This window comes from Leisingera sp. S232, from assembly GCF_049800895.1.
Taxonomy (GTDB): Bacteria; Pseudomonadota; Alphaproteobacteria; order Rhodobacterales; family Rhodobacteraceae; genus Leisingera.
The window spans coordinates 56584-114254 of the sequence record NZ_JBNAFX010000007.1 but is presented as its reverse complement, the minus strand read 5'-3'; the positions used below and the strand labels follow the sequence as shown (position 1 = coordinate 114254).

Sequence of the window (57671 nt, the reverse complement as noted above, 5' to 3'; positions counted from 1 at the left end):
GGAGGTTGCGATGAAAATAGGATTTTCCCCAAAAGTTGCGGAAACTGACATGAAGCCGGCCCGGCCGCTTCCTGTTGCAAAACAGTCCCGGCAAAAGGCTTCGGGCCAGCCGATGACCGATGCGTCCCGGACCGCCAAGCCAAAGTCAGGGCTCAAGGGATTGTTCTCGGAAGCCGCCAAATTTCTCAAGAAAGACACGCTGACGCCTGAGCAGAAATCAGCCAAGCGGGAAATGAAGTCAGCCAAGGCTGATCTGGCTCAGGCCCGGAGTGTTGTTTCGGATCAGAAAGACCGGTTGAAGCGGGTCGAAAACAGCTTTGACAAGAATATCGCCCAGTTGAAGGACGAGCAGAAGCAAAGCAAAGTTGCCGCTGAACAGGCCAAGCTGAAGTTCGAGAATTTCAAGCTAAACTTCGCGAAGCTCAACAAGCCCGCGATCGAGGATCTGCAGAAAAATAAGGTCCGGCTCGCCCAGATGAAGAAGACTCCTCTTGCAAATCAAAGAGAGATCAAGAGTCTGGAAAAAAACATCTCTTTGATGACCAAAGCTCTGACCCTTCCCGTGAAGCGTCAGAAGCAGGAGATGGAGAACACGATCAAACAGGAATCACTGCGTCAGGCCTCTATTGCAGGGATCATCAAACGGGAGAAGCAGAACAGGGATTCCGCCCTGTCTGAACAGAGTGAGCGTCTTGAAGATACCCGTCACAACAAGCTGTTGGCGAAAGGACAATTGGCCATTGCCGAAGCGCAACTGGCCATGGCCCAGCTGAAGGCGAAGGCCTGAAGACCCAGGCTATTCTTCCTTCAGCTCCGAACGGAATGCTTCAATGAACCTGCGCACTGCCAGTGGCGCTTTGTCCCCATAGGGGTGAATTGCAGAGATACGGACCGGTGCCTGTTCCAGCTGCGGCAGCGCCCTGACGACTTCCTCGGACTCGACAAATTCCGTCATCACAAGATCGGGCAGCAAGGCCATGCCAAAGCCGTCCTTGACCAGGGAACGGGCCACCGCGGCTGTATTGCAATACACACATGTATCAAAAACAAGAGACGCGAGGTTGCCGTCTTCTTTGCGGTAACTGTGCTGGATCGGATTGCCTTGCCAGTTCTGCGCAATATAGCGGTATTCAGCCACTTGGGCAGGATCGCCAAGACCGTCGCGGCTGAACCCGTAGTAGTCCAGGTAATCCAGGCTCACCCACAGGGACGTCGGAAGATACCCGACTGTCTGAGTGCGATAATTGCTGTCTGGCAATTCCCCCAGCCGGATGGCCACATCGATCTTGTTGCTGATTAAATCCAGCCGGGAATCATCGATCAGAAGCCGCGGCATAACTTCAGGATAGTGCTCGCGAATATTCTTGAGCGCCGGAACAACCGCCCTGCAAACAGTCGAGAAGGGAGCGGTGATGATCAGATCCCCTGCAGGCGCCTCAAGCGCATTGCTGATTTCCTCCTCAGCCTCTTTTGCCATGGACAAAATCTTCAGGCACGCTTGGTAGTACTTGCTGCCAGTTCGGGTCAGGGATTGCTGGCGGGTGGTCCGGTTCAGGAGACGGGCGCCAAGAGAGTTTTCCAAATCCTTTAGGGACTGGCTGACACTCGACTTTGCAAGGGCAAGCTTTTCAGCCGCGGCTGTAATGGAACCGGCCTCAACAACTGCCACAAAGACTCGAACTTGGGGAGTGATCGTAATGCTCATTCTCTTGGGCCCTTGAATTTCCTTACCGGTATCGAGCAGTTGCTGCGATCCCAAGCTTCTTCAGTTCCGCTGCTTCAAACCAATGAAACCCAGGCCGAGCGGAGCTCACCCTGCAGGGTACCAGTATAACTATTATCTATACCTTAATTGAGCAGTCAGCCTCCACAATCATAGGGTGAAGTAGAAGAAGTTAGGACATTCAGCAGATGCCAAGCTTTCCAAAAAGCTTGGGTTAGAGAGGAATATTACGGTGCCCGGTATTGGATCAAATCAGCCTGTGCAATCGCAAAATTCGCAACGCCAGAAAGAAGTAGCCACTCCACCTCAAAGCCAGCGGGCAAGAGGTGAGAATGCGACAAATGCCGAAAGAAATGCGCAGCCCCAGCAGCAGGAAGCCGCGAATCGCATTCCGGCCCAGCAGGTCTTTGCTGCTGCCTCCCCTGCAACAGAGACCGAGTCTTCAGAAGCACGCTCAGATCAGTTTGTCCGAAGCGGTTTTGGTCGCACAACCAGGCGCGGAGGAACAGCGCCGGGAGCGAAACCCAAGGTCACCGAACAGAATGTTTACCAAGACCTCAAAAGCAAAAGCAAAGTTGCACGGGCGTTCATGGCACTAAAGCCGACTTTGATTGCAGGAAAAGTCCGCGCAAACACCAAGGTTGAGCATCAGGGAACTGAGACCAAATCCAAAGCTGAGAAGGCAAAGGCGGCGGCCAGGAAAGAAGGCCAGCAATGGGCAATGATCGGCAAAACCGCCGGCAAGCTGGCAGCCCTAGCAGTACGCAATGAGAAAGGCAAAGAAGCCGGCAAATACGGCACTGATCCGACCGCACAGCTGAACAAATCATCACCCGGCCGCTGGTTGGCAAAGTCCAGTTTGAACAAAGTCTTTAACACCGAGTCCAGGGAAGATCTGAAAAAGTCTTTTACGGCGTACCTTGACAGTACCCGGCCGGGCTCCTCCGTCGATGTTGGCATGGCGACAAACGTCAAATGGGGCCCCCGTATTCCAATTGGATCAATCTTGGCCTTACCTGTTGGACCAACAATTGGGCTGGATGTGAATCATGATCGGACGACCGGCTTCAAAATTGAACGGCAAGACGATGGAAATTTCTCCATCAAACTGAAGTACGAACAGGCCGATGGAGCCGGTCTTAGGGCCAGCATCGCCCCTGGGATAGGCGATGTCGCAGATCCTGCTGAAAACACATTTGCTTTGGCCGCTGTGAGCGCTGGCGGCAGCCACAAAGAAGAGCACAGCGTCACCATCAAGGATCAATCCCTTGAACGCACAGCAGAGTTCTTCAAACTCTACATCGATCACGACATTTCTGAAGATCACGGAGATGACGCTGTTCATGGCAAGAAGTCGACCAACAAATTCTCAGCATGGATTGCAGCTGGACCGGGTGTCTATGCGGACTCCATAGGCGAAGCCAACGTCGGCGGCTTCGCGACGCTCAGTGTCAAGAAAGAGCTGGGCGGCACGGACAAGACTTACAAACTTCAGGACTCCCCCACAGGTGACGGAACGAAGGTCAAAGTGGACATCAAGAAGGAAAAAGTTGAATCCGAACCGGTGTTCTGGAATGGCGATGCATCAACAGACGCGGGTCTTGGTTGGGGGTTGTCCCAGGTCAGAGATGGCATTGACCTCAACCCGGCGATTGAACCGGCCCCCGCTGCAGCAGCCGGTGCACCCGCTCCGGAAGTCGGAGACGTAACCGGTAGCTTTAATGTCGCGGCCCGGCACCAGAATGTTGCCGGCGAAGGGGCCGCGCTGACACGATCAAAAGAAGGCAGTAACCCAAAAGATAAAAAGGTTTCCGAGCGGCAGGCAAATGCGCCGCTGAGCGAAATGACAGCCAAACGTTCAGTCATTCCCACCCGTAGGGAACGCTGGGCAGCAGAAGGCGGTTCCGGCCTCAAACCCGAAGCCCTGTTTGGCAAGGAACGGGCCGCCAAGATCATGAACCGAGCAATCTCTACGCTCAAGGACTCGACAGGTCAGGACTATGATGTCCGCAAGCGGAACCTGAAGTTTGACGCCAAAATGACGGTGAAACCCGAAGCGTTTGAAGAACTTGAAAAGGCTGCAAAGCGGGAAGCCCCTGACAATCACGAGGCGGTTCTGGCTGACAAGCTGAAATCGATCCTTAAAAACCCCAAGATGTTCAAAGACCGCATCGATTTTGATGTGTCTGTGACCGAAAGCAAAACCTACGGACAGGGTGCCAAATTCGGCGTTCCGTTTATTGCCGGTGTCGTGGAGAAGGCCGACATCACTTTCGAGCGCACGTTCGATCTCGGAAATGTCGATAATGAAAACACCCTCTTTTACAGCCGCCAGGAGTTCGAGGAAACTTATGGTGCTCCCAAAAAGCAAATTCCAAGCGGGGTTGAGCTGCCGGAGAGAAACACCGTGAGCACACCTCCTGGATTGGCGACAATTCAGGAAGAAGAAGAAAGCATCGAGGAGAATGCCGCCCCGGCCAATGAAGCTCCCGCGTCTGTCACAACCTTCACGCAACAGGATCTGGATGACATACTTGCGCCGACGAACAGGCGGGACTGACCGGTAGAACTGCGCGCATTTGCGGCAACAGATCATCCAGAAAGGCGCGCGGGTACAGCCATCGCTGTTCGGCTCTTTGGCAATTAACTTGCGAAACCAGCGGTCGTTTTGAAAACCGGCCGCTGGTTCATCGCATCAGCTGTTTGCTGTCTTGGGCGGCGTCATCGCAGCCACATCATCCGCTGTATAATCGATCGAGCCTGCCAGCAGATCTCTCTTGCTCAGCACGTCCTTGACAGAGGGCCTTTCGGCGCCGTCCTCTGTCTCTGCAAAGCCGCGCTGGACCAGGCGTTTGATGTGCTGGCCGTCGCTTGCGTCCAGATCGCTGGCAAGCTTGATCTTGCGCTCGATGCTGAAGCCGGTTTCATGCGTTGTCTTGGCCAGCCCTCCGACACCTGCTGAAATTTTAGATGCGACAGGAATTGCCGTTTTGGCATGGATCGTGAACTTGAGCAGATCCTTGTAATGAACGGGATCTTTCAGGAACTCTTTCAGATGATCCTGGGCGATCTGTTCAATAGAATTTTGGTCGGCTGACGGGTTGTCCTCTTGTGCGATCCGTTCTGCAAAAGCTTTGGCATCGGGTCTCAGCTTGTATTCCAGAACCACCCGCGACACCTGATCATGGGCCGCACCGCGACCCTGCGCCGCCAAAGCATCCCGGGCGCGATCGATGATGTACTGACCCGCCTTCTTGCCAAAAATCTGCTGCACTTCGTCGCCATTGAACGGCAGTCCTGCCAGGCTTTTCAGATCCTTCTGGCGCTTGCTCAGCGGCATTTCCAGTTCAAATTTCTGCCCCTCCAGGGGGCTCAGGCTCTGAACTTCGTCATATTGTTTCAGCTTGCGCCGGTCCCTGACATCACCAACCCCCGCACCCGCCGAGGCATCCCGCGTAACATCGTCTGTTCCCATGTCCAACCTTGCACTTGCCGACAAAGGGCTGGCAGAGAGTCTCGGTGCATCCCCCAAGGTGCCGGATTTGGCTTTCTTTCGCCCCTCAGCTCCCCCGGTCTCGACGAATTTACCGACATTCACCTCTGTGCGGGTCTTCTTGCCGATAACACCGGTTGAAATTGTGGCACTGGTCCCGCCCTGAGCGCCGTGTTCGGTGTCCCCGGTGAATTTCTCCGATGCCAGCACCGCAGCGCGGGCGGCAAATTTCATGCCGAATGCCGAATTTGTCTTGAAGGACTTGAAATCCTTTGCCGTGGCTTCGCCCTGCAGAATCTTGCCGACCATTTTGCCAACGCCCTCCAGATCCAAGGCTGGGGATTCCCATTCCTTGACCTGGTTCTTCGCGACACCGCCCTGCAATCCGATACTGGGCCCGACCGGCCCGGGCGCAGGTTTGACGCGCCCTCTCACACCGGCATCCCATTGGTCCTGAACCTGAAGTGTCACACGATAGGTACCATCGCTTTTACGGCCGATTTCAAGGGCGGTCTGTTCCTTCCCTTTGCGGCCAATTCCAGCAGTCGCGCCGACTGGTCCGGTAACCTCCTTGGGCACTGACAGGCCAAAATCGCTGCCTTGGGATACTTTGATTTTGACCTTGTCCTGAGTGCTGCCATTGCCTTCAAAGGTTTCGGCAACATCCTGGATGATCGCAGTCACGTCTGTGTCCGTAAGCGCAAGTTTCTCCGTTTCTGCCATCCGGCTTTGATCCAGAACCGACTTCGCAAAGCCGTGCAGCGCTCGCTCTATAAACTTGGAATGCTGGATGTCCTCCAATGTGCTGATCATCCCATGTTTGTCCAAACGGGAATATGCCGGCCCGAAACTACCCTGAAGCTCATGCAGCGGCTTGCCTTCCCTTGCATCCTTTCTGCTATGCAGCTTGTTGGCATAGTAAAGCTTTTCTGTTGTTGCCGCCTTCTTGTAGCCTTTTGCAAAATCTTTCAGATGATCCTTGACGGTGTCCACCGGGTCGCGCCTGAACGTCGGACGGTCCTGGCCCGGCGCCTTGACAGTGTAGGATGTCGCCGCATTGAAGAAAGGGACAGCAGCCTGAGCCAGGCTTCGCTTGGCGCTTTTGGGGCTGTAGATATCCATCAACTGGGAAAACCTGTGCAACGGCATTCCCGATCGTGTGCCTTTTTGGTCAGCCGGAGCCATTTCCTCGGGAGCGGCTGTTTGCGCTGGGGCACCGGCGCCGGAGGGCCACTGCGAGACAGGTTTGCTGCGCTTTTTCGCTGCGCGGCCCGCACCGCCGCGAACAAAGGCGCCGGGGTCTGCCTCTGTCTCACTGTCCGCCACATCCCCGGCCCCGCTTGCTGAGGTTTCCTGCAGCAGCCGGGTCAGGCTCGGCCTTTCTGCACTGTCAATGCCGCGTCGTCGCAGTTCTTCTGTCACTTCGTCCTGAAGCTTTGGGCCTTTACGGCCCCACACCTTGAATTCGTCATCAGTATGCTGCTCCCGGGCAGCCATGCTTGCCACAGAAGAGGATATTTTCAGATTGTTTGATTCAGCCACGCACTGCCCTCCATCTGCAGGCAAAGCTAGTGCGAATCTGTAACAACTATTTGTAATTCAACGGAAAACTCTTCACTAAACGAGTCGAGCGGTTTTTGTTGAAAGTTTAAGCCGCGTCCTCGGCCGTCTCGGGCGACAGGAAACCGATCGGGTAAATAATCGTGTCGGGATGGATTTCCTGGTAGGCCAGCACCGGCAGGTAAATGCCATGTTTTGCAAGAATCGTATACAGCGGGAATCTCACATCCTGCTGGGTGATCAGCGCCGGATCCTGCCCGCGGTGGAATTCGCCAGCAACAAAGCTTTTGGCCTGTTCGGCAATATGCGCGGACACCTCTGGCGCCAGAATGAGATAGGATCCTTCATCGGTTTCCCGCATCCCCTCCCGGATGAAGTTTTCCAGCGTCGGCGCCGTGACGATCACCGGCAAGTATCCCTCCGGTGCAAATCGTTTGGTGATGAACTCGGACATCGATGTGCGCACCTTTTGCAGCACTTTCTCCGGCTCGGAACGGATCTGCGATGCCTTGGCAATGGCCTCAAGAATGCGGACTGTGCTGGTAATCGGAATGCGCTCTCGCAGCAGCATGCCCAGAACACTGCTGATCTGATTGTTCGACAGATCTTCACGCAAGTCAGCAACCAGATTGGGATTGCTGCGCCCGACCATGTCCAGAAGGTTTGACGCGGCCTGAAGGCCCGCAAAATCGCCAAGGTGCTCGATGACCGCCTTTTTGACGTGCATCAGCAACTGCTCCAGCGGACCCCAGTACTGAATGTTCTCTTCTTCCAGTCGGGGAATTTCTGATAGCTCGACCAAGGCACCTTCCTGGGCGCCGAACCGGGGGATGCAGGGGATGCCAAGACTGTTCAGATAGCTCGAATTTGCCTTTACGAACACCGTGTTCATGTCCAAATGCCCGGACGCGACCCGTTCTTCCTTGATGTAGATCTCGTAGACGTCCAGGTCATCGCTCAGGCGGTAACGCCAGTAGCCCATCGGCACGCCAAAATCAGCTTCGTTTGATGTCCGCACACCTTCCAGCGTGTTGTTGAAAACCTCCGGGTTGATCATTTTGGTGACCCTGCGCGGCAAGACAACCTTCAGGGTTTCATCTGACCCGGTGCGGGCCTTGATATCATCCCAGCTCAGCTCAAGCCGCTGGATCATAAGATCCCAGTCGCTCCACTGGGCCTCAATGGCTTTTGCGTATTTCTTGATCCCGAAATACACGCTGCCGGACAGCGACAACCCTAGCGTCGCAAAAATTGCCGTCGGAAAACCCGGAATGAACCCGAACAGCGCAATCACCAGCCCGGCAATAATGATTGTGCGGCGGTTGGCCATCACCTGCTGGCCAATCTCGGTTCCCAGATCCATGCCCTGGGGATTGGTCACCCGGGTCACCATCGTGCCGGCTGCGACCGAAATCAGCAGCGCCGGGATCTGGGACACCAGCCCGTCCCCGACCGTCATCAGCGCATAAAGCTGGATCGCCTCGCCAAAGGGCAAGCCGCGCTGCGCCATGCCGATTGCGACACCGCCCAACAGGTTGATTGCGGTAATCACCAGACCCGCAGTTGCATCGCCCTTGACGAATTTCATGGCCCCGTCCATGGAGCCGAACAGCTTGGCTTCGCGCTCAAGTGTCTGGCGGGCGGTGCGGGCGTCCACATGATCCATATTGCCGGCACGCACGTCGGCGTCGACGCTCATCTGCTTGCCCGGCATGCCATCCAGAGTGAAACGGGCACCAACTTCCGCGACACGGTCCGCGCCTTTGGTGATTACCAGGAACTGCACAACGGTGATGATCAGAAAGATAACCAGCCCGACCACCAGATTGCCGCCGACAACAACCGTACCAAAGGTCTCAACGATTTTGCCTGCGTTGCCTTCGATCAGGATCAGACGTGTTGTCGAAATCGAAATCGCCAGACGGAACAGGGTTGTCACCAACAGCAGCGAAGGAAACGTGGAGAACTGAACCGGACTGTGCAGATGCAGCGCCATCAGCATGATGATGATGGCCGCACTCATGTTCAGCGTGATCAATACATCCATCAACACCGTCGGAAGCGGCAGGATCATCATCATCAGGATGAGCGCAAAGACAGCAATCAGCATGACGTCTTTTTGACGTCCAAGACCCGCTATGGCGTTCAGTATCTGCATTGCCCCCTGCCCTCTGGTCCTACTGGCCCGGAGTTTCGATGTCCGGTGAGTCCAGGGATGTCAGGTCCGGTCCGGAAATCTCGGCGCCGCGAACGACATGCAGATCGTTTTTGTCTGCTTCCTCGATCGCATCCACAGCCTTTTTCACAAGCTCGACATATGACGTCGGCCCGGACACAAGGAACACCCTGCGTTTGGGATCTGACGCATGCACGAACTTTTCCTGATAAATCCCAAGTTGGGACAGAACATCCAGAACCGTTCCGCCATCATTGTTCTGAAGCGGAATGATCTCTGTCTGCACAGTGGCAACACTTGAGATATGCAGCATCACACCATCGTAGAACCACAACAGGCCAAACTCATTCGAAAGCCGGTCCAGATAGTCCTGTCTGGACATGCGCTGTTCGATGCTTACAGACCGGTCATTGGTGATTTCTTCGTCTATGTTCACCGCCACCCTGACGTTGCGGCCAAAGGTTTCCAGCGTCGATCTAAGCCCCTGGTTCTTGCCAAGGAACGGGTATTCTTCCCCTGCCTGTGGCAGCTGCCAACGGGTTACCGGTGTCTCTCCCTGCGCATGCGCCGCCTGGTGGGGGGCAAGCAGCAAAAACAAAGCCGTGCTGCAAGCAAAAGAGAAGGAGGGCAATTGCAGAAGCTTCATAACCGTTCGTCAGTACAGGAAACCGGCAGGACCGTGGACTTCGACTTTTCCGATGCTGCCTGCCTTGCTGGCATATTGGGACAGAATATGCTCAAGATTTGACATCGGACGGGCCAGGATCTGTTCAACCGGCCGCCGTTCAAGGTTACCAAAGCGGGGCGTGATAACCGCGATCAATTCGCGTTTCGAAGAGCTGATGCTGTCGCTGCCCAACAGCCTGCGCATTGTGGATGCAAAAATGGTATCACTTTCTCCGGTCGCAGTGTTTCTGGTTTCCTGACGGCTCAGCCCGGCGATTACGAAACTCTGATTGTCGCGAAGCTCGACATTTGTTGCAAACCTGCGGGTCGATAAATTCGGAAAGGCATTGCCGTTGATAGTTGTCGTTGCCGGCTGCAGACCGGAAATGACGGAATTCACTTCCAGACGGAGTTTGCTGCCCGGAAGCATTTGCGGTTTGAATTTCACATTCATTCCAACAAATTTATAATCAATGCTGAAGTTTCCGTTTGCAGGGTCCGTTTGCCCTGAAAAGGTAGGAATTGCGATTTCCTCGCCGACGGAAAAATCAGCGTCCTTGCCGGAAACAGTTGTCAGCGAAGATTGGGTAACAAGCGTTGCAATGCCACTGTCTACAAGCAGATCAACGGTTGCATCCACCGAAGTCGCCGGATCGGTTTCATCATATCCAAAGCTGATAACGCCGCTGTTTCCGCTTTGCGCCCCGACCGAAAATCCGCTGGAGGCAACCAGGCCGTTCCAATCGATCCCATAGTTCTCAGCCTGATCTACGCTGATTTCCATCAGCCTGACTTCCAGCTGGATCAACTGGCTGTCCCGCACCACCAGTTCATCAATCAAGGCGCTGCTGGGGACGCTGTTGCGCAGGGTTTCAAGGACATTTTCGTGAACCCGTTCGGTGGAAACAACGCCGGAAACAAAAATGCTGCCGCGCGCAGACGCCAGTGAGATCGCCTCGCCGGGAAACCGCTGCGACAGGGTTGCGCGCAGCCCGCGCAAATTATGTGTCACCGAGACAGCAATTTCAAACAGGATTTCACCGTTAGTCCCGGTTGCAATCAGCGTGGTGTCACCAACCGCCTTGCCAAAGATGTAGGCTGCTTCTCCCGGAGAGGTTGATACATCTGCAACCGATGTGTCTGCCACAAAAATGGATTCCGCCTGCCCCAGGTTCGAAAGACTTTTGCCTTTGCCCTCTTCAACCACCATTCGCTGGGTTACCTGTGCATCCGCCGGCATGGGGGCAAAAGACAATAAGCCCAAAATCAGAATTGAAAGGGTGTATAGAAGTCCCTTGAAACCGGCATTCACGGATTCGTGATGTTTCATGGCAAGCCTGACCTAACGTAACTGCTCTTGTTTCACGGGTTTTATCCAACCGCCCGCATTTGCTTTTTAACAACATCAGTATCAGCCTCAGGATTCCGTTGCCAATGTTTTTCCGACAGAATGCGTTCCAGGCCGGCAAAACCGCGCAGGCTGACATGGCTTGCAACTTCAGAAGCTTTCATTTGGCTGGAAGCAAGCATCAGCTGATCATGCTTTGCTCCGATAGGTGCCGTATCAACAGCTGCAGCCCGTGAAACCCCGCGGGCCGCATTGGCTTCGTCTGCCTGCTGTTTCTTGCGCAGCCCCTTGAGCATCTCCGAAGACTGTGGATCATGCTGGGGTTTGGCAACTGCGGGCTTGGCCTGCCGCAGTTTTCTGGCCCGCTGGACGCTCGGATCACTGTCCTGTTCGCCGTTTTCCTTGTTCGAACCGCTATGGGCCCGCTGCGTAGCGCTGTAGGCTTCGTCGACGCCGCCATCCTGCGCATCCTTGAGCATGGCTGCATAGGACGTCTGACTCTCGATCTTCTCCTTCGGCGCGTTCTGTTTCCGCTGCTGCTCGGCAGCGGCGGCCTGCTGTTGCTGCTGTTGGCGCCGCGGAGCAACCGGCTGCACAAGAGACTGCTGAGGTCTCTCGGAACCTCCTGGCCGGATCGAATTGCTCATGCCTGTCCTCCTCTCAGAAAGCTGCGGACAGCCTCGGATCTGGCGGCGTCAGAGCTGCCAGTCAGCATTTCCAGCCGTGCCTTCACATAGGCAAAATTCCTTGACGGACGTCTCGCATCGCCAAGAACGCTGGAAAGCTCACTGAATTTCTGATTCAGCAACAGCGCATAGGCGTACATTTCCCGTATCCGGTCATCTTCGGGAAACATAGCCAAGCCAAGCCGCCCATAGGTTTCCGCCTTCCACAGCAATCCGGATCGGATGCTGAAAGACGTAAAAATCAAGAGCGTATCGGCACAGGAAATCATCTTGCCACCCGGTTCCGGTCAGGACTGGCGGCACAATCCCGCAGGCCACGCTGCTGTAAGGACGGGCGCTTTCTCATTCCGCAGCTCTGACTGCAGCTGCACTGGGCATTTTTTTGAAATACCCGATATCAGCCACTTCAAAGCCCAGGCGCTCCAGCGCCGGCGTCGGCTCTGGCATTGTCAGAAACACATATTCCACATTCTTGCCTTCGGCCCACCTCATGAACGCGCGGTACAGCGCAAACCCTCTGCCCCGGGAGTCCGGCTTGGTGTACCAGACAAGCTCGTTTGCAACAGGAATTGGCGCATATGGCGTGGCACTGATTGCCGCCACAAAGAACCCTGCCCCTTCATCAAGGATCAGGACCAGCATCTCATCAGAACCGATTGCCGCACCCAGCGCTTCCAACCAGGCGGCTTCGTCATACGGCAACTGCATCCCCTGCTTATGGGCGGCCCGGAATTCCGCGCTCAGCTCTTTCAGAAGCGGAAGATCATCTTGTGTTGCGTGGCGAACTGCCATTTCGGTCTCCTTGACGTTCTGTTGACGGCTGACAGCGCTTCACCCCATGCTTTGCTGGATCTTGGAAATCAGGCTGAACTTCCCTGACAGAGAACTCATCACGCGCTGCGCCTCCTGATTGGCCATGGCGCGCTCAGCTTGATACTTCGATGCTTGCATCGAATAGATATCCAGCTTGTTTTTGACTTCCTGATATAGCCGCTTGGTTCTATGCGCTTTGTGATTGCTAAGAGCCTGCGACTGTTCGGTCAGGGCCTGCATCAGCTGCAACGAGGAAAACCCCGGACTGCTGCCATTCTGTAGAGGGCCTGGAAGTTCATTCATTGTTCAGCTCTTCAATTCCGGCAGGTCCGCACTTTCCGACAAGAGATATCGAAAGGCGGAACTTGCCGTTTTTGCCCTTAGGCGCCGGCCGCTTGCGACAGCTGCTGGGTGGTGTTCTTGGATTGCGCCATCGAGTCTGCCTGCGCGTGGCGGGACCGTTCCTGCTGGTCGTTGTCGATCCGGCGCTGGTGCTCCTGCTGCGCACTCATCTGCTGCTGTGCGAACTGTTCGCGTGAATTCGCCTGCTGCTGCTGGTGGTTCATCAGCATTTGCTGCTGGGATTGCAGTTCCTGCTGCTTGGTCAGGGCCTGGGAAAGAGCCAAGGATGTGGACATGCGAGTTTCCTTTCAAGTTCAGTTGCTAGGTTTGGTTTGTCGGCCTGATTACAGGCCGACGGTCACACGTGACGCTTCAACCTCAATGGTACTTCATACCGCCGGTATCAGGCGCACCCTTGCTGCTGTCGCCCATATGGATGTGGATCTCGATATCCCGATCATCCATACCGCTGCCAAAGCTGTTCGGCCCCTGCGCACCGCCCAGACCGCCATTGTTGCTGCCCTGACCCATGCTGCCTTGCGCCTGGTTGCTGTTGCCGCACTGGTGACCGGCTTGCTGACTGCCTTGCTGCCCCCCAATATTGTTGTCCTTCATCATCTGCTGAATCAGTTCGGACTGCTTTTCGTTCTTTTCCTCCATCTTCTTCAGCTGATCTTTGAAGTCGTTGCCCTGCTCTTTGATTTCATCCTGCAGATCATTGGTCTGACCCATCATCTGCTGATTCATCTTGTTCATCTGGGCTTGCTGCATCAAGTTCATCATCATTGAAACAATCATAGAATTTCTCCAATTCGGTTCGTTTCTACAAAGGCGGCCAAGGTGGGAACCGAGCTATTGGTCGTCTCATCATCTTCGGATCAGCACTTTGTGCCTTACAATTGCCAGATTTCAGCAAGCCCGACAGATAAGGTCATAGAAATTACTTATAGCGCCTGAATTTTATTAAAATTGGCCTGTTTACACGTGGTTACACGCAACAAATGAAGCCGGATTTCCAAGGGCAACGCATAGATGGCGCAGGGGTTATGCTAATAGCATTAACCATTATGGCAAAAACGGGAATCGCTATCGGGTCGGCCTGCTGCCAATCCGTTCTGAAGCCGCCACAGATCTGCATAGGCATACTGGCGGCATAGTCCGGGCCTGGTAAGTGCCGATGAGACGCCCTGCAGAACCCGCAGGTGGGTGAAGGGTCATGCGCACTGCTCAGGTGTTGCTGGGATCGTTGGAGCCGAGCGGGACCACCCTCACCGGATAGATGCATGAGACGCAAACAGGCCCCTCGCAAGCGGGGGCCTGTTTTGTGGTTTGCTATAGACGTTGAACGTCAAGCTTTGCGGCTGTCTGCAGGCCCGGACCGCAAGTGTTTTTGATAATAGACCGCGTAGTCATCATCAAAACTTGGGTCTGTTACCGGCAGCTCCAGTGCTGCCCGCAGTTTGTTGGCAATATGGCGGCGGGACCAGTTTACAGCGGCAAGGCCTGAGCCATGGCTGTCCTCCAGATCGGCCAGCAAGGACAGGATTCTGGTGTTCAGATCTTCCATTGCAGGTTCTTGTGCCGCTGCAACCACAGGGGTCAGTGAGGTCAAAGTTATACCGCTGCCTGCGGCTAGAAACTTCCGCCGCGTGGTGCCGGTTTTCGATGAACTATGTGTCATGAGAGGTTTCCTTGACTGTAACGCTCTGCCGGGCCCGCAGGCCCGGTCGCCTGATGTGTCAGATACCGGCAACATCCTTGAGATCGATTCCAAGTGCTTTCGCGATGCCCTCGGCGTAGCCGGGATCAGCGTGATGGCAGTTTTGGATGTGACGGTGCTGAATTTCCGTCCGGGCCGGTGAAATGGCGCGAGCGGTGTTTTCAAACAGCTGTGCCTTCTGGTCCGCAGTCATGAGCCGGAACAATTCGCCGGGCTGCGAATAATAGTCTTCATCTTCGCGGTGGTTCCAGTGATCCGCTGCACCTTCCAAAGACAGCGGAGGCTCCGAGTAATCCGGCTGCTCCTGCCATTCCCCGAACATGTTCGGCTCATACCCGAGCGTCGATCCAAAGTTCCCATCCACCCGCATCGCACCGTCACGGTGGTAGGAATGGAAGGGGCAGCGGGGAGCGTTCACAGGGATCTGAGAATGGTTAACCCCAAGGCGGTAGCGGGCCGCATCCCCATAGGAGAACAGCCGGCCCTGCAGCATCTTGTCCGGCGAAAAACCGATACCAGGAACAACCGTAGAGGGCGCAAATGAGGCCTGTTCAACTTCCGCATAGTAGTTATCTGGGTTTTTGTTGAGCTCGAACTCGCCGACTTCGATCAGCGGGTAATCCTCTTTTGGCCAGACCTTGGTGAGATCAAATGGGTTGATATGGTAGCTGCCGGCTTCCTGCTCAGGCATAATCTGAACAAACATCTTCCACTTCGGGAAATCGCCGTTTTCGATGCTGTCGTAGAGATCACGCTGATGGCTTTCCCGGTCGCCTGCAACAATCTCCGCGGCTTCCGCATCGGTCAGGTTCTTGATCCCCTGCTGGGTTTTGAAGTGAAACTTCACCCAGAAACGTTCGTTATCGGCATTTATCAAACTGAAAGTATGGCTGCCGAACCCATCCATGTGCCGGTAGGTGGCAGGCAAACCGCGGTCCGACATCACAATGGTAACCTGGTGGAGCGCTTCGGGCAGATTGGTCCAGAAATCCCAGTTGTTGTCGGCACTGCGCAGGTTTGTCCGCGGGTCGCGTTTGACCGCGTGATTAAGGTCCGGGAATTTCAAAGGGTCGCGCAGGAAAAAGACCGGAGTGTTGTTTCCGACCAGATCCCAATTGCCTTCCTCGGTGTAGAACTTGATCGCAAAGCCGCGGATGTCCCGTTCTGCATCCGCTGCACCGCGTTCTCCGGCAACAGTAGAGAACCTGACAAAGAGATCCGTTGTCTTGCCGATTTCAGAAAATATCTTGGCGCGGGTGAACTTGGTGATGTCATGGGTGACCCGGAAAGTACCATAGGCGCCGGATCCTTTGGCATGCATACGGCGCTCGGGAATCACCTCCCGGTCAAAGTGGGCCATTTTCTCCAGGAACCAGACGTCCTGCAGTAATGCAGGCCCCCGCCGTCCGGCTGTCTGGATGTTTTGATTGTCAGGCACCGGGGCGCCGAAAGCTGTGGTCAGCTTAGGTTTGGACGTCATGAAATTCACTCCATTTCTAGAATGAATTAACGCTACCCTCCAAAAATAATTGCGCAACCATTAGGCGTATTGGGATTGGTAAATTACACTCAAGATTGCGTGATGGAAATAATTCCCGCAAAGATTGCAGCGCTTCAGATTTCAGGCTCCGAAACCTATGGGATACTGCATGAGAACACGGGTGACCGGAAACATCTCTAATTGGTCTTGACGCAAGACAGATACTCTTGGCTGATCTTGCAAACCCTTTACGGCACAGACAGCGGCTCGCCACAAGGCGACGACCGGCTGACAATACCAACCATCACGCTTCCTCAAAGACAGATGCCAGCTGGCTCGCAAGTTTCCGCACGCCGGCCGGGGAATGTGGATTGCAGACCACGTGAAAATCAATCTGTCCAAGTTCCGGAAGATGACTTTCCAGCACTTTGACCGAGTAGGGGTTTCTGTTCGTCCGCAGGAAGGAATCCACGGTAAAACCCACGCCATAGCCACGCCGGATGGCATCAAAGTAGGAAGTCAGGGACGAGGTTTCAAAGACCACCCTGTGCGCCCGGTTGCTGCTTTCCAATATTTCGTCCGCAGACGGGCCCCGGCTGACATTGCCACGCCAGATCACCACTGGAACTTCGGCATTATCTGCCAGGGTGCTCTCATCAAACTGCGGCCCGCAGATCCAGCTCAATTTGCAGTGTTTGGAGAAAATACTATGTTCCGGTTCGCCAAGCCGGCTGCAGACCACGGCTATCTCAATTTGCCCCAGCGCGACCTTTCTCAGAAGGTTGTCTTCGCTGTCGGTTACAATTTCCAGCTTTGGCCCGGTGCCCGGTGTATCCAGCTTCCAGATCATTTCAGGGCCAAAGAAAAATTCAATCGCAGGAAGAACCCCGATCCGCGACCGGGCAAAGGTGGTCCCCTCGACCAACCTGTCGATCTTGCCGAGTTCGTCTACAATTCTCTGGGTGATTTCATACAGCTGCTGGGCCTCATCCGTCAGGCCCAGATGTGGGTTCCGGTCAATGAAAAGCGGAAACTGCACAGCATCCTCCAACCGCTTGATACGGTTGCTGATCGCAGGCTGCGACAAGTTCAATTTCTTCGAACACGCGGTGTAAGATTTAAGCTGCGCGAGTTCAAAGAACGTCCGCAAAAGGTCGATGCTGACCTGGCTCATATACGCCAATCCTGTTTTTCGGGATCGTTACCTGTCAGCATAAGATTACTCTTCTTAACAACTAATCACAAATGACTATAACTGCCGCCACGGAAGCCTACCGCTTGCGGCAAGGGCGTCCGTTTCTCAAAGCGTTCACCTGGCACTTAAGCCCCCCAGTCGTGCATCATAGGTCAGCACGACGCTGCCGCCTGCGCTGGCTGAACAGGCCGCAGTATTTCCGAATGCTCGTGGAATGTCAGATGTCACCTGCACTGCGCAGGCGCGGTCTGACCCCTGCCCTAAAACGCGCAGGCCCGCAGCCGGACACCCTGGACGATCGAGTCTGCCAAAGGCTGGGGAAACCCGTCTGGAAGACTGTTCCGAGTGGTTTCCAAAGCAGGTTCAAGCTGCATCAGAATTTCCGACAGCACCTCTTGCGCCAGCCCAGGGCCATAGCCCGCCATCTTGGCGGCCTGCAGGAAATGCCGCGGTACAACCTCATTGATCCGGTAATGCCCCTCTACCGCCATGGCAAGACGCATGCGGTTCTGGCGGATCTGCCCGTCGTCAACTGCCTTCTGTGCGCTCAGCACATCATAAAGCGGCGTCATCCGGAAACCGCCGGGGCGCAATGCGATGCTGAAGTTCTTGGCGTGCCCGTCCGTCGCCCCCAACAGCCAGAACAGAACTTGCGCGCGAAAGAATGCGCGCTGATCAGCCTCTGGGTCGTCGCTGCCCGCCAGCAGGCCAATCCCCTCGGCAATCCCCGGTCCGCCATCCATTTGATACTTCTGGCTGGGTGGCACACCCTGCGCCTGGCAGAAATCCTCCTGCGGCAGGCGGATCAGTCGGCCATCCCGGGTCCACGCCCTGTCAAACCGCGTCACGGCAAGGCTCCGCACATCCTCGAAATCAATGATCTCCACCTCAGCCGTATCCATGCCCATGGCACGGCAAAAGCGCATGCAGAAGAACTCGTTCTCGACGCTGTCGGACAGATCGATGCCTGCAGGCAGCACACCAAGCTGCGTCTTGAGGATATGGGTCGTCGGCGCCGCACCCGAAGGCCGGATCCACGCGCCCTCATGCCTAAGCAGCGCGGTTTTTTCCTGTGCGCCTGCAATGGAAATGCGAAAGTCGTCTTCCTCATCCAGTCCCAAAGGGGCACTTGCCAGGTTGCGCAGCAGCGCGGCGATCTGGGCGTCCGTCACCGGTTCACCTTCAAGGGCGCCGACCGCAGAGGCCCCTTCCGAGACAAATTGCAACGCCCCGACGCAATCGCGCCCGATCTTCTCCAGCATATGCCAGGCGTCCGTCCCCCCCGCGCGCACCCGGGCCGCGACACGTTCCCGGATTGCCTGATTGTCCGGCAGCAGGTTTTCCAGATATGCGATAACCGGCCCGCCCTGATGCGCATCTTCGCGCAGCGGCAGGGACAACGAAATCGGCATCGCATGTTCCCATTCCAGCCAGCCAGGATCATAGGCAAAACTGATTGCACCCGAGCCTGCAAGGCGCAGCGCCCCGACCTGCCGCCCGTTCAAAAGCACCTGCATCACGCCGCTGCGACCGTGTCTTGCCATCAGAAGATGTCCTCGATGTCCACCGAACCGCCGCGTTCGGCCAGCTGGAACTCAAGCCCGAGCGCAGCCATGACTGTCAGCACGGTGGCCAGCTTGGTGCCGGCATCGCCGTTTTCAAGCGATGAAATCGTGGCGACACGCAGATTGGTGCGGGCGCTGATATCGCCCTGGGTCCAGCCGCGCGCCTTGCGGGTCCGGCGCAGCGCCTCGCCAAGCTGTCCTGCTGTCCGTGCTGTGAGCTTCATGATCCGGCCCCCTTTACGCCACAGCGTAAATCAAACAAACTTACGCTGCAACGTAAAATTCCAAATATTACGCCATAGCGTAATTTCATGAAAATAGACGGCCGCTGGCTCTGTACTGGACGCGGGCGATCAGCTGCAGAAGGCTTTGCACGAACCCGGTCGTTTGCCGAAGCGGCATCCCGAACAGCGCTTTCATCGTCAGGCAAGTCTGGATCGCAGAGCCGCTGAAACGCTGCTGGCGACATCGCGTGCTGCTCGGTGGTGGCTCCCAGATCCTCTCCGGGTCAAACCAGATCGACAGAGATCCGCGCGGCTTCAATGCTGCGGTATACTGAAGGCTAGTTCCTGGTCTTCTCCTTCAGCGGGGCCAAACTGCTCATGCTTCCCTGCTATCCCTTTGGATGCACGAAATGAATCCCTCGCGGGATTTTTGCAACAAAGTCCTATGAGAGCCCTATGACGACAATACATCAAGCCGCCTATGGCCACGCCATCCGTCGACCTGAACTAAAGCCCAAGTTTTGAGCGCGTCTCCTCAACATTGGAATGGAATTTGTAGCCTTTTTTCATCCCGGAGTATTTTTTGATCCCAGAGTGTTTTCCAGACAGGGGCCACCATTCCGTATCATTCGGCCAGCTACGCCAAACTGTTCCCCAGCGGTCGACAACATGGGAAATACATGCCTGGTCGCCAAGGCTCTTTCCTGCCCGGCTGTTGTTGGGCCAATACCAAGACAGTTGATGGCACAAACGGCCTTGCGAATCGACATTCCATTCCCCGGCGCCAAGGCTGTCACTGTTGTCGCTGCACCAGGCGCGGGCTTGCTGATTAGGCGAATAGTAAATGCCGCCATTGCATCCTTGGGCCCAGAGATCGGTATTCCCAGCATAGATTTTCGATACAAGTTGCGGAGACGCAGGCTTGGCGCTGCGAGGCTTCGGGTCCGCCAGGACAAGAGATGGAATGGCGCCCAAAAGAACAGCGGCCATCAGTTTTACAGATATCTTCATGTGAACCCCACTAAACGCTCTTGCCCAAACTTGGATTTTCATTCGGTTGAAAACCCCTTGGGTAAAAGGTGATAGAACGCTTCCAAAGAGAAACAATACCTTTTTGTAGAAACTGAATCAAACCTCGCACGTCCCGCCGGATCTATCATGCAATCCCGGCAATCATCAGCTATTGTCTCTGCGTCAGCAACAGTTTGTGCCCGCACGGCGCCGGCCTCTTGTGGGAATTTGATTCTATGGATGTCCACGGTTCTAGACTGACTCCGGTGCAGCTGTACTTAAAGCGGCTTGTGGCAACAGTGCCTCCCAAAGCCATGGAATTGTCGCTTGAACTCGAGGTCCAAAAGGGAATTTCGGCTAAAATTTGAAGAAATTTTGACAAGCCCTCCTTCAATGGGGGAGTTTGATGCCATGTAGTCTGGTCTGCTTGTCAAGCGTGGAAGCCTGTGGGGACAGGAATCGCGCAGTTTTGACGGGAGTGCTGGCCTGCAAGGGGGGCGGGGAGCCGTGGCTGACAACAGTTTTGACTTTTGCTTTGCGGGTGTGTGCCTTGCAACTTTCGAAGTGCAGTACGACTGCATTCGGAGGGTGGCGGTTTGAGGCGGTTTTCCTTTCATCAGGACAGGCTTGAAACCGTTGCGTCATCTGGCAGGGTTTTTGCCGATCCCAAAAGGGTCCGCGTTCGCCGGGTAAGGGCTGTTTTCTGGGCCTTTTTGACGGCTGTCATTTGCTGGGCTGTGCTGTTTCTTGATGGGTCTTTCTCTTTGCAGTCTGCACTGCGGGAGCTGAACCCCTTTTACGATGACAAACCTACTCATGCGTCCTCTACGGCGAACGGTTCCGGTCATCACGACCAGGTCCATTTGGCTTCGGCCGTTTCGGTATCAGAAGCAGAAAACTCCTGTGGAGATGGGCACAAACAGCCTCTTTTTTCGGCACTGGCAAACACGGCAGCTCCTATGGTCTTTGGTCATGTGCCTGTGACATCTGAAGAAGCATTTTTGTCGCTGGATGACAGTTGCGGCCAAATCAGCGTGATCGTGCCTGAGTGGATCAGCATTGTCGAGAAAAGCGGTCGCCCTGCAATATCCGTTATCAGCAAGGATACCCGGATTGCTGTTGAAGAGTACATTGCAAAGACCGCTTTGCGTCCGCAGCTCTTGCCAGTCATTTTGCTGGGTGAGGCACGGCAGAAAGAGGTCTTTCTCGATAGCCTGACAGATGCAGAGCGCGTGGCAGCACTTAGCGAAGATATGGCCACCACTGTAGTGGCTTTGAATGCCCAAGGTGCTTGCTTGGACTTCTCCGGTTTGAAACCAGATGCGTTCCGTCGCCTTAAGCCGCTGATGTCGGGTTTCTCAAATGCACTTCGTTCCCGAGGGCTGAAAGCCTGTACTATCCTTGCGGGTCAGCAACCCCATTGGAAAGAGCCGGATCTGACTGATCTGTTTGACCAGATCATCCTGAAGCTCTTTCAGCAGCCTTGGGTGGAATCCGTCCCAGGCCCGCTTGCACCTTTCAACTGGGCTGCAGAATTGTCGGCCGAGGCAGTCCAAGCTGTCGGAGCAGACAAGCTAGTTGTTGCGCTCGGCAATTTCTCCGTTGAGTGGACCTCTGGTGCATCAAAACCTGAAGTCCTTTCTTACGCGCAAGCCATGCAGAGAATAAGCTCCTCCGAAGGAGGATTGCAATTCAGCGCCAAAGTCCACAATAGCTTTAGCCGCTACCGTGACGCCCAAGGGCGTCAGCGCAAGATCTGGATGCTGGATGCCGCGTCGGCTCACAATCAACTTGTCCGCATAAAGGAACTTGGCATTGCCAATGTTGCCATATGGTCCCTTGGGCAAGAGGATCCTGGGATCTGGAAAGTCCTGCAGCATCAAGATGCCCCCAAAAAAGTTCTAAACGAAGACCTTCGTGTCGTAGAGCTTAACAACTTTGTAGATTACAGGGGGCAAGGCGCGTTTATCCGAATAGACCAGCGCGCATCTGCAGGAAGCCGTCAGCTTTTTTTCGAGGCGGAGACGGGCTTGGTCAACAACCAGATCTATAGCCATTTGCCGAAACCATACACGATAGAGCTGTATGGCAAACCGGATAGGCGCAAGGTGGTTCTGACCTTTGATGACGGTCCACATGAGATTTACACCAAGGAAATCCTGGATATTCTGCAGGAAGAGAATGTTCCGGGGTCCTTCTTTGTTGTTGGCACCAGTGTCATGGATTCTCCTGACCTGGTTACCCGAATGGTTGACGAAGGGCACGAAGTCGGTGCGCACAGCTTCTCCCATCCCAGAATGGACCAGATTTCCAATACACGTGTTGATCTGGAGTTTTCGCTGTCAGCCAAGATCCTGGCTGGATCCGCTGGCCGCAAGACCTTGCTCTACCGTGAACCCTTTCAGCGTAGCGGCGGCCCGATCAGCGCAGAGCGGGTGGCCTCACTGGAGGCAGCTGAAGCCCGAGGGTTCGCGATTGCGGGTATGGAAATTGTTCCCAAGGACTGGGAAGGCTGGGACAGCGGGGAAATCGCAAATTATGTAATAGACCAGGTGGAACAGGGGAGCGGCAATGTCATTCTTTTGCATGACGGTGGCCAGGACCGTACTGCCACAGTAGACGCAGTGCGCCCGATAATCCGATCGCTGCGGGCAAAAGGCTATGAGTTTACGACTTTGGCGGACCTTCTTGGCACGAACCGGGCGGCGTTGATGCCTGTTGCCGAGGGCGGATCCCCGGTCTTTGACAGAGTCTCCTTCTCCATTGTCTGGATGGCGCAGCAAGCTGTCGTTTTTGTTTTCTGGACGGTGCTCGCCATTGGCATAGTTCGCTCAGTCGGCATTCTGGCTCTGGCGCTATTGAACCGCCGTGAAAGATTTACACCCTTGCAAAGACAGCCGAAGGTTGCGGTGATAATCCCCGCCCACAATGAGGCAAAGGTGATCTCTCAGAGCATCGAAAGCGTGCGTGCCAGCGGTTACAGAAACCTGGAAGTCATCGTGGTGGACGACGGCTCCACCGATGACACACTCATTGAGGTTCTCAAGTTCGGCCACAAGAGCGAAGTCCGCCTCATCTCGCAACCAAATCAAGGGAAGTGGAGTGCGCTCAACAGGGCCATTTTGAGCACTGATGCCGAGTTTGTTGTTTGCATCGATGCGGATACGCAAATTTGCAAAAATGCAATTACACATCTCGTCAGGCACTTTGCAGACCCGAAGACCGGTGCGGTGGCAGGTAAAATTATCGCAGGCAATCGCGTGAACCTACTGACCCGGCTTCAGGCCTTCGAGTACGCAACCTCCCAAAACGTTGAAAGGAGGGCGTTTGACCTGATCAATGGCATTCTGGTCGTTCCGGGGGCCATCGGGGCGTGGCGGGTTGACGCTTTGAAAAAAGCGGGATTGTTCAGCGACGAAACTCTGACCGAGGACACCGACCTGACGATCCAAGTGAATCGGGCAGGGTATAAAATTGTCTTCGAGCCAAAGGCCAAAGCGTTTACCGAAGTGCCGGAAAAGGTGGGGCAGCTTCTGAAACAGAGACTTCGCTGGTCCTTTGGAATGTTCCAAGGTGCCTGGAAGCATAAACGAGCGATCATTGAGAGACGTTCGGTTGGCCTGGTATCAATTTCCGACATGTTTGTATTCGGCTATGTGTTCCCGCTGTTGGCCCCAATTGCAGATCTGTTTGTGATCTTGATGCTGTACAATCTGATGGCAGGCGGCTGGGCTGGCGAAGTAGGAAGTTCCCAGCACACAAATACTGCTCAGTACCTGTGGGCCTATTTGGCCCTACCGGCATTGGAGCTCCTAATTGCCGCTATTGCGATCACGTCTGATGAAGACGAAAGCAAATGGTCCTTGCTGCTGTTCCCGCTACAGCGCCTCGTTTACCGTCCACTTATGTATTTTTCGGTGATGCGCTCGGTTTTACGTGCCGTAACTGGACGTTTGGCCAGTTGGGGAAGCATAAAGCGTCAGGGGCGAGACTACGGTTTGGTGGCTAGAAGCACATGAGGCGTAGAGGATTTCTTAAATCGGCCGCAGCGGGCCTGGCTTTGTTTCCAAGTTTCGGCTCGGCTGCAGTGATTGGAAAGCACCCTGTGCAAACTTTTGCCGCAGTGACCGATATCAACGAAGACGTTTCAATCCCGCATCTTATTGCGGTGATTGATGCTTTTGTTGACCGGAACATACCGCTGGCCTGCATTGTGAATCCTTTTGACAGACATGGCCGTGCGCATAGTCCAAGAAGCAAGCTGGCACAGGTTCTGAACGGCTATTTGATTGGCAGCAGCGGGCTGGATGTTGTTCCTTACGTTCCGGATCTGCAGTCCCTGTCCGAATATTTCCAAGCCAGGGCAGCTCATGACGCCGTCTCTGCCATGCAAAAGATGCTGTGGTCGGGGGGCACCGCCGGACAATCGGCCAGTGTACCGCAGGTAATCGCCTGTGCGGATCTGGAAAATCCTGCTGCGCCACGCGGTGTGCGTTCTGCGGGTATTCACAATCTCCTGTCGATTCCGGCGCGGTCAGCCCCGGTCAGAACCGAAACTTGGGACAATGGTGTCGTGAGGCTGTATGGTGGCAAGCTGCTGTCCCTGAATGATTTTGACGGGAATGCCCAAGCCGCCGCACCTTCTGCCAGCCAGAATATAGTCTACATCTCAGCGAAAGATTTTTCCGGGATGGGTGTGAAAAAGCTGAAGGCAGCGTCAGATTGGTTTGCCAACGCGCTGTCGCAACAGGAACTGGATGGAGATGCGTCGCTATTGCCGATGACGGACATTCAACTGCGCGACGCCTACGGCTTCAAACGGACAGTTTGCCTGCATGTTCTGAAGCCGCTGCAGAATGATCGGGATCAACTTTCCGGGTATTCAGCATTTACAGAGTTTCTCCAGACCGCCGGAATCCCCCATTCCACCGGAAACCAGTTTGCGGGAGGAACCGACAACGGCTTATGGGTGCCAACCGACTTTCACCAAAAGCACGCTGGAGCCGGTGCCGCAGAACACAGCATGCTCCCAGTGGAAATTGAAAACCAGAGTGGGGTGAAAATCCGGACGGTCAGGCCGTTGAAGCCTGGAATTGGCGTTGCCTTTTTCGCAGAAACAGGCGCCGTTCAAGGGTTGGAGGGCGCGGGTTTCCTGCACTTCCCGCAACGGGTTGTCAGCGATGGCGCTGCGGCGGAACAATTTGTGTCAGCCACGGCGGGAACCGGGGATGTGGTGGTTTTTATACAGCCAGAGTCGATTGCCTTTCCGCCTGAGCGGCGGGCATTGCAAAACCTTTTAAAGGACATGCTCAGGTCTGAGGGGACAAAGTTTCTCCATCTTGAAAACTTCGCACGAACCGTTGCCCCGGCAGGGCCGCTGCCGGCCCGCTGGAGGAAGACAGCTGCCGCCGCGCCGGAGTTGAAAAAACCACGACAAAACCTTTCGGATGCCTGGCGGCGAGAGCTTTTGGAAGATGCCCGTGTTGCTTGGCAGTATTTCGAAAAATTCACTGATCCCAGGACCGGATTGTGCCCGGCGACAGTGGACTTTGCGCCGGGGGGGCGGAAACACGAGGCTGTCACGATGTGGGATGTTGGCAGTCACATCAACGGCTTAGTGGCTGCTGTGCAGATTGGCCTGATAAGCCAGCCGGACTTTGAAACTGCTATCCAGAAAATCCTACCCAATATCACGGGCAGGACCTTCAAGGGGCGTCATTTGCCGCAGGGATGGATTCGGACGGATCGCCACAAATGGGGCAACAGGGACTTTGACGGTTCCGACGCAGGTCGCCTGCTTGCTGCCTTGGACAACCTGCGCCGGCACAGCAATTTCGGAGAACAACTGGCTAAGCTGGTCTCTTCCTGGGACCTTCGGAAGGTCATCCTTGAGGGCGAAATTCACTCGGTCACAAATGGAGAACTTGAAACTTCATATGTGTCACATAGTGCCCATTATTCGGCATTGGCCTTTCGGCGGTGGGGGATCGCTGCAAGATCCCCATATGAAGTCTTTACAAGCCGGTCGGCAGCCGATGGGCAAATGGCTCTGCTGGAAGCCGCAGCCAAAATCGGACCATTTGGCGCAGAACCCCTGTTGCTTGAAGCAATGGAAATGGGGATGTCAAAGGAAAGCGCCTATCTGGCGGATGTCCTGTTTGCCGCTCAGCTAGAGGACTTTCGCGAGACTGGCCGGCTCATCTGCGTTTCGGAAGGGCCAATCGACAAGTCGCCCTGGTTCCTCTATCAGGGGCTGCAACTGGATGCAAAGAAACGGACCTGGGCCTTTGACACGGTTGGGCAGGAGCCTGAATACAGAACGCCGGAGTTTCGCGAGGAAAATCTGGTTCTCAGCAGTAAGGCTGCATTTCTCTGGTCAGCTTATCAGCCACATGAATACTCTGAGAAACTATTCAGGTTCACAAGAAATGCCGCCAGAACAAAAAACGGGTTTGCGTCGAGCATCTATCTGAAGACCGGGCGGACGACCGAAGCCTACACAGACTTGAATACAAACGGTGTTATTCTTCAGGCTATTGCCCATCGTCTTGCCGGCTCCAACTGACAGGCTTAGGCCGACAAGACATGGATTAACTACAGCTTCGCATTAAAGGGTGGCACACCCGCTGGCTGCAATTTCCCCTGGCGCAACCAGATAGCCAGGGCCGGGGTTAAGAATTACCTGCTGAATTCCTGTGATACGGTTCATGCAGCGATCGACCCAATTTTCGTCGAGACCTTGGCCACCAACGTAGATATCCAGCCAATCGTGCCCCTGGTAGCCACTGTGGCAGGGGCCCGTTTGAGGTTTTGGCCCGTCGCCGCAAAGATCCTCAACGATTGCGTATTTCTGCAGATTTTTGACGTAGAATTTCGTGCCTGCAGGGTAGTCCATGTAGCTGCGGCCGTTTCGTTTTTCATGCCCAACTGCAAGAGTGATTGGGTCCTCGTAGGTTCCTGTTCCGCCAGCCTGCTGGTGGATCACAGGCCGGGCAATCTGCGCCGATCCGCGGGGCGTGTTGTCCCAGTAGCTGTAGCCAGTCAGAAAAACGTTCATGGTTTGTTCTCCGCTATATGCAGAGCTAATTTCACTAGGCATTCCTTCGTCAACTAGGAGGCGGGTGCTTTGCGCTCCGTTGAGACTGCCATTGGAATTTCCACTCACACTACAAGCAGCTGTTGAAAGTATTGCACCTGTTAAGAGTATAATTCTGGAAACTTTGTAGGTCATACTGCCATCCTGTTTAACTGAGAACTCAGGAAGCCACAGCGCACTTGGACATTGCAGCCACCAACGTCGGCAATATGCATGATGGATGGTAATAACGTATTAAAATTATAAGGAGAATTTTAAATCTTCCAATCCTTGAAAGTGAATAACCGCTAACGATTCAAACATCTCGAACGGCGGCATCTGAACATAGTCGGGATCAACCGCATAGAATGCCTGATTGCCACCATGGCGAATATCGGGCTTCGGCTCAGACTCCTCGTAGTAGGTCTCTGGCAGCCCCTCGATCTGATCGACGTTGAAAACCGTGTAGCCCTTGATGAAAGGAATCTCGACTTCGCGGTCTTGACCCGCATCATCGGTCTCAGTCTTGAAAACCTTCGCATGCTTCCAGCGTTCAATTCTACGGCGTTCTTCTATGCTCGGTTGCGAATATACGGCGCCCATGCCAGCCTCTACTCATTAGATAACCCTTTGGTTTCTAATAGAAGTCGTAGTTGGGTGTGGCGCGCACCCGGCTACAACATGTTGCAACCAAACGGATTCACAAGCGAAATTTTATAAAATCCTTCCGAAAGAATAACGTCTGCTGCAGACTGAAGGTGAACTCCAGCCTGCTAGACGTTTTTATGCGCTCAGGCGTTTCTGGTCTGTGGCAAAGTCCGAACCACCACTGTCGCCGCCTAAATCGAAACGGCCCACGATATCCGCCAGGCTTTGCGATTCATGCTGCAGCAGCTGGCTGGCGGCGGCGGCTTCTTCGGACATGGCGGCGTTCTGCTGTGTCATACTGTCCAGCTGATGCATGGCGCCGTCGATTTTCTCCAGCCCATCCGACTGCGCGCGCACGCCGTCGGCGATTTCGGTGACCAGCCCGGACACGGCCGAAACCTGATCAATGATGCGGGTCAGCGCGTCGCCTGCGCGGCCCACCATGGCGACGCCATTTGCCACATGCTCCTCGCTGGCGGAGGTCAGGCCTTTGATCTGGCCGGCGGCATTGGAGGCACGCTGCGCCAGCGCCCGCACCTCGGAGGCGACCACTGCAAAACCGGCGCCTGCCGGGCCAGCGCGGGCAGCTTCAACGCCTGCGTTCAGCGCCAGCAGGTTGGTCTGAAAAGCAATGTCGTCAATCATGTTGATGATCTTGGAAATCTCCGATGAGGCTTCCTGGATTTGGTCCATGGCCGCCACGGCGGAGGTTACGACATCGGTGCTTTGCTCAGCTTCGCTGCGGGCGCCCTGCATGGTTTCATCCATCTGGCCTGCCCGCCCGGCAGTTTCGCGGATGCCACCGGTCAGTTCGCGGATGGACCCGGCGGTTTCTTCCAGTGTCGCGGCCTGGCTTTCGGTGCGATGCGCCATTTCGGTTGCCGCGCCACGCTGTTCTTCTGAGAAACGGTCCACATTTCCCGCCGCGCCAACCACCTCGGCCATGGAGCCGCGCAAACGTTCCAGGCTGCGGTTGAAGTTTTCCCGCAGGGCTTCGTAATGGCCGCCAAAGGGCGCCCGGATGTCGCAGGCCAGGTTGCCGCGCTGCAGTTCGGACAGGGCTGCGCTCATGCTCTCGACCACGGCGGCGGCGTGGCGGGCGGCCTCGACTTCGCGGGCGGCGGCCTCATCCGCCTCTTTCAGCTTGCCGCGGAAGGTGTCGAGGCTACGGGCCAGATCGCCCAGTTCATCGCCGCGGGCCAGGCCTCGGATTTCCGCATTGTAGTTGGCATCGGCCAGCGCATTGGTGGCCTCGCGCAGGGCGTGGACCGGGCGGGTGACGCTGCGCGCCGCCAGCCAGGACACGCCAATGGCTGCCAGCAGCGCGGCGCCGATCATTGCAGCAGCAATCAGGCGGATACGCTCTACCACCGCAAAGGCGGTGTGTTCACCGGTTTCCAGTACCAGCGACCAATCAAAACCGGGCAGATCCAGTGGCATGACCAGGGCAATGGCGCGCTCGCCGAGCGAGGAGTCGACGCCTTTGAACTGGGTGGCGTGCCGGGATTTTGCTGCCTGGATCTGCGGTGTGCCGGGCAGCGTCTGAAGCGCGGGGAACAGGCCCGCGGCTGAGGATGGGCTGCGCGCCACACCATCAGTGCTGACCACATAGATGTTCTGGTGGGTGCCGCCAGCCAGATTGCTGGTCAAAGCGCTGACCACTCCGGAAGTGCCGATCTGGATGGCGATCACGCCCGCGATACCGCCGCGTTTGGTGAACACCGGTGCGGCCATAAAGGCAGCGGCGTCAGGACTGTGGCTGTAGGTGGAAAAATCCGCTGCGGCCACAGTGCCGGCTTCTGCTGCCAGTGCGGCCTGAAACACCCGGGCCAGGCCGCTGTCCGGTGTCTCATCCACATTGGTCAGGAAATCCCCCTTCTTCTTCACGGAATAGACCACCTGCCCTGCGGGCGTGATCAGATAAAGATCCTTGTATCCATTCAGGCGCAGGCTTTGCAGGAAAGTGGGGTGATAGGTGACATGCGACTGATTGTAGTAAGACCCGTCGCCGGCGTCTGTCAGTTCCTCCCGCTGGTCCGCCGGATTTGGGTTTTCGGTGGCATAGGTCTGTTTCAGATAGGCGATGGGGTCGTCTTCCTCGACCATGCCGATTACCCGCTCAAAGTTGCTGATGGCCCGGAACACCGCGGGCTGGCCTGCCAGGCTGGAGACATCGGACCGCGCCGCCTTGATCAGGAACCCAAGCGCCTGAGCACCTGATTTGGCTTCGATCCTCTGGGTGGCAAAGGCGTTTTCTCGGATGCTACGTTCTGCCATGGAATACACCAGCAGCGATACGGTGACGAGGAAGACACCAGTCAATGCCACCATGATCAGCGGCAGTTTCAGTGGCAGTTTGGTTAGTCGGGGCAATGGTCAGCGTCTCCTGCGGTCTGCGGCACCCGGGCAGACCGGGTTCGGGAGGAGACATAAGCCGCAAAATCCTGATAAAGTGTGTATCGTAAGGGTATCCCAAATGAAGTTTTCCGGAATTTCCGGGGTAGAGATGTCGCAAAATCGACATTTGCCGTCTGAGGCTTGAGGGAATGTGATTTTTCTCTGATTTTTATGGATAAATGGGCTGCCGGGAACGCAGAAACAGTGGAAAACGTGACGCAAAACGTCATATGGACGGTTAAATCTATTCAGTGTTTTCGCATGAGAGGGCCAGAACACCCGCCTTGGGCAGGAAACGGCCAGATTTTAAGTTGTCATTCCCGCTGAACCGGATCAAAAATCCGTTATGGATAATAAAGACCACGAAATTCTGCGGCTGATCCAGTCAAACGCTCAGTTGACCGCCGAAGCGATCAGCCAGGAGGTTGGCCTGTCGGCGCCGGCAGTGCAGAAACGGCTGAAGAAGCTGCGCGATACAGGGGTGGTTGAAAGAGATATCGCGGTCCTGTCGCCGTCCCGGCTGGGCCGAGAAATGACAGTGATCGTGCAGGTGGTGCTGGAACGGGAAAGCCGGATACACCTGGATTCTTTCAAGCGCAAGATGCACCAGGCGCCGCAGGTGCAGCAGTGCTATTACACCACGGGTGAGGCGGATTTCATCCTGATCATCATCGTCAAGGACATCAAGGAATACGAGGCTTTCACTCAGGAGTATTTCTTTGATGAATCCAATGTCAGCCGGTTTACATCGTCTGTTGTAATGGACCGGGTGAAAGTGTCGTTGGACATACTGTAGCTGCAGCCGTGAACCAGCTGCACCCGGCGGATGCTAGAGTGTCACTGTAGCGCCGGAGTGTGCTGCGACCAGAGTTTTCAGAAACAGCTTTGTTATTCGGGTTGCTGCAGGGCGTTTGCGGGTGACCGCTGCAAACTGGCTGCGATAGCAGGCTTCTCTTGGCAGCACCTTGCGCATCAGCCCGCTGCCAACAAAACCAGCAGCCAGATGGTCGGGAAGAAAGCCCAGATAGCTGCCGGACATGATGAGAATGGCAAGAGCTTGTTCGTTTTGAACCTTGGCCGCGCGGCGGAAGCCGAGTGTCTGGCCGACATGCAGATTCGGAGAGCTGACCCGGATGCCGGCGTAATTCATCGCCTGAACATCTGCCAGGGTGAGCCCACTATGGTCGAGGTCAAAGAAAGGGTGGCCCTTGCCGCAGTAGAGAAACATGTTTTCCCCGTATAGCGGCATGTACTCCAGACTGGGCGACGGGCGGTGCAGGGCCAGAATGCCGATGTCAAGTTCACCGCCGATCACCATGGATTCGATCACGTTCGGTGGTTCCAGCGACAGATCGATTTCGACAGAGGGCGCCGCCTTGTTGAAGGTCCGGATGGCGCCGGCCAGAAAGGCTTCGGGATTGGAGGCGCATTGATCGAACAGAGCGATTCTAATGGTGCCTGCCAGCTGCTGCTTGATTTCATTCACTTCGGCGCGGAAATCAGAAACCGAGTTCAACAGATCCTCAGCAGACTTCAGCACCTTCACACCGTCATCCGTGAGAGAGAACCCGGCTGGACCCCGGTTGCACAGTTTGAGGTCCAGACGCAGTTCCAGATCGGCGATATATTTGGAAATTGTTGATTTACCTATATTTAATTCTGTTTCTGCCGCTGCTAGACCACCGCTCTCTGCGACGGCCTTGAAGACTCGGAGCAATTTCAGGTCGGCGTCGGCGATATGTTTGACACGGGATGCACGGTTCATTTGAAGGTTCGATATATGTGAAACTTTGCTTTCATAAGTTTACATTCTAGAAACATTAAGTGCAATGTAGCGTCCCGCCAGCCAAGGAATGATCTGACCGGGAGAGTGGTCAGAGAATGTTCCGGCGCAAGTTTTGGCTCAAGATTGACAATACGGGAGGAAGTTATGTCATTTCTCAAGAAAGTCTGCACACTGACTGCGGCCGTTTCCGCTGCTGCGATGCTGACAACTGGTGCTGTATCTGCAAAGAATTTCAAGATTGCCGTGGGCGACGGCGCCGGCAGTTCACAGGAAGGTACCGGCAAATTCTTCATTGAAGCGCTGGAAGAAAAGTCCGACGGCAAGCACACAGCAACCATGTTCCTGAATGGTCAGCTGGGGTCCGAGCAGGACACCGTCAACGAAGCGGCAATCGGCACCTTGGATATGTCGCTGCTGGCGATCAACAATGTGACCCCATTCTCGCCGACCGTTGGCGTGTTCACCCTGCCCTACGTTATCCTGTCTCTGGAAGACGCAGAAAAGCTGACCCAGGGCCCGATCGGCCAGGAGCTGACGGAAAACACTATCCGTGACGCCGGCGTGCGCATTCTGGCCTGGACCTACACCGGTTTCCGCCGCCTGACCAACTCCAAAAAGCCGGTCACCACGGTTGCCGACCTGCAGGACCTGGTCATCCGCGTTCCCAAGAACGAAATCATGATCGAGACCTACAAGTCCTGGGGCATCAACCCGACTCCGATGGCCTGGTCCGAGACCTTCACCGGTCTGCAGACCAAAGTTGTCGATGGTCAGGACAACCCCTACACCACCATCAACGCGATGAAGTTCTATGAAGTGCAGGAATATGTGACCAACCTGCGTTACATCTTCTCGATCGAACCGCTGATCGTCTCTGAGGCCGTGTTCCAGGACCTGTCCGAAGAAGACCAGCAGATCCTGATCGAAGCGGGCCAGGAGGCGACCGTGAAATCGGCGCAGTACCTGCGCGACATCGAAGCCGAGATCAAGGAAGGTCTGCTCGCCAAGGGTATGAAGATCGACGATCCGGCAAATGATGAGGCCGAGTTCATCAAGCTGGCAACCGAAGCCGTCTGGCCGCAGTTCTATGACTCCATCGGTGGTGTCGAAAAGCTGAACACCGTGCTGACCACCATTGGTCGTGACCCGGTCCAGTAAGCCTCTGGTAAATATATAAAAATAACAAAGCAGCGCCACGTGCGCTGCTTTGCACAGGGGAGGAGTACATTATGTTCTGGAAATTCCTGGACAATATAGAAAGCTATATCTGCCGCCTATTGCTGTCCGGCTTTGTCATTCTGCTGTTTGTGCAGATCGTCTCGCGCGAGGCATTTGGCCATTCGTTTTCCTGGATCGAAGAACTGTCGGTCTACATGTTCGTCTGGTTTGTCTATTTTGGGGCCAGTTACGCGGCACTGAAGGGTGCGCATAACCGCGTCACCTTCCAGTTCAAATTCCTGCCTGCCGGCTGGATCAAATACATCGAAGCCTTTGCCGACCTCTTCTGGCTGTTCTTCAACTGCTATTTCCTGTGGCTGGCGACCGATTTCGTCTTCAACAAGATGAACAAGTTCTGGAAGTCACAGACCTTGGGCATCGAGATGAAATATATCTATATCGTGCTGCCCATCGCCTTTGCGCTGATGACGATCCGCATTCTGCAGGTGAATTACCGCAAGCTGATCCGCGGCGAAGATATCCACGATCCCGACCAGATCGACCTTGATGAAATCAAGGCCGCCGCTGACGCCGAAAAGAACTCATAGAAGGGAGGGATAGCATAATGGAAACTGAAATCGTCACGATCCTGTTCGGATCATTCTTGCTGCTTTTGCTGATTGGCGCACCGATCACGGTTGCCCTGGGCGTTTCATCGCTGATCTCCTTCCTGTATCTGGATGAAAATCCGATCAAGTTTGTGCAGATCGCCTTTACCTCGGTTGGGTCGTTCCCGCTGATGGCGCTGCCCGCCTTTATTCTGGCCGGTGCGCTGATGGAGGCCGCGGGGATCTCCAAGCGGCTGATCAATGTGGCTGAAAGCCTGGCCGGACCGTTTACCGGCGGCATTTCAGCTGCAACCGTGATGGCCTGTCTGTTCTTTGGCGCGATCTCTGGCTCTGGCCCGGCCACCACGGCGGCCGTTGGCATGCTGATGATCCCGGCCATGATCAACCGCGGCTATGAAAAGGGCTATGCCTCTGCGGTCACGGCCTCCTCTGGCGGCCTGGGCATCATCATCCCGCCATCGATTCCGATGGTGATCTTCGGCATTGCAGCCCTTGGCATGGCACCGCCGCCGGAAGCGGTCGAGAAATTCGGCACATTCCAGTCGGTGTCGATCTCCAAGCTGTTCATCGCTGGCTTCATGCCCGCCTTCCTGATTGCCACCAGCCTTTTGATCCTGAACTATTTCATGTCAAAAAAACGCGGCTACAAGGGCGTGGCCGAAGGCTGGTCGATCCGCAATGTCGGCTGTGAGATGTACCGGGGCTTCTGGTCGCTGATGGCACCGCTGGTGATCCTGGGCGGGATCTATACCGGTTTCTTCACCCCGACCGAAGCAGCCATTGTGGCCATTTTCTATACTCTTGTGGTTGGTGTCTTCATCTACCGCGAGCTGACCTGGTCTTCGCTGTTCCAGTCGCTGGAAGCCACCACCTGGCTGACTGGCCGCGTGCTGCTGATCCTGTTCACCGCAACTGTGTTCGGCCGCCTGCTGGTGGAAAACCAGATCCCGGCATTGATCGCAGACAGCATGCTGAGCTTTACTCAGAACCTCTATGTGATCTGGGCGCTGATCATCTTCTTCCTGCTGTTTGTCGGCATGTTCATGGAAACGCTGGCCACCATCCTGATCCTGGTGCCGGTGATGCTGCCAGTGGCCTATTCTGTGGGCATCGACCCGATCCATTTCGGTGTCGTCATGGTCTGTACGCTGGGCATCGGTTTCCAGACGCCGCCCCTGGGAGAGAACTTGTTCATCGCGTCAGGCATCTCGAACATCTCAATCGAGGAGATCTCGCTGCGTGCTCTGCCCTTTGCGGCGGTGAACACCATCGCGATCTTTGTTATCGCGTTCTTCCCGGAAATCTCGCTGTGGCTGCCGCGGCTGTTCGGCTATTGATCTGAAAGGGGACTGTTATGAAACCGATGGTAACAAAAATCCTGTTTGCCACTGATCTGTCGCAGAATTCGCCATATGCCATGCGCCACGCGGCCAGCCTGGCGCAGGCGACTGGAGCGGAAATCCACGTGCTGCATGTGAATGAGCCGATTTCCGAGGATGCGCGCATCACCTTTGAAATGTTCGTGCTGAACGATGAGACCCGTAAATCGGCGGCCAAACGGCGGCACGAGATGGTCAAGCAGGTGCTGGCCGAACGGCAAGCCCGGTTCTGGGCTGCGTTTGAAGGCGATGATGCCAAGATCCGCGACCAGGTTGCCTCGGTCGAAGTGACTGATGGCCATCCGGCTGAGGTGATCCTGCGTCGTTCGGTAGAGCTGGGCTGCGACCTGATTGTGCTGGGCGCCCATGACCACGGGTTTTCCCACACGTTCCTGGGCACGGTTGCCAAGCGGGTTCTGCGCCGTTCGCAGATCCCGACTTTGGTGGTGCCCTACCAGAACGACGAGAGCTGACCACAACGAGCAGCCCGCTGCATCTGCGGCGGGCTGCCATTGCGACCCAGATGGTCAGCGGCTGGTTTCCTGCAGCTCGCTGGTCTCACTTTCGGGCATATCCTCGATAAGCCGTGTCTCCAGCAGCTGGCCGTTCTGATAGAGGACAGGATTGGCCACGGCAGCGATATGGCTGTTGAATTCACGCAGAGCACGCAGGGTTTCCAGATGGATGTCCGAGGTGTCAAAGCTGTCGCGCGCACCGTTCTGAAGCCGACCCAGATGCCGTTTGCGGCTGTCGTGCTCCATCCGCTTCAGCTCGGTCTTCTCCAAACTCAGGAGCCGCGCGCTTTCCAGATCATCGGAAATCAGAACGTTGGAGGCCAGTTGCATATTGGCCAGGATCGCTTCGTGCATACGGGTGATCTCCAGCCAGCCCTCCTTGGAGAAGCTCAGGCCTTTCTTGTTCAGATTGTCCGCCAGCACCGTCAGGCGGCGCGCCACCACATCGCCTGCGGTCTCCAGCCGGATCGCGTATTCCATCAGGCTGCGGGCGGTCTTCAGTTCCGCCTTGCCGAAACTGTCTTCGGGGATTGCCGCCACATACTGACGGATGCCAGAGAGGCAATCGTTGACCTCATCATCCATCCGCTGCACCGCTTTGATCTGCTCCCGGCTGCCGCCCTGATAAAGTTCCAGCACCGGGCGAAACATGGCGCTGACCTGGTCGGCCATCCGCAGCAGTTCCCGCTTGAGATTGGCCGCAGCCTGTGCGGGTGAGGCATAGTTGCCCTGCTCCAACGCGCTGACCGGACGACCTGGCTGCACAGGCTCCGTCTGCACCGGCTCCGGGAAGGCGCAGGCAAACAGTCTCTCCAGCGGCGTGCAGGCCGGCAGCGCCAGCAGCAAAAGCGACCCATTGAACAAAAGATGGGCGCTGACCAGCATCTGTCCGCCTTGCGGATCGCCCAGCCAGCCCTGGCGCAGCGCCAGATTGGCACCAAACAGGCAGATCACCGCCCAGGTGCCGCGCAAGGCCAGGTTGGCATAGGGAATGCGCCGCGCTCTCAGCGCCATGCCGCGGCTGAGCCAGATCGGAATGAAAGCAGAGCCGAAATTCGCGCCGAGCACCAGCGAAAGGCCGGCCGCAAAAGGGATAGCGCCGATTTGCACCAGGGTAACGCACATCAGGATCGCGGCAACAGAAGAATGCATGACAAAGGCCAGCGCGCCGCCGACCAGAAAGGCAGTGATGTAGTCACGGGCCAGGTAGCCTGCGACCGCGGGCAGAAATGCACTGTCGCGGATCGGGTCCATCGCCTCGCGCAGGAACCTGAGCGAAATCAGGATGAAAGCCACACCCATCAGAATCCGGCCCAGCTGACGCGCTTTCTTGGCCTCGGTCTTTACAAACAGATAGCCGCCTGTGGCCAGCAGAACCGGCACCAGCCAATCAAGCTTGAAGGACAGGATCTGGATGATCAGCGCCGAGCCGAGATCGCCGCCGAGCACAATCGCCAGCCCCGTCGGAAATGCGAGGTAGCCGCTGGCGGCAAAGCCGGAGGTGAGCAGCGCCACCGCAGCTGAGCTTTGCAGGACAATGGCCAGCAAAAGCCCCATTACGCCCGCCTGCAGATGGCTTTGTCGTCCGGTCAGCAGCCGCTGGAACGAGGCGCCATAGCTGCGCTCTATCCCGGTCCGCACCATCCGCACTGCATAGAGAAGCAGCATCGTCGCGCCCGCAAGACTGATCAGAAAAGTTAATATTGCCATGTGGTTATCCTTTGATCAGCGCCGGTGTGACGACATGCAGCTGCGGCATCGGGCTGGCCGTTCAGGTTGGTGACTACTTTGCCCGCAGTCGAAATCACAGGAGAGACTGGCGGAACGTCATAAGGCTGCAGATCAAAATCGATGACGGCATCCGCACGACCCCGTACATGGAAAGGTTGCCTGTTCAAAAGCCCCGGCGAAAAGCCGAACAGCGGATGGCCGGACCAGAGAGGCCGAATGCCACCGGTGGGATCGGCGCTCCAGTCGTTTTTGCGGCCTGCGCCTGCAGAACTGTGCTCCGGGCCAGGGCTGCGGGCGGTTTCAGACGCAGTCTCTGCGGTCCGCAGGGCGTGGTCAGCGTGATCTTTTGTCATGGCATCCTTGCGGCTGTACCGCTGGGCCGAATTTGGCTGGCTTGCGGAAAAATCTCATGTAGAATTTGTGAATATGTGGGTTTGGCAAACAAAAATCCAGTGTTTTTGACCGAAAAACCAACATGTGCCAGGGTCGCGCGATCATCCATCCGCAGGCTGCACGCCCCGCCGGTGCTATCCGGCGCCAGTCAAATGCCGTATCGCCAAGGAAAAGAGCTCTGCCTGGGAGCCGATGCCAAGCTTGGTATAGGCGTGGTGGCGGTGCACTTTGACGGTGCCTTCTGCGATGCCCAGACAGGCGGCGGCAGACGGGCTGGAATGGCCCTGCAGAATAAGCTGTACCACTTCCCGTTCCCGCGGGCTGAGAACGCCGGAGCCAAATGTCTGCATCCGGTCTTCCCAATCCGGGGCCTGGGCGCCGTTCGGGGCCGCTTCCTCTTGTCCCCATTGGCGCAGAACCGATGCTGAGATCAGGTCAAATGCGGCGTTCAGCCGATCTGTGTCCGCCGCCGAAAACCGCTGCTGCCGGGCAAAGCAAGCCAGTGAAACGATCAACCAATTCTCTGCCCCGTCCTGTACAAGGATGCCAATTTCGTCACTGATGCTGATCTTGCGGTAAAAGGCACGGTAGTATTCAGAGCGGTAGAAGGCCTCAGGAGCCAGGTCCAGCAGCCGATAGGCGCCGGGTGTGCACCCGTTGCGGCACGCCTGATAGAGCGGATCCAGTAGATAGGGGCCGCTGGCATAGAATTCCACGGTGATCGCCGCCTGCAATTCATCCAGATCCTGATAGAGCGGCACTGGTGGCTGGGTTCCCGCGTAGCGCGAGATGACCATGGAATCAAAACTGCAGCACTGAGACAGAACCTGCCGCAGGGCGCCTGGGAAGCGCTCTGTTGCGACGGTTTCAGCCAGCCCGGTCATTGCTTTGACCCAGCCTGAAGGCATCGGCGGGAAAGAAGGGGTCTCTGGCATCTATGTCTTTCGATATATATCTTTGGCCAAGTTTGCCGGCATAAGCGGCAAAGTCAAACTGGGGTCAGACGGATTAAGAATTTACGGAGCCCCAGATGACCGATTCCTCCAGTGTGAATCCCGTACAGGGAGATCTGGCCTTTACCCGTGAAAGCGACCGTGGCGTGGTGGCCGAAGCCAGCTACGCCGGCGCGCTCAGCTTCATGCGGCGGCGCTATTCCCGTGATCTCAGCCGCGCTGATGTGGCAGTGATGGGGGTTCCTTTCGATCTGTCGGTGTCCAGCCGCTCGGGGACCCGGCTGGGGCCGCGGGCGGTGCGCTCTGGCTCCAGCCACATTGCCTGGTCCAAACCCTGGCCATGGGAGGTTGACCCCTATGAAGTGCTTCGGGTGGTCGACTATGGCGATTGCGAGTTCGACTATGGCTACCCGCATAAGGTACCGGGGGAAATCGCGCAGGCCGCGCGGGATGTTCTGGCCACGGATACGGCGCTGCTGTCGATCGGCGGTGACCATTTCATCACCTACCCTTTGCTGCAGGCCCATGTGGAGAAACATGGCCCCCTGAGCCTGATCCAGTTTGATGCCCATTCCGATACCTGGGCCGACGAGGAAGGCCGGATCGACCATGGCACCATGCTGTGGCACGCTATCCGTGAAGGGCTGGTGGACCCCGCCCGCTCTGTTCAGGTCGGCATCCGCACCCACAACCCCGATCCGCTGGGCATGAACATCATTGATGCAATCGAGGTGCAAAAATCCGGGCCGGAAGCCGTCGCAGACAAGATCCGCAGCATTGTTGGCGGTCACAAGACCTATGTGACCTTTGATATTGATGCGCTGGAGCCGGGTTCTGCCCCCGGTACCGGCACCCCGGTGATAGGTGGCCTGACGCCTTATCAGGCGCAGGAAATCATCCGCGGGCTGGCCGGGACAAATGTGGTGGGCATGGATGTGGTAGAGGTCGCCCCGGCCTATGATGTGTCCGAAATCACGGCCATCGCTGCGGCTACGATCGCCAACGATCTGCTGTGCCTTTACGCTGCGGGGCCTTCCGGCCGGCGCTGAGGCGCTTCAACGGGGGGAGCGTCTGTTTCTCCCTGGTCTGGGCGGATTGCGCCAGTCAGCGCGAAATGCGCCGGGAACATCGCCGCCAGAAACCGAAAGATGATCCGGGCGGCTTCGTCCCTGTCAAAGCGGTCGGGGTGCAGCAGAAAGTCGGTCCACATGCCTTCGAGCAGCGCCAGAGTGCCATGGGTCGCATCACGCGCCACACCAGGGGCATCCGGTGTTCCGGCCTCGCGCACGATCCGGGAAAAGGCGTTGTGGATCATGCCGCGCAGCCGCCCGTCGCGGGTGTCGGAGTATTCGGCAATGGCTGTACGGTTGCGCGCCTCGCCTCGGAAGGCATACCAGATACTGACGTTGCGCCGGTTCAGGATGCGTTCACTGAGATCGCCGCGCACGATCATTTCGATCCGTTTTTGCGGGCTGTCACCCGCAGTCTGCAGCAGGGCCTCGATGCCGTCGTAATACTCCTGCGAAGAATGGTGCGCTGCTGCTTGGACCAGATTGTCCTTGCCGCCAAAGTGCAAATGTATCATGCCGCGCGACAGGCCGGCCCGCTGGATAATTTCGCTGACAGAGGTCTCGGAGATCCCCTTCTCTGCCACCGAATCCAGAACAGCGCAGATCAGGGCCAGGCGGTTCTGCTCGCGGTTCTGTTCCCGTTTCCCGGTCATTTGATTCCGATTTCCCGATGTCTGCCGCATTTGGGCGGTGCTGATACGTGGTGCAGACCACTGCGGCAAGCGGTGGCTTTCCAACAGTCTAGGCACATAAAGACGGTTTCTTCAAACATAATGGACGTTTGTACATTTTTTGAGAAACATGTTGACAGAACAGCCTGCCGAGCCGCAAGTTTTGATGGACGATTGTCCATTTTTGATGATGGCGCCCCACCCTGAAAACAGCAGGCAACAAAGAGACATGGCCGGATTTCTTAGAACCGAGGCTGGAAAAGGTCTGGCGCTCAGCGCCCCGGCTTCGCTCTATGTGGGGCTCTTGGTGGCTGCGCCGCTGGGCATTCTGGTGGCCTACAGCTTCTGGACGCAAACCTATGTCGAGATCGACAAGACGCCGTCCTGGGCCAATTATCTGGAGGCTGCCACTGATCCGCTGGTGCGTCACCTGATGCTGCGGTCGATCCTGATTGCGGCAGCCGTCACTGCGGCGACAGTGGCACTGGCCTATCCGATTGCCTATTTCATCGCCTTTCGCACACATCGCAAAACCCTGTGGCTTTTGCTGATCACCATCCCGTTCTGGTCCAGCTATCTGCTGCGGGTGTTCAGCTGGAAACTGATCCTGGGTTTCAACGGTGTGATGAATTCGGCGCTGATTTCGCTGGGGATGATTGATGAGCCACTGACCTTCCTGCTGTATAATGAATTTGCGGTGGTGCTGACGCTGGCCCATGCCTGGGCGCCGTTCGCGATTTTGCCGATTTATGTTTCGCTGCAAAAAATCGACCGCTCGCTTTTGGAAGCCGCAACAGACCTTGGCTGTTCGAAACTGGAGCGCTTTGTCCGTGTAACCCTGCCATTGACGGTGCCCGGCATTATCGCCGCCAGTCTGATCATCTTCATTCCGACCGTTGGCGATTATGTCACCCCCTCGCTGGTCGGCGGATCGCAGGGCAAAATGGTGGCGAACCTTATCCAGGTGCAGTTCGGCCCTGCCAACAACTGGCCTTTGGGCGCAACCCTGTCGTTGGTTGCCATGGCCTCGGTTGGCTTTGTGGCAGTCCTGTTTGTCATCCTTGCAACAGCGCTGGGGAGGAGAATTCGGTGAACACTCCGACAAGCGAACCCTTGGCCAAACCACTGACACCCGCCATCAGAAAGCCGCGGCGCAGGTCTTTGCGATTTCCCTGGCTGCTGGTCTATGCCATCGCCTATTTGGTTTTCCTGTATCTGCCGGTGCTGCTGCTGCCGCTGTTCTCCTTTAACGACGGCACCATTGTTGCGTTCCCGATGAAGGGTTTCACTCTGAAATGGTACGCGCAGCTGGGTGCGCAGGACACGCTGCTGCAGGCGATGGTGAATTCTCTGATTGTCGGCAGTGTGACCGCGCTTGCGGCCACCTCGCTGGGCCTGTTTGCGGCGCGTGCCTATGTCCGCTACCGCTTCAAGGGGCGTGAGCTGTCGGAAGGGCTGGTGATGCTGCCGCTGGTCATTCCCGGCATCATCGTGGCGTCTTCCATGCTGGTGCTGTTCATCGCGCTGGGGCTGAAACCGTCGCTCACCACGGTGATCCTGGGGCATGTCTTTGTTGCCCTGCCCTTTGCGGTTTCGATCATGAAATCTGCCTTTGACGACTTTGACCAGTCGCTGGAGGAAGCGGCCTTCGATCTTGGTGAAAGCGTCATTGGCACGTTCCGCCGGGTGACCTTGCCTATCGTGGCTCCGGGGATTGTGGCCAGCCTGCTGGTGACCTTCACCGTTTCCTTTGATGAATTTGTGCTGGCCTTTTTCCTGTCGGGCAACCAGCCCACCTTGCCGGTCTACATCTGGAGCCAGATCCGCTTTCCGGCCAAGCTGCCGAACACGCTGGCGCTTGGCTCGCTCTTGTTGCTCGCCTCGGTGGTGCTGCTGCTGATCGCTGAATACTTCCGCCGCCGTTCAAACAAATCCGCTTGATCAAGGATATGAGGATGACCCGTCAGAACATCATCGAAATTTCCGGAGTGGAAAAGCGGTTCGGCTCCTTCATCGCTGTGCGCGATCTGAACCTCTCTCTGAAAGAGGGCGAATTCTTCTCTCTGCTTGGTCCTTCAGGTTGCGGCAAGACCACGGCTTTGCGGATGATTGCTGGGTTTCAGGATCATGATGCCGGTACAATCCGCATCGACGGGCAGGATATGGCGCAGATCCCTGCCAACAAGCGGCCGACCAATATGGTGTTTCAATCCTATGCGATCTTTCCGCATCTGAACGTCGGCGACAATGTGGCCTTTGGCCTGCGCAAGCTGAATCTGGGCAAGGCCGAAACAGACGCCCGCGTTGCCGAGGCGCTGGAGATGGTGGAGCTCGGCGGGCTGCAGTCGCGCAAGGCCACAGAGCTTTCGGGCGGCCAGCGCCAGCGGGTTGCCCTGGCCCGGGCCCTGGTGATGCGGCCCAAGGTTTTGCTGCTGGATGAACCACTGTCGGCGCTGGACAAGAACCTGCGCGAGGCGATGCAGTTCGAAATGCGGCGGCTTCAGCAAAAGCTGGGCATCACCTTTGTGATGGTCACCCACGACCAGTATGAGGCGATGACCATGTCCGACCGCATCGGCGTGATGTTCAAGGGGCAGCTCAAGCAGGTCGACAAGCCCGAGGTGCTTTATGCCCGCCCCTGCAGCCGGGAAGTCGCGGCCTTCATTGGCGGCATGAATTTCCTGGATGCCTCAGTGACTGCAGAGGCAGAAGGTAAATTGCAGGCCCAGGTGCAGGGCTTCGGGCCGCTGGCCATCGATGTGAACCCCAATGTGACGCGGCGCGGAACCAAGCTGCTGACGGGCATCCGCCCAGAGCAGCTGGAAATTTCGGCGCAGAAACCCGAAGGCTATGACGGCTATCTGCAAGGCACCGTCACCAATGCCGCTTTCTACGGCGAAAACGTTCACTACCACGTGACGGCTGCGGGCGTGCCGCAGCCCATCGCAGTGTCGGTTCCGAACTATTTCCACACGGTTGATCACCAGCAGGGCGATCCGGTCTGGCTGGGCGTGCAGAACGCTTCGGTCATCGATCTGGGCGCCCGCGAGGCATGAGATAAATGGGAGGAAAGAAAATGAAACATCTGAAAACGGTACTGGCCGCTGCGACAGCCTTATCTGCTTCGGCGGGGATCGCATCCGCCGATGCGTCCAGCCTGTCGGTCTTTGACTGGTCCGGCTACGAGGATCAGGGCTTTTATGGCGATTACGTTGCCAAATACGGCGGCGCGCCCAGCTATACCTATTTCGGCAGCGTCGAGGAGGCCTTTACCAAGCTGCAATCGGGCTTTGCCGCCGACCTGGCCCACCCCTGCACTGACGGGCTGCGCAAATGGGTGGCCGCGGGGCTGGTAAAACCCATCGACACCGCAAAAATCGCCAACTGGGACAGCCTGCTGCCGCAGATCAAGGATGTCGATGGCATCACCATCGATGGCAACACCTATATGGTGCCGTTTGAATGGGGCAACACCGGGCTGATCTACCGCACCGACCAGATCGACGGGGCTGCGGTGTCTTTGCAATTGCTGGCGGACCCCGCCTACCAGGGCAAGATTGCGATCCCCGATGCGGCGTCCTCGGCCTATGCAATGGCGGCTCTGGCGACGGGCGCTTCCAGCTACACGGATATGAGCGACGAGGAGTTTCAGAAGGCCTCGGACTTCTTGCGTGCGATCCACCCGAACATGCGGTTCTACTGGTCTGATGCGGGCCAGCTGGATCAGGCCATTGCCTCTGGCGAGGTGCTGATGGGCTGGGGATGGAACCAGTCAGAGCTGAACCTGATCTGGAACGAAACACCGGCCAAGATGATGCGCGACGTGGAAAAAGGCATTGCGACCTGGGTCTGCGGCTATGTGCATCTGAACGCATCCACCCAAAGCGACGAGCAGGTCTATGACATGCTGAACGCGCTGAGCGCCGAGGCCAGCGGAAAATACATTATCGAAAACTGGGGCTATGCCCATTCCAATGCCGCAGCCTTCAAGTCCGCGGATCAGAGCCTGATCGAATCCTACGGTTTTGCTGACGTCGACAAATTCTTTGCCAGCAGCCTGTTCTTTGATGCGGTCAATCCTGAGCTGGAGGGCCGCATGCTGAAGGAGTTCGAGCGCATCAAAGCCGGCTTCTGAGCATTTCTGGCGGCGGGTGCTGAGACCCGCCGCCCCGCAAACCATAGACAACCCCTGCAACAAAGGATGTGCCAGTATGCCAGGCGCAAATGGGTATTCCATTCTGTTCGAACCGGTTAAAATCGGCCCGGTCACCACCCGCAATCGCTTTTTCCAGGTGCCGCATTGCACCGGCCTGGGCCATGTGCGCCCGCAGGCCGAAGCTGCCGTGCGCGCAATGAAGGCAGAGGGCGGCTGGTCTGTGGTTTCCACGCAGGAGACCGAGATCCATCCGACCTCGGATCTTGGCCCCTATGCCGAACACCGGCTGTGGGACAGGCACGACATCCCGGCGTTGCAGCTGATGACAGAGCAGGTTCATGCCAAAGGGGCGCTGGCCGCGATCCAGCTGGCCCATAACGGCCATCATGCCACCAACCATCTGACCCGCGCCCCGGCGCTGGGGGTCTGCGACCGGCCCATTGATGCGATCTATCCGAAACAGGCCCGCGCCATGGACAAACAGGACATCCGTGACCTGCGCCGCTGGCACCGCGATGCGGCGCTTCGTGCGCGCGCGGCGGGGTTTGACATCGTCTATGTCTATGCGGGCCACCAGATGACCTTGGCGCATCATTTCCTGCTGCCCCAGTACAATACCCGCAGCGACGAATACGGCGGCAGTCTGGAAAACCGCGTCCGCCTGACCCGCGAACTTCTGGAAGACACCCGCGAGGTGCTGGACGGCCACTGCGCCGTCGCCTTCCGCTTTGCGGTGGATCAGATGATGGGGGCAGACGGCATGCAGGCCAGCGAAGAAGGTCGCGCCGTGGTGGAGATGCTGGCGGATCTGCCCGACCTTTGGGATGTGAATGTTGCTGATTGGAGCAACGACAGTATGACCACCCGCTTTCAGCCCGAAGACGGCTATCAGATCCCCTATACCGATTTCGTGAAACAGGTGACGAACAAACCTGTGGTCGGCGTCGGGCGGTTCACCTCGCCCGACCTGATGACCTCGCTGGTTTCCAAAGGTGTGCTGGACCTGATCGGCGCAGCCCGGCCGTCGATCGCCGATCCCTTCCTGCCCAAGAAGATTGAGGAAGGCCGGATCGAGGAGATCCGCGAATGCATTGGCTGCAACATCTGTGTGTCAGCTGACAATCTCGGCGTTCCGATCCGCTGCACTCAGAACCCGACAATGGGAGAGGAATGGCGGCGCAAATGGCACCCGGAGCTGATCGCCCCCAAGCAGCAGGAAGAGACCGCGCTGGTGGTTGGCTCTGGACCTGCGGGTCTGGAATGCGCCATGCAACTGGCCAAGCGCGGCTATCAGGTAACGCTGGCCGAAGCCGCAGGGGAATTCGGCGGCCGGGTGTTGAAGGAAAGCAGGCTGAAAGGGCTGTCCGCCTGGAAGCGGGTTGCCGACAACCGCCTGTGGGACCTGCAGCAGCGGGGCAATGTGCAAATGTTCAGCGGCAGCAAACTTTGCGCTGCAGACGTCATGGAGCTGGGCATCCCCAATGTCTTCCTCGCCACCGGCAGCAGCTGGCACCGGGACGGGCGCGGGCGCAGCGCGCCACTGCCTTTGGACATCAGGGACGTGCCTGTTTTCACCCCCGATGACGTGACGGCGGGAACCCTGCCGCCGGACAGCGGCCCGGTACTGCTTTATGACGACGATCAGGGGTATTTGGGCGGTGTGCTGGCCAGCCATTTGGCCGCCGCAAACCGCAAGGTGGTCCTGGTAACACCTGGCGCCATCGCCTCTGCCTTTACCGAACTCACCCTGGAACAGCACCGGGTGCAAGCAGAGCTGCTGGAGGCAGGGGTGGAGATCCTTCCGCTGCATACCCTGCAATCTGCGGATGGTTCCGGTGCCGCGCTGACCTGTGTTTATACAAGCCGTAGCCGCCGGGTGGAATGTGCCAGCCTGCTGTTGGTCACCTCGCGCCAGCGCAGCACCGCGCTGCATGATGAGCTGACGGCAAATCACGCAGACAGCCTGACGACGCTGGAACTGATCGGTGACGCAGCAGCCCCCGGCCTGATTGCCGATGCGGTCTTTGCCGGTCACCTCGCGGCCCGCAATTTCGAACGCGATCCGGCGGCGGCGGATGCCGACTGGTTCCGCCGTGAACTGATTTCCCTCAAAGACATGGGAGGCGCATGATGCCCAAAGATGACCTGCAAGTGATGCGTGAGCTGATGGAGAACCACCGCGAGGGCTTTGCGCTGGAGCGGCATTTCTATACCTCTGAAGCGGTTTATGAGCACGACATCAAGATGTTCTGGAACCGCAACTGGATCTGGGTCGGCCATGTCAGCCAGATCGCAGAGCCGGGGGACTATTTCCTGTTCGACTACGGTCCGGAATCGGTGATCGTGGTGCGTGACCGCGAGGGCGAGGTCCGCGCACATCTGAACGTCTGCCGCCATCGCGGCTCTCGCGTGTGTCTGGAAAAACAGGGAACGGCACGGGTGTTTTCCTGCCCCTATCATGCCTGGACGTTTGGTCTGGACGGGAAACTGCGCGGCGGCCGCGCCATGGGGCCGGATTTCGACCCCGCCAAATACGGGCTGTTTCCGGTGCAGGTGCAGATCTTTCAGGGCCTTATCTTTGTCTGCGCCGATGAAAACCCGCCGCCGCTGGCAGATGGCCTGGACCGGCTGTTGCCGCTTGCAGCGCCGATGCAGCTTGAGAACCTGACACTGGCGCATGAGGCCTCCTATCCGGTTCCCGCCAATTGGAAACTGGCGCTTGAAAACTACCTTGAGTGCTATCACTGCGCGCCATCGCACCAGGATTATTCCCGCAGCCATTCGCTGAAAGACCCGGCAGACGTCCAGAAATACGGTGAAGCGCTGCGCGAACGGTCCGCCGCAATCGGCCTGCCTTCAGAAGAACTGGACCTGACTGGCCCCAACGCGCAGGCGCCCGGCGCGGATGTCTATTGGCGCCGCTATCCTCTGCTCCCCGGCTATCAGACCGGCAGCGAGGATGGCACGCCATTGGCGCCGGCCTTGGGCGCGCTGACTGGCCATGACGGCGGCGCCACGGATCTGACCATCGGCATCCTGAACAATTTCCTGATCTATGCCGACCATCTGGTCGGCTACCGCTTTGTGCCCCGCGACCTGCAGGAGACCGACATTCAGGTCGCCTGGTATGTGCGTGGCGATGCCAAAGAGGGGCGTGATTACAACAAAGAGGCGCTCACCTGGCTGTGGCATGTCACCTCGCTCGATGATGAACGCATCATTCGCCACAACCAGGAGGGCGTGAATTCGCACCGTTTCGCACCCGGCCCGCTGTCCGAGATGGAATGGAGCCTGTCCGGCTTCTATCGCAGCTATTTCAGGATGATCTGAACAGTCAGAACCCGAAACTCTAGCGCAGGCCGCAGGCCCGGTCTGCTTGCCCCCGCCCGCACGATGTCGGGCAGGATCCTGGGCGCGCATTTTCCAAACTACCGCTGCCGCAAGCTGGAGGCCGAGGGTCGCACCAAGTTCCTGATAAAACTGCCGCCGGAGACCATGCGCCCCGGCGGCTGATGCTGTGAGCGCTTACTGAACCACCGGCTCCTGTGCCAGCTCCAGATGCAGCTCGCTGCCGTTATAGGGGCTGGCGGCGATTGCCGCATCGTCCAGCTCAACCCCCAAGCCCGGTTCGCGGGAGGGGATTACATAGCCGTCTTCCCAGGTGATCGCGGACTTCAGGCAGGACATATAGGGGCCTTCAAAAGTGCCGATGCTTTCCAGGATCAGGAAATTCGGGCTGCAAGTGGCGATCTGGATGTTCGCCGCGGCCACCACCGGCCCGCAGTAAAGATGCGGTGCGATCTGGGCCTGCCGGGTTTCGGCCATGGATGCGATTTTCTTGGCTTCCAACAGGCCGCCGACCCGGCCCAGATTCATCTGCAGGATAGAGGCGGAACCTGCTTCGAGAACCCGCGCGAATTCATGTTTGGTGCACAGCCGTTCACCGGTTGAGACCGGCACCGACGTGAACCGCGCCACTTCTGCCATGTCGGCCGGGTTTTCCGGTGTTGTGGGTTCTTCGAACCAAAGGGGTTCATAAGGTTCCAGCCGCCGTGCCATCCGCTTGGCGCCAGAGACGGTGAACTGCCCATGGGTGCCAAACAGCAGATCCGCACGGGTGCCGACCGCCTCTCGGATGCGCTTCACGAACATCTCGCTGCGCTCCAGATCCTCCAGCCGCGGTTGATGGCCGTCAAAGATTGTATAGGGGCCTGCGGGGTCGAACTTCACCGCGGTGAAGCCTTTGTCCACCTGGATCAGCGCTGCCTCTGCCGCCATGTCAGGGTCGTTGTAGACATTGGGCGTGTCCGGGTCCGGGTAGACATCGCCTTCAGCCGGGTAGAGGTAGGTATAGCTGCGCAGCCGGTCATGCACCTGGCCGCCCATCAGCTCATAGACCGGCTTGCCCGCCGCCTTGCCGATGATGTCCCAGCAGGCCATTTCCAGACCGCTCAAGACCCCCATCACTGTCACATCGGGCCGCATCGAGTAGCCGGCGCCATAGGATTTGCGCCACAGCTTTTCGATATGATGCGGATCGCAGCCTTCAAACTGGCGCCCAAACATATCCTGCGCCATGGCGCAGCACAGATCCGGACCGAAGGTTGCGTTGTAAATTTCGCCAACGCCCGTAATGCCGCAGGCCGTGGTCAGACGCACAAAGATGAAATAGCGGCCGCCGTGGCGCGGCGGCGGATTGCCGAACACAAAGGTTTCGATTTTGTCGAGTTTCATCCGTGAATTTCCCGTCATTCAGCCGCCAAGGGCCCATTTTCATTGTCTTCCAAAACCATTTCCGCTCCGCGCGCGGCCAGCATCAGTGTCGGCGCATTGGTGTTGCCCGAGGTCACATTCGGAAACGATGAGGCATCAATCACCCGCAGCCCCGCCATCTCGTGCACCCGAAGCCGCGCATCCAGAACCGAGTCCGCCGCAGTATGTCCCATCCGACAGGTGCAGCTTGCATGAAACACGCTGCCTGCGCGTTCGCGGAAATTCTCCAGCAGTGCTGCGTCATCCATGCCGAGAATATCCGGATCGCGCCGTTCCTTGGTGACGCTTTTCATGGTCGGGGTGGAGGCCAGGGCTTGCAGCAGATGGCTGGCGCGAATGGCCGCGGCCTGATCCTCTTCAGCCGAGAGCGAGTTCGGCTCAATCAGCGGCGCCTGGCGCGGGTCTGGGGATGTGATGTTGATCTGTCCGCGGCTGACCGGACGGCCAGGCTGCACACACAGCAAGAAGCCGTTGTCCCGGTCGATCTGCGGTTTGCCGTTGGTTTGCGTCGAATAGGACGCCGGGTTGCAGTAGACCTGCACATCGGGCTGTGCCGCGCCTTTGGTCCGGACAAAACCGCTGCACTGATTGACCGGCACGCTCAGTGGCCCCTTGCGGGTCAGCACATATTGCATTCCGGCTTTCATCTGCTTGGCAAAACTGCCCAGCCGCTCATTCAATGTGGCGCGATTGGCCCAGAAGAAATGCGAGACCGCCAAGTGATCCTGCAGGCCCTGCCCCACCTGCGGCAAATCTTGGGTGACCTCGATACCATGGCGCTGCAGCAGCTTTGCCGGGCCGATCCCCGACAGTTGCAGCAGCTGCGGCGAGTTTACAGCACCGGCGCTCAGGATCACTTCCCGGGCAGCAAGCGCCTGCTCTGTCTGGCCCTTTGTTTTGTAGGCAACACCGGTCGCCCTGCCGCCGGATGTCAGAACCTTCTCAACCAATGCACCGCTGACCACGGTCAGATTGTCGCGTTTCATTGCGGGCCTTAGAAAGGCGTCAGCCGAAGACCAGCGCCGCCCTTCCTTCACGGTGCTGCGCACATAGCCCATGCCTTCGCTCGGCAGTGTGTTGGCGCCGGTTTCTGCCGCGGCATTCATGTCCTGAAGGAATGGCCAGCCCATATCCTGCGCCGCTGACAGAAAATTGCGGGCAAAGGGATGCATCCGCTCGCTCAGGTCCGTGACGCGAACAGGGCCCGTGCCGCGCAGCCTGCGGCGGCCTTCGTGCCATTCGTCATTGCTTTCCAGTGCTTCATAGCTGCGGCGCACGTTGTTCCAGCCCCAGCCGGTGGCGCCTGCGGTCTCCCAGTCGTCGAAGTCATGCGGCAGCCCGCGCACATAGGCCATCGCGTTGATCGAGCTCGACCCGCCCAGCACCTTGCCTCGCGGCCAATAGGCCTCGCGCCCGTTCAGCCCCGGATCAGCGGCCGCAGAGTAGCGCCAGTTCACTTTCGGGTCGGAGAAGGTAAAGCCGTACCCCACCGGAATTTTGATCCAGAACCGCCGGTCGCTGCCACCTGCCTCGATCAGCAACACCTTGTAGCGGCCATTGGCCGTCAGCTTGTCTGCCAGCACGCAGCCCGCCGATCCGGCCCCTACGATAATGAAATCAAATGTTTGCGCCATTGCGGGCTCCGACTCCCCTAGTATCGCCTAGCTTGCCCGCAGACGGACGGTTAATTCAAACAATGTGTTTTACCCCTAAGGCTAAACTGTGCTTAAACATAGCCATGACTGACCTGCCCCATGTTACTTGGCTGAAAGCCTTTGAAGCTGCTGCGCGGCTCAACAGTTTTTCTGCTGCTGCCGAAGAACTGGGCCTGACGCCTGCGGCCATCAGCCAGCAGATCAGGCTGCTGGAGAAACATCTGAATGCCCAGCTTTTCAAACGACTGCCGCGCGGCGTTGCGCTGACCGGAACTGGTCAGGCCTATGCGCAACCGATCCGAAAATCCTTTAACGACATGCAACTGGCCACCGCCGGTCTGTTCGGCAAACAGCGCAAACGTGTGGTCCGGGTGCGGGCCTCTATCTCTTGCGCGGCCTTGGTGCTTGCGCCGCAGCTGGCCCGTTTCCAGGTTGTGCATCCGGATATCCTCATCAAGCTTACAACGTCTATCTGGGCCAACCGGTTCGACGAGGAAGGGCTGGATATTGATATTCGCTATGGCGGCGACTGGCAGGACAGCGAAACGCTGCATCTGGGCCATGAAAACGCGGTGCCGGTCTGCAGCCCGGCCTACCTGCAAAACCTGGGCGGAAGTCCCACAATCCACGATCTGGCGGGTGCAGATGTGGTCCAGATTTTCGGGTCGGAAACAGATTGGGGGCGCTTGTCGGATTTGCATGGGCTGAACCTGCAATCACCGACAGACTGGCTCAAGGCTGACTCGTCACTGCTGGCGCTGCAGACGATTGCCGCGGGGCATGGTGTCACCATGGTGCTGGAAAGCTTTGCCAAGCAGTATGTGGAGCAGGGCCTGGTTGTTACCCCGACCCCATTCAAACTGCCCAAGCGCCGCTCTCACTATGTGGTGATGAATGATCGCGCGGGCCAGCGGGAGGAGGTGAAGACCTTCTGCAACTGGCTTATGTCCCTGTATCAGGAGATACTCTGAGGTCCCGCGCCCTTTTTCTTTCTTGCCAACACTTATGCAACAACTGCCTGCAGCGATGCCTGCATCGCCTGCCACAGCTCTTCGGCAGGTTCGGTGCCGACTGAGATCCGGATGAAACCCGGCGCCACTGCATCCCCCCAGCGGGCGCGACGTTCGGCTGAGGTATGGACACCGCCAAAGGATGTCGCAGCGCGGATCAGCGGGCACCCGTTGATGAAGGCATCGGCCTGTTCCGCGCTGTCCAGAGTGATCGAGATCAGAAAGCCAAACCGGGCCATCTGCTGTTTTGCCAGCGCATGCGATGGGTCGGAGGCCAGCCCCGGAAAGCGGATCTGGCGCACCAGCGGATGCGCGGCCAGCCGTTCGGCCAGCACGTCTGCGGTGCTGCACATCCGGTCAAAACGCACCTCCAGCGTCTCCAGTCCCCGGTGCGCCAGCCAGGCCTCTTGCGGGCCGGGGATGCCGCCGCCGAACTGGCGCCATTCGCGCGCCGCCTGCAGCACATCTGCATTGCGGGTGGCCAGATGCCCCATCAGCACATCCGAATGGCCGCCCGGCGCCTTGGTGTCGGATGCCACCACCACATCCGCACCCAGCTCCAGCGGGCGCTGGCCCAGCGGTGTCATGGTGGTGTTGTCGACGATCAGCAGCCCGCCTGCCGCGTGGACCTCCTCCGAGATCGCTGGCAGGTCGCAGAGATCCAGCCCGGGGTTCGAAGGTGTCTCTGCAAAAACAACGTCAAATCCCGCAAGCCCGCCCTCGCAAAAGGCAGCGGTCGGGCGCTGCACGACCTCAACGCCAAGGTTCTGCAGAAACCGCTCGCCGAGCCTGCGGGTCACATAGTAGCCGTCCGAAGGGATCAGAATCCGGGATCCTGCCTTGACCGTGGCAAACAGCGCCGCCGAGATTGCCGCCATGCCTGACGGGAAGGCCAGGGTCGGCGCGTCTTCCAGATAGGCCAGCACATGCTCCAGATGCTCCCAGGTGGCATTGTCCGCCCGGCCATAGCTGGGACCGCCGGTCCAGTCGCCCGGCAGGTGGTACATTGAGCTTTGGGTCAGTGGCAGCGCCACCGGCTCGCCTTCGGACAGCCTGTTGCCGCGCAGGTGCAGCATGGCGCCGGCTTTGGGGGCGGTGGGTGTGTCCATGATCTGGCGCCTTTCTTAACTACCGGTTCCACAAATTCATAACGGGCGCCCCGTAACAGAAACAAGGCCGGGAACAGATGTTTCCCGGCCCAGAAGGTGCTTTGCGCAATAAATGATCAACCCATCCAGCGGCGCACCGGTGCGGCGGCCTCTTCGAGCGTCTGGCAGACCACATCAATCAATGTCGGGCCGTCATGGGCAAAGGCGTCCTTGATTGCCCGGTCCAGCTCTTCCGGCCTTTCCACCCGCCAGGTCTTGACCCCGAATGCCTCAGCCACCGCGGCGTGGTTGGTGCGGTTGAAGTCCACATTGTAGTAGCGCTTTTCGTAGCCATCCCGCTGGCTCGCCTTGATCCAGCCAAAGTTGGCGTTGGAGAACACCACATAGGTAATGGGCGCGTTGCAGCGGACCACGGTTTCCAGCTCACCGCAGGTGAAATTGAAGGACCCGTCGCCCATCATCCCCACAACCTTGGCATCAGGCCGCCCGAACCAGGCGCCGAGCGAGGCCGACAGCGAGTACCCCAAAGCCCCATGCGCGCGGTTGGTGATGTAGTGACGGCCCGGATGTTTCTGCTGTGAGTAGGCATTGTAATAGGGGCAGCTGGTGCCTGGGTCAGAGACCACGATGGCGTTATCGGGCAGGTTTCGGTTCAAGGCGTGGATGATCTGCTCTGGCAATACCTGATCGCTCTTGCTGTGTGCCAGCGCCTCGAACTTGGCGAACTTGCGCTGCTTGATATCGGCGATTTTGACAGCAGCGCCAAAGGACGGCAGATCGTCTTTGCGACTGTCCAGATAGGCGTTCACCGCCTGCAGGCTCAGCTTCAGGTCGGCCACCACCCCGACCTCGGTCGGGTAGTTGGCGCCGATGGTCATCGGATCATTGTCGAAATGCACAATGCGCTTGCCGGGCTTCGGCGCCTCCCAGCGGGACGTGGTGGTTGATCCCGCCCGGCAGCCCATGAAGACAACCAGATCCGCATTTTCCATCATCTCCCAGGTCTCATCGGTGCCGCCGTTGGAGCCGACCACGCCCAGCATCTGCGGGTGGGTGTCGGCCAGCGATCCCTTGCCAGAGATCGATGTGCCCACAGCAATGTCGAGACGGGAGGCCAATGTGCCCAGTTCCTCCATTGCGTCGGCAATCACCACGCCGCCGCCGCAGACAATCAGCGGCGATTTGGCGGTGAGAATAGCCTGCGCCGCAGCCTCTGCTGCTCCCGGTTCGGGGGCCGCGCGGTAGGCAGGGTAGCTTTGATGCTTGGGGTCGGCCCAGATGTCATCCGCTGCCACGTCGTCATATTGAATGTCATAGGGCAGCCCCAGATGCGCCGAGCCAGAGCGGCCGGTGGTCATCGCCCGGAACGCCTGGCGCACCATGCGCGGGATGTGGTCGGCGCGTTTGATCACCGTGTTGAACTTGGTCAGCGGCCCCATCAGGACCTCCTGATTGACCTCAGTCAGCGGGTATTTTCCGTATGATCCGATCGAAATGTCAGTGGTGATCGCCAGCACCGCATAAGAGCTTTCGTTGGCCTCAATCAGCCCCGGCAGGATATAGGTTGCACCGCCGCCGGAAGGTCCCTCGCAGACCCCCACCCGTCCCGTCACACGGGAAAAGCCGTCAGCCATATAGGCCGCGCTGCGCTCGTCGCGGGTCAGGACATGGGTAATGCCGTGCTCCAGCCGGTTCATCGCATCATAAAAAGGCAGCGTGGTATCGCCGCAGAGACCGAAGATATGGCTGACCCCATGCGCCTCCAAGGCGCGCACCATCGCTTCGGCGCCGCTCATCGTATTGTCCATCGTGTTCTTCCTAAGAGCCCTTTGAAACCGCTGTGGTCTTGTCCCGGACTGCAATTCGAGATTCGCATTCTGAACTGTATACAATATTGTAGATAGATGTGAAGACCAGATTTACCTCACGGCAGCCCACTGCCTGCCAAGGGCAATTCATTCAGATCATGCCCCCCCCAACAGCCGTAACGCTCAGAATTTGCTGATCGGGTTGGGCCTGGGCCAACAGGTCACGCAACATGGGAGCATCCTTTGCGTTGATGCCGACATTTGCTGCTCGGCGGCGGTACAACTGCGCATGCCTTCCGGCGATTGCGCCGAAGGCCTACAGTGAATCCCATCGCAAGATTTCTGCAGCAAAGCCTTCAGACACCATATCCGCAGGCTGTCAAAATTTGATATGGTCATGGCAGCCGCACACATCATTGCCGACAGAGGCGACACCGCTGACTGATTGCGGCGCCTGCTTGCATCGGCAATCAATCGGACGGCACATTCAGAACAATCGAGTTATTTGCATGACAGAAGCAGAACAGAACAATCCACAGGCACGCCCGCTTCCCCTGACCTCCGCAGACCTGCCTGGCGGTCTTTGGTCAAAGACGCATATCTTCCGGCACGGCCAATGCGATCCGGCCGGGATCGTCTACACGCCCAAGTTTTTTGACGTATTCAATCAGGTGGTAGAAGCCTGGTTCTGCGAACGCCTGGGCATTGATTATTACGAGATCATCGGCCCGCGCCGCACCGGTCTGGGTTATGCAAGCGTTGGGGCGACGTTCTTTTCGCCCTGTATGATGGGCGATGAAATCGACGTCTTTGTTACCGTGGCCGCTATTGGCAGCAAATCCTACCAATTGCAGCTGCATGCACTGAAAGACGGCAGCGAAGCCCTGCGCGGAAACCTCACAACTGTCACAACATGCCTGAAGGAACACCGTGCCATCGGAATTCCCGAAGATATCAAGGCGGCACTGGCTGCCTATGCCGAACTCAGCAATTAGGCCCGACATGCCGTTGCACAGACAGGGATGCATGCCGGCAGGCTGTTACCCGCAGTGCCCGTGAGACACCTGTTCAGGTTCAGCAGAAACTGGGAAGAACTCGGCAGCAAGCGCCAGCAAAAACCTGACCACGGCTTCTCTGGCCTGCTCCTGGTTTTTTTTCGCGCGCAGCTTGCGGGCCAGCGCAGAGCCGCGGGTGTCGGCCTCCTGCGTCAGCAGCAGCAGGGCAATTTCCCTGAGCTGGTGCATCGCCAGGTCAGCCTCGTCCTCAGCCAGCCTTTCCAAAAGCTCTGCGGGCGCTGCGCATTCAGCAAGCAGGCGTTTCAGGGCGGGCCCGTGTTTTGATCCCTCGGCCCGGGCAAAGCAGATGTCGGTTATGCCCGCCATTTCAGCGTCAAAGGCCGCAACAGGTATACAGGCGCTCTGCTTGGAGTAGCCAGCCTGCCGCACCACATGGAGATCCCGCTGCGCCGGGTCATAGGATATCTCAAGCCCTTGGGTTGATACCCTTGCACTGACTGGATGGCCGAAACGCTTGCGCAGGCTGAGCGCCTCTGCAAAGAGCACCAGCTGCACAAGGTCAGCATGCTGCAAGTCACCGGAAATACGCTGGATGCCACTGCGCCCCGCGTGCTTGTAACTCAGCGCAAGCCAGGCTCCGCCGTCCTCCCGCATCTCTAGTGAAAAATTCTCTGCTGGCATGTTGCGGGTTATATGGATGGAGCCCGGACCTTCAAGCCTCAGCGGACAGGCATGCTTGTGCCAGGCGGCTCGGCGCCTAGGCTGAGATATTTCATGGGGGCAGATTATTTGCCTTCTGAATGGGTTATCGGGTTCTGCTCAGCTTGTGCTTCCGCCTGGGATTTTTTACCTTACAAGCAGCTTTGTGGTCAAAATGCCAATTCACGTACTGAAAACCGCCGGTTTAGAGTAAGACTTGGACCTGGGTTTTGTGCTCTACTCTTAAGGAGGTTCCAAGATGAGATTTCTGAAACAGACGATTGCCGCCGGTACGGCAGCGGTCAGCCTGGCCGTATCAGCAGCCGGGGCGGATGAATGGAGGTTCAACAATTTCCTGCCGGACACCCGGCCGGAAACTGCCGAGCTGGAAAAGTTTGCCTCAGACGTAAATGCGGCGCTTGGTGCGGACAAAATCAAAATGTACAGTGGTGGCTCGCTGGGACTGCCGAATACCGACACGCTGCGTTTCCTGCCCAAAGGGGCTGTTGAGATGAGCCTGATGTGGGCAAATTACCTGGGCCGCGATGCACCTGCGCTCAGTTCTGTTGTCGTGCAGGGCACCATTGGTTCGATTGAGGAGTTCGAAAAGGCAATCCCGGCTGTCCGTGAAATCTATGAGGAAGAATTTGCAGACTGGGGCGTGTCTTCGGTTGGGTATGTGGCGATCCCGATGCTGTCGGTGTCAGTATTCTGCCGTGACGAACCCGTGCACACGCTGGACGCTCTGAAAACCAAGAAACTGCGGGTCTGGGCACGTGATCAGGTCGAGACCTTCACCCGGCTGGGCGTCGCCGCGCAGATCATTCCGCAAGAGGAAATGTATGTCGCCATGAAAACCGGGGTGGTGGATTGTGCACTGTACCCGGCGCTTTACGCCCATACGGTTTCGCTGCAGGAGGTCGCAAGCTACGCCTCCTTCCTCTATCCGATGGCGTCTGGCCCCTATGTGATTGGCGTCGCATCTGACAAATGGGAGGCCACCGACGAAGCCACCAAGGCCGCCATTGCCACAGCGGC

The 57671-nt window shown here is 57.3% G+C and carries 49 protein-coding genes and 1 pseudogene (1 of these 50 running past the window's edge); 20 read left to right on the top strand and 30 right to left on the bottom strand.

Annotation, left to right across the window (positions count from 1 at the left end; translation table 11 throughout):
* The first annotated feature begins 10 nt into the window (after nucleotides 1-10).
* Nucleotides 11-787 (top strand): hypothetical protein, encoded by a 777-nt coding sequence (locus ACP151_RS07535; protein ID WP_424978265.1) that lies wholly within the window; start codon nucleotides 11-13, stop codon nucleotides 785-787.
* Between the two features lie 9 nt (nucleotides 788-796).
* On the opposite strand, the gene ACP151_RS07530 is transcribed toward ACP151_RS07535, so the two are convergent.
* Nucleotides 797-1705, bottom strand: a complete 909-nt coding sequence (locus ACP151_RS07530; protein WP_424978264.1) for a LysR family transcriptional regulator — start codon at nucleotides 1703-1705, stop codon at nucleotides 797-799.
* Between the two features lie 250 nt (nucleotides 1706-1955).
* Here ACP151_RS07530 and ACP151_RS07525 point away from each other — a divergent pair, with 250 nt between their 5' ends.
* Nucleotides 1956-4283: a hypothetical protein gene (locus tag ACP151_RS07525; RefSeq protein WP_424978263.1), complete on the top strand. Its 2328-nt coding sequence runs from the start codon at nucleotides 1956-1958 to the stop codon at nucleotides 4281-4283.
* Between the two features lie 135 nt (nucleotides 4284-4418).
* Here ACP151_RS07525 and ACP151_RS07520 read toward each other — a convergent pair whose 3' ends face one another.
* From ACP151_RS07520 to ACP151_RS07480, 9 genes are all read right to left on the bottom strand, one after another.
* Nucleotides 4419-6713, bottom strand: coding sequence for a hypothetical protein (locus tag ACP151_RS07520; protein WP_424978262.1), 2295 nt, complete (start codon nucleotides 6711-6713; stop codon nucleotides 4419-4421).
* Nucleotides 6714-6864: 151 nt separating this feature from the next.
* Entirely contained in the window at nucleotides 6865-8934 is a 2070-nt protein-coding gene (locus ACP151_RS07515) for an FHIPEP family type III secretion protein (protein ID WP_424978261.1), read from the bottom strand.
* Between the two features lie 19 nt (nucleotides 8935-8953).
* Nucleotides 8954-9550: a secretin N-terminal domain-containing protein gene (locus ACP151_RS07510; protein WP_424978260.1), complete on the bottom strand. Its 597-nt coding sequence runs from the start codon at nucleotides 9548-9550 to the stop codon at nucleotides 8954-8956.
* Nucleotides 9551-9607: 57 nt separating this feature from the next.
* The gene (locus ACP151_RS07505) at nucleotides 9608-10858 is read right to left on the bottom strand and encodes a type II and III secretion system protein family protein (RefSeq protein WP_424978259.1); all 1251 of its coding nucleotides are present in this window, start codon (nucleotides 10856-10858) and stop codon (nucleotides 9608-9610) included.
* A 131-nt stretch (nucleotides 10859-10989) separates the two neighbouring features.
* Nucleotides 10990-11613, bottom strand: coding sequence for a hypothetical protein (locus tag ACP151_RS07500; protein ID WP_424978258.1), 624 nt, complete (start codon nucleotides 11611-11613; stop codon nucleotides 10990-10992).
* A complete protein-coding gene (locus ACP151_RS07495; RefSeq protein ID WP_424978257.1) occupies nucleotides 11610-11921 on the bottom strand; it encodes a hypothetical protein in 312 nt (103 codons plus the stop codon). The genes ACP151_RS07500 and ACP151_RS07495 overlap by 4 nt, the downstream gene beginning before the upstream one ends.
* 73 nt (nucleotides 11922-11994) lie before the next feature.
* Complete coding sequence (locus ACP151_RS07490; RefSeq protein WP_424978256.1) at nucleotides 11995-12444, bottom strand: N-acetyltransferase family protein; 450 nt, start codon at nucleotides 12442-12444, stop codon at nucleotides 11995-11997.
* A 39-nt stretch (nucleotides 12445-12483) separates the two neighbouring features.
* Nucleotides 12484-12705 carry a hypothetical protein gene (locus ACP151_RS07485; RefSeq protein ID WP_424978255.1) on the bottom strand — a complete coding sequence of 74 codons (222 nt, stop codon included), beginning with the start codon at nucleotides 12703-12705 and terminating at the stop codon, nucleotides 12484-12486.
* A gap of 140 nt (nucleotides 12706-12845) precedes the next feature.
* On the bottom strand, nucleotides 12846-13103 hold the full coding sequence (locus ACP151_RS07480; protein WP_424978254.1) for a hypothetical protein: 258 nt from the start codon (nucleotides 13101-13103) through the stop codon (nucleotides 12846-12848).
* An 85-nt stretch (nucleotides 13104-13188) separates the two neighbouring features.
* On the opposite strand from ACP151_RS07480, the gene ACP151_RS07475 reads away from it, so the two are divergent.
* Nucleotides 13189-13596 carry a hypothetical protein gene (locus ACP151_RS07475; RefSeq protein WP_424978253.1) on the top strand — a complete coding sequence of 136 codons (408 nt, stop codon included), beginning with the start codon at nucleotides 13189-13191 and terminating at the stop codon, nucleotides 13594-13596.
* Between the two features lie 559 nt (nucleotides 13597-14155).
* Here ACP151_RS07475 and ACP151_RS07470 read toward each other — a convergent pair.
* The 7 genes and pseudogenes from ACP151_RS07470 to ACP151_RS07440 all read right to left on the bottom strand — a co-directional run bounded on the left by ACP151_RS07470 (nucleotide 14156) and on the right by ACP151_RS07440 (nucleotide 20044).
* Complete coding sequence (locus ACP151_RS07470) at nucleotides 14156-14488, bottom strand: hypothetical protein (RefSeq protein ID WP_424978252.1); 333 nt, start codon at nucleotides 14486-14488, stop codon at nucleotides 14156-14158.
* A 58-nt stretch (nucleotides 14489-14546) separates the two neighbouring features.
* Complete coding sequence (locus ACP151_RS07465) at nucleotides 14547-16007, bottom strand: catalase (protein WP_424978251.1); 1461 nt, start codon at nucleotides 16005-16007, stop codon at nucleotides 14547-14549.
* A gap of 304 nt (nucleotides 16008-16311) precedes the next feature.
* Entirely contained in the window at nucleotides 16312-17181 is an 870-nt protein-coding gene (locus ACP151_RS07460) for a LysR family transcriptional regulator (RefSeq protein ID WP_424978250.1), read from the bottom strand.
* A gap of 281 nt (nucleotides 17182-17462) precedes the next feature.
* Nucleotides 17463-18746 (bottom strand): type II toxin-antitoxin system HipA family toxin, encoded by a 1284-nt coding sequence (locus ACP151_RS07455; protein ID WP_424978249.1) that lies wholly within the window; start codon nucleotides 18744-18746, stop codon nucleotides 17463-17465.
* Nucleotides 18746-18991 (bottom strand): helix-turn-helix domain-containing protein, encoded by a 246-nt coding sequence (locus ACP151_RS07450; RefSeq protein WP_424978248.1) that lies wholly within the window; start codon nucleotides 18989-18991, stop codon nucleotides 18746-18748. The genes ACP151_RS07455 and ACP151_RS07450 overlap by 1 nt, the downstream gene beginning before the upstream one ends.
* Nucleotides 18992-19118: 127 nt before the next feature.
* Nucleotides 19119-19371: pseudogene (locus ACP151_RS07445) on the bottom strand (transposase); the annotation flags it as partial.
* Between the two features lie 127 nt (nucleotides 19372-19498).
* A complete protein-coding gene (locus ACP151_RS07440) occupies nucleotides 19499-20044 on the bottom strand; it encodes a DUF995 domain-containing protein (RefSeq protein WP_424978247.1) in 546 nt (181 codons plus the stop codon).
* Between the two features lie 554 nt (nucleotides 20045-20598).
* Between ACP151_RS07440 and ACP151_RS07435 the strand changes: the two genes are divergently transcribed.
* A complete protein-coding gene (locus tag ACP151_RS07435; protein WP_424978246.1) occupies nucleotides 20599-24021 on the top strand; it encodes a glycosyltransferase in 3423 nt (1140 codons plus the stop codon).
* Complete coding sequence (locus ACP151_RS07430) at nucleotides 24018-26567, top strand: DUF3131 domain-containing protein (RefSeq protein ID WP_424978245.1); 2550 nt, start codon at nucleotides 24018-24020, stop codon at nucleotides 26565-26567. The genes ACP151_RS07435 and ACP151_RS07430 overlap by 4 nt, the downstream gene beginning before the upstream one ends.
* Nucleotides 26568-26609: 42 nt before the next feature.
* Here the strand turns inward: ACP151_RS07430 and ACP151_RS07425 are convergent, their stop codons facing one another.
* The 3 genes from ACP151_RS07425 to ACP151_RS07415 form a co-directional block, all read right to left on the bottom strand.
* A complete protein-coding gene (locus ACP151_RS07425) occupies nucleotides 26610-27233 on the bottom strand; it encodes a hypothetical protein (RefSeq protein ID WP_424978244.1) in 624 nt (207 codons plus the stop codon).
* Nucleotides 27234-27338: 105 nt separating this feature from the next.
* A complete protein-coding gene (locus ACP151_RS07420; protein WP_424978290.1) occupies nucleotides 27339-27680 on the bottom strand; it encodes a hypothetical protein in 342 nt (113 codons plus the stop codon).
* A gap of 180 nt (nucleotides 27681-27860) precedes the next feature.
* The gene (locus ACP151_RS07415) at nucleotides 27861-30098 is read right to left on the bottom strand and encodes a methyl-accepting chemotaxis protein (protein WP_424978243.1); all 2238 of its coding nucleotides are present in this window, start codon (nucleotides 30096-30098) and stop codon (nucleotides 27861-27863) included.
* Nucleotides 30099-30468: 370 nt separating this feature from the next.
* Here ACP151_RS07415 and ACP151_RS07410 point away from each other — a divergent pair, with 370 nt between their 5' ends.
* A complete protein-coding gene (locus ACP151_RS07410) occupies nucleotides 30469-30918 on the top strand; it encodes an Lrp/AsnC family transcriptional regulator (protein WP_424978242.1) in 450 nt (149 codons plus the stop codon).
* A gap of 33 nt (nucleotides 30919-30951) precedes the next feature.
* Here the strand turns inward: ACP151_RS07410 and ACP151_RS07405 are convergent, their stop codons facing one another.
* Nucleotides 30952-31887 (bottom strand): LysR family transcriptional regulator, encoded by a 936-nt coding sequence (locus tag ACP151_RS07405; protein WP_424978241.1) that lies wholly within the window; start codon nucleotides 31885-31887, stop codon nucleotides 30952-30954.
* A gap of 165 nt (nucleotides 31888-32052) precedes the next feature.
* On the opposite strand from ACP151_RS07405, the gene ACP151_RS07400 reads away from it, so the two are divergent.
* The 4 genes from ACP151_RS07400 (at nucleotide 32053) to ACP151_RS07385 (ending at nucleotide 35547) form a co-directional block, all read left to right on the top strand.
* A complete protein-coding gene (locus ACP151_RS07400; protein WP_424978240.1) occupies nucleotides 32053-33066 on the top strand; it encodes a TRAP transporter substrate-binding protein in 1014 nt (337 codons plus the stop codon).
* A 71-nt stretch (nucleotides 33067-33137) separates the two neighbouring features.
* The gene (locus ACP151_RS07395) at nucleotides 33138-33674 is read left to right on the top strand and encodes a TRAP transporter small permease (protein ID WP_424978239.1); all 537 of its coding nucleotides are present in this window, start codon (nucleotides 33138-33140) and stop codon (nucleotides 33672-33674) included.
* A 17-nt stretch (nucleotides 33675-33691) separates the two neighbouring features.
* Nucleotides 33692-35032, top strand: a complete 1341-nt coding sequence (locus ACP151_RS07390) for a TRAP transporter large permease (RefSeq protein ID WP_424978238.1) — start codon at nucleotides 33692-33694, stop codon at nucleotides 35030-35032.
* A 17-nt stretch (nucleotides 35033-35049) separates the two neighbouring features.
* Nucleotides 35050-35547, top strand: coding sequence for a universal stress protein (locus tag ACP151_RS07385; RefSeq protein WP_424978237.1), 498 nt, complete (start codon nucleotides 35050-35052; stop codon nucleotides 35545-35547).
* A 54-nt stretch (nucleotides 35548-35601) separates the two neighbouring features.
* Here the strand turns inward: ACP151_RS07385 and ACP151_RS07380 are convergent, their stop codons facing one another.
* The 3 genes from ACP151_RS07380 to ACP151_RS07370 form a co-directional block, all read right to left on the bottom strand.
* Nucleotides 35602-37299 carry a Na/Pi cotransporter family protein gene (locus ACP151_RS07380; RefSeq protein ID WP_424978236.1) on the bottom strand — a complete coding sequence of 566 codons (1698 nt, stop codon included), beginning with the start codon at nucleotides 37297-37299 and terminating at the stop codon, nucleotides 35602-35604.
* Nucleotides 37287-37673 (bottom strand): hypothetical protein, encoded by a 387-nt coding sequence (locus ACP151_RS07375; protein ID WP_424978235.1) that lies wholly within the window; start codon nucleotides 37671-37673, stop codon nucleotides 37287-37289. Before ACP151_RS07375 ends, ACP151_RS07380 begins: the two co-directional genes overlap by 13 nt.
* A gap of 174 nt (nucleotides 37674-37847) precedes the next feature.
* Nucleotides 37848-38648 (bottom strand): response regulator transcription factor, encoded by an 801-nt coding sequence (locus ACP151_RS07370; RefSeq protein WP_424978234.1) that lies wholly within the window; start codon nucleotides 38646-38648, stop codon nucleotides 37848-37850.
* A gap of 95 nt (nucleotides 38649-38743) precedes the next feature.
* Between ACP151_RS07370 and speB the strand changes: the two genes are divergently transcribed.
* The gene (gene speB, locus ACP151_RS07365) at nucleotides 38744-39715 is read left to right on the top strand and encodes an agmatinase (protein ID WP_424978233.1); all 972 of its coding nucleotides are present in this window, start codon (nucleotides 38744-38746) and stop codon (nucleotides 39713-39715) included.
* Here speB and ACP151_RS07360 read toward each other — a convergent pair.
* The gene (locus tag ACP151_RS07360; protein WP_424978232.1) at nucleotides 39685-40389 is read right to left on the bottom strand and encodes a TetR family transcriptional regulator C-terminal domain-containing protein; all 705 of its coding nucleotides are present in this window, start codon (nucleotides 40387-40389) and stop codon (nucleotides 39685-39687) included. The two genes, speB and ACP151_RS07360, sit on opposite strands and share 31 nt — an antisense overlap.
* Before the next feature lie 247 nt (nucleotides 40390-40636).
* Here ACP151_RS07360 and ACP151_RS07355 point away from each other — a divergent pair, with 247 nt between their 5' ends.
* The 6 genes from ACP151_RS07355 to ACP151_RS07330 all read left to right on the top strand — a co-directional run bounded on the left by ACP151_RS07355 (nucleotide 40637) and on the right by ACP151_RS07330 (nucleotide 47893).
* Entirely contained in the window at nucleotides 40637-41500 is an 864-nt protein-coding gene (locus tag ACP151_RS07355; protein WP_424978231.1) for an ABC transporter permease, read from the top strand.
* A gap of 44 nt (nucleotides 41501-41544) precedes the next feature.
* A complete protein-coding gene (locus tag ACP151_RS07350) occupies nucleotides 41545-42348 on the top strand; it encodes an ABC transporter permease (protein ID WP_424978289.1) in 804 nt (267 codons plus the stop codon).
* A gap of 14 nt (nucleotides 42349-42362) precedes the next feature.
* Entirely contained in the window at nucleotides 42363-43463 is a 1101-nt protein-coding gene (locus tag ACP151_RS07345) for an ABC transporter ATP-binding protein (RefSeq protein ID WP_424978230.1), read from the top strand.
* 20 nt (nucleotides 43464-43483) lie between these two features.
* A complete protein-coding gene (locus ACP151_RS07340; RefSeq protein WP_424978229.1) occupies nucleotides 43484-44542 on the top strand; it encodes an ABC transporter substrate-binding protein in 1059 nt (352 codons plus the stop codon).
* A gap of 76 nt (nucleotides 44543-44618) precedes the next feature.
* Nucleotides 44619-46694: an FAD-dependent oxidoreductase gene (locus tag ACP151_RS07335; protein ID WP_424978228.1), complete on the top strand. Its 2076-nt coding sequence runs from the start codon at nucleotides 44619-44621 to the stop codon at nucleotides 46692-46694.
* A complete protein-coding gene (locus tag ACP151_RS07330) occupies nucleotides 46694-47893 on the top strand; it encodes an aromatic ring-hydroxylating oxygenase subunit alpha (protein ID WP_424978227.1) in 1200 nt (399 codons plus the stop codon). The genes ACP151_RS07335 and ACP151_RS07330 overlap by 1 nt, the downstream gene beginning before the upstream one ends.
* Before the next feature lie 195 nt (nucleotides 47894-48088).
* Here ACP151_RS07330 and ACP151_RS07325 read toward each other — a convergent pair whose 3' ends face one another.
* Complete coding sequence (locus ACP151_RS07325) at nucleotides 48089-49297, bottom strand: mandelate racemase/muconate lactonizing enzyme family protein (RefSeq protein WP_424978226.1); 1209 nt, start codon at nucleotides 49295-49297, stop codon at nucleotides 48089-48091.
* Nucleotides 49298-49311: 14 nt separating this feature from the next.
* On the bottom strand, nucleotides 49312-50970 hold the full coding sequence (locus ACP151_RS07320) for a GMC family oxidoreductase (RefSeq protein ID WP_424978225.1): 1659 nt from the start codon (nucleotides 50968-50970) through the stop codon (nucleotides 49312-49314).
* A gap of 104 nt (nucleotides 50971-51074) precedes the next feature.
* Between ACP151_RS07320 and ACP151_RS07315 the strand changes: the two genes are divergently transcribed.
* Nucleotides 51075-51962, top strand: coding sequence for a LysR substrate-binding domain-containing protein (locus ACP151_RS07315; protein ID WP_424978224.1), 888 nt, complete (start codon nucleotides 51075-51077; stop codon nucleotides 51960-51962).
* Between the two features lie 32 nt (nucleotides 51963-51994).
* Here the strand turns inward: ACP151_RS07315 and ACP151_RS07310 are convergent, their stop codons facing one another.
* Together ACP151_RS07310 and ACP151_RS07305 are read right to left on the bottom strand one after the other, a co-directional pair.
* Nucleotides 51995-53110: a cystathionine gamma-lyase gene (locus tag ACP151_RS07310; protein WP_424978223.1), complete on the bottom strand. Its 1116-nt coding sequence runs from the start codon at nucleotides 53108-53110 to the stop codon at nucleotides 51995-51997.
* 116 nt (nucleotides 53111-53226) lie between these two features.
* Nucleotides 53227-54918 carry a thiamine pyrophosphate-binding protein gene (locus tag ACP151_RS07305; protein ID WP_424978222.1) on the bottom strand — a complete coding sequence of 564 codons (1692 nt, stop codon included), beginning with the start codon at nucleotides 54916-54918 and terminating at the stop codon, nucleotides 53227-53229.
* 509 nt (nucleotides 54919-55427) lie between these two features.
* Here ACP151_RS07305 and ACP151_RS07300 point away from each other — a divergent pair.
* A complete protein-coding gene (locus ACP151_RS07300; protein ID WP_424978221.1) occupies nucleotides 55428-55913 on the top strand; it encodes an acyl-CoA thioesterase in 486 nt (161 codons plus the stop codon).
* A 45-nt stretch (nucleotides 55914-55958) separates the two neighbouring features.
* Here ACP151_RS07300 and ACP151_RS07295 read toward each other — a convergent pair whose 3' ends face one another.
* Entirely contained in the window at nucleotides 55959-56615 is a 657-nt protein-coding gene (locus tag ACP151_RS07295) for a hypothetical protein (protein ID WP_424978220.1), read from the bottom strand.
* 277 nt (nucleotides 56616-56892) lie between these two features.
* Here ACP151_RS07295 and dctP point away from each other — a divergent pair, with 277 nt between their 5' ends.
* A protein-coding gene (dctP, locus tag ACP151_RS07290; RefSeq protein WP_424978219.1) for a TRAP transporter substrate-binding protein DctP crosses the window boundary here: on the top strand, nucleotides 56893-57671 show its 5' portion. Its footprint extends 229 nt past the window's final position; the window shows 779 of its 1008 coding nt (coding positions 1-779); it begins with the start codon at nucleotides 56893-56895; its stop codon lies beyond the right edge, outside the window.

What these genes read in the sequence shown, in the direction of transcription:
- ACP151_RS07425 (WP_424978244.1), bottom strand. Translation starts at nt 27,233, where the DNA reads ATGACCTACAAAGTTTCCAGAATTATACTCTTAACAGGTGCAATACTT.
- ACP151_RS07490 (WP_424978256.1), bottom strand. Translation starts at nt 12,444, where the DNA reads ATGGCAGTTCGCCACGCAACACAAGATGATCTTCCGCTTCTGAAAGAG.
- ACP151_RS07430 (WP_424978245.1), top strand. Translation starts at nt 24,018, where the DNA reads ATGAGGCGTAGAGGATTTCTTAAATCGGCCGCAGCGGGCCTGGCTTTG.
- ACP151_RS07320 (WP_424978225.1), bottom strand. Translation starts at nt 50,970, where the DNA reads ATGGCGCAAACATTTGATTTCATTATCGTAGGGGCCGGATCGGCGGGC.
- speB (WP_424978233.1), top strand. Translation starts at nt 38,744, where the DNA reads ATGACCGATTCCTCCAGTGTGAATCCCGTACAGGGAGATCTGGCCTTT.
- ACP151_RS07515 (WP_424978261.1), bottom strand. Translation starts at nt 8,934, where the DNA reads ATGCAGATACTGAACGCCATAGCGGGTCTTGGACGTCAAAAAGACGTC.
- ACP151_RS07355 (WP_424978231.1), top strand. Translation starts at nt 40,637, where the DNA reads ATGGCCGGATTTCTTAGAACCGAGGCTGGAAAAGGTCTGGCGCTCAGC.
- ACP151_RS07395 (WP_424978239.1), top strand. Translation starts at nt 33,138, where the DNA reads ATGTTCTGGAAATTCCTGGACAATATAGAAAGCTATATCTGCCGCCTA.
- ACP151_RS07520 (WP_424978262.1), bottom strand. Translation starts at nt 6,713, where the DNA reads ATGGCTGCCCGGGAGCAGCATACTGATGACGAATTCAAGGTGTGGGGC.
- ACP151_RS07380 (WP_424978236.1), bottom strand. Translation starts at nt 37,299, where the DNA reads ATGGCAATATTAACTTTTCTGATCAGTCTTGCGGGCGCGACGATGCTG.
- ACP151_RS07305 (WP_424978222.1), bottom strand. Translation starts at nt 54,918, where the DNA reads ATGGACAATACGATGAGCGGCGCCGAAGCGATGGTGCGCGCCTTGGAG.
- ACP151_RS07455 (WP_424978249.1), bottom strand. Translation starts at nt 18,746, where the DNA reads ATGGCAAGACACGGTCGCAGCGGCGTGATGCAGGTGCTTTTGAACGGG.
- ACP151_RS07410 (WP_424978242.1), top strand. Translation starts at nt 30,469, where the DNA reads ATGGATAATAAAGACCACGAAATTCTGCGGCTGATCCAGTCAAACGCT.
- ACP151_RS07385 (WP_424978237.1), top strand. Translation starts at nt 35,050, where the DNA reads ATGAAACCGATGGTAACAAAAATCCTGTTTGCCACTGATCTGTCGCAG.
- ACP151_RS07465 (WP_424978251.1), bottom strand. Translation starts at nt 16,007, where the DNA reads ATGACGTCCAAACCTAAGCTGACCACAGCTTTCGGCGCCCCGGTGCCT.
- ACP151_RS07500 (WP_424978258.1), bottom strand. Translation starts at nt 11,613, where the DNA reads ATGAGCAATTCGATCCGGCCAGGAGGTTCCGAGAGACCTCAGCAGTCT.
- ACP151_RS07405 (WP_424978241.1), bottom strand. Translation starts at nt 31,887, where the DNA reads ATGAACCGTGCATCCCGTGTCAAACATATCGCCGACGCCGACCTGAAA.
- ACP151_RS07295 (WP_424978220.1), bottom strand. Translation starts at nt 56,615, where the DNA reads ATGCCAGCAGAGAATTTTTCACTAGAGATGCGGGAGGACGGCGGAGCC.
- ACP151_RS07420 (WP_424978290.1), bottom strand. Translation starts at nt 27,680, where the DNA reads ATGGGCGCCGTATATTCGCAACCGAGCATAGAAGAACGCCGTAGAATT.
- ACP151_RS07390 (WP_424978238.1), top strand. Translation starts at nt 33,692, where the DNA reads ATGGAAACTGAAATCGTCACGATCCTGTTCGGATCATTCTTGCTGCTT.
- ACP151_RS07375 (WP_424978235.1), bottom strand. Translation starts at nt 37,673, where the DNA reads ATGACAAAAGATCACGCTGACCACGCCCTGCGGACCGCAGAGACTGCG.
- ACP151_RS07340 (WP_424978229.1), top strand. Translation starts at nt 43,484, where the DNA reads ATGAAACATCTGAAAACGGTACTGGCCGCTGCGACAGCCTTATCTGCT.
- ACP151_RS07480 (WP_424978254.1), bottom strand. Translation starts at nt 13,103, where the DNA reads ATGTCCACATCCTTGGCTCTTTCCCAGGCCCTGACCAAGCAGCAGGAA.
- ACP151_RS07450 (WP_424978248.1), bottom strand. Translation starts at nt 18,991, where the DNA reads ATGAAGCTCACAGCACGGACAGCAGGACAGCTTGGCGAGGCGCTGCGC.
- ACP151_RS07310 (WP_424978223.1), bottom strand. Translation starts at nt 53,110, where the DNA reads ATGGACACACCCACCGCCCCCAAAGCCGGCGCCATGCTGCACCTGCGC.
- ACP151_RS07505 (WP_424978259.1), bottom strand. Translation starts at nt 10,858, where the DNA reads ATGCCGGCGGATGCACAGGTAACCCAGCGAATGGTGGTTGAAGAGGGC.
- ACP151_RS07345 (WP_424978230.1), top strand. Translation starts at nt 42,363, where the DNA reads ATGACCCGTCAGAACATCATCGAAATTTCCGGAGTGGAAAAGCGGTTC.
- ACP151_RS07315 (WP_424978224.1), top strand. Translation starts at nt 51,075, where the DNA reads ATGACTGACCTGCCCCATGTTACTTGGCTGAAAGCCTTTGAAGCTGCT.
- ACP151_RS07470 (WP_424978252.1), bottom strand. Translation starts at nt 14,488, where the DNA reads ATGACACATAGTTCATCGAAAACCGGCACCACGCGGCGGAAGTTTCTA.
- ACP151_RS07495 (WP_424978257.1), bottom strand. Translation starts at nt 11,921, where the DNA reads ATGATTTCCTGTGCCGATACGCTCTTGATTTTTACGTCTTTCAGCATC.
- ACP151_RS07300 (WP_424978221.1), top strand. Translation starts at nt 55,428, where the DNA reads ATGACAGAAGCAGAACAGAACAATCCACAGGCACGCCCGCTTCCCCTG.
- ACP151_RS07330 (WP_424978227.1), top strand. Translation starts at nt 46,694, where the DNA reads ATGCCCAAAGATGACCTGCAAGTGATGCGTGAGCTGATGGAGAACCAC.
- ACP151_RS07370 (WP_424978234.1), bottom strand. Translation starts at nt 38,648, where the DNA reads ATGCCAGAGACCCCTTCTTTCCCGCCGATGCCTTCAGGCTGGGTCAAA.
- ACP151_RS07530 (WP_424978264.1), bottom strand. Translation starts at nt 1,705, where the DNA reads ATGAGCATTACGATCACTCCCCAAGTTCGAGTCTTTGTGGCAGTTGTT.
- ACP151_RS07460 (WP_424978250.1), bottom strand. Translation starts at nt 17,181, where the DNA reads ATGAGCCAGGTCAGCATCGACCTTTTGCGGACGTTCTTTGAACTCGCG.
- ACP151_RS07335 (WP_424978228.1), top strand. Translation starts at nt 44,619, where the DNA reads ATGCCAGGCGCAAATGGGTATTCCATTCTGTTCGAACCGGTTAAAATC.
- ACP151_RS07325 (WP_424978226.1), bottom strand. Translation starts at nt 49,297, where the DNA reads ATGAAACTCGACAAAATCGAAACCTTTGTGTTCGGCAATCCGCCGCCG.
- ACP151_RS07440 (WP_424978247.1), bottom strand. Translation starts at nt 20,044, where the DNA reads ATGAAAATCCAAGTTTGGGCAAGAGCGTTTAGTGGGGTTCACATGAAG.
- ACP151_RS07400 (WP_424978240.1), top strand. Translation starts at nt 32,053, where the DNA reads ATGTCATTTCTCAAGAAAGTCTGCACACTGACTGCGGCCGTTTCCGCT.
- ACP151_RS07475 (WP_424978253.1), top strand. Translation starts at nt 13,189, where the DNA reads ATGGTACTTCATACCGCCGGTATCAGGCGCACCCTTGCTGCTGTCGCC.
- ACP151_RS07360 (WP_424978232.1), bottom strand. Translation starts at nt 40,389, where the DNA reads ATGACCGGGAAACGGGAACAGAACCGCGAGCAGAACCGCCTGGCCCTG.
- ACP151_RS07535 (WP_424978265.1), top strand. Translation starts at nt 11, where the DNA reads ATGAAAATAGGATTTTCCCCAAAAGTTGCGGAAACTGACATGAAGCCG.
- ACP151_RS07485 (WP_424978255.1), bottom strand. Translation starts at nt 12,705, where the DNA reads ATGCAGGCCCTGACCGAACAGTCGCAGGCTCTTAGCAATCACAAAGCG.